This is a genomic window from Pseudomonas sp. NFACC04-2 (assembly GCF_900119265.1).
Taxonomy (GTDB): Bacteria; Pseudomonadota; Gammaproteobacteria; order Pseudomonadales; family Pseudomonadaceae; genus Aquipseudomonas; species Aquipseudomonas fluorescens_AA.
Window position 1 is genome coordinate 172,436 of sequence record NZ_FPJC01000009.1, and the last position, 40,976, is coordinate 213,411.

The window sequence follows — 40,976 nt, forward strand, 5'->3', positions numbered from 1 at the left end:
CGGCTCGACATCGAACTCGACGGCCAGCGCCACCCTTGCCCCCTGCCCGCTTTCGAACCGCTGCATACCACCGATCTGCCGGTCGCCCCGGCCCTGCCCAAACCCCAGGGCCGGGCCGACGCCAGCGTGCCACTGATCAAACTGGCGGTGGCGCGCTCCGGCGACAAGGGCAACCACAGCAACATTGGCGTGATCGCTCGGGCCCCCGAGTACCTGCCCTGGATCGCCGAGGCGCTGACCCCTGAGGTGATGGTCGACTGGATGAGCCACGTGCTCGACCCGCTGCTGGGCCGGGTTGAACGTTGGTACCTGCCGGGCACCCACAGTTTGAATTTCCTGTTGGAAAACGCCCTCGGTGGCGGCGGTGTCGCCAGCCTGCGCATCGACCCCCAAGGCAAGGCGTTCGCCCAGCAGTTGTTGGAAATTCAGATACCGGTGCCGCAACACGTTGCTGAGGAGGTCAATTCATCCCCACACCACCCTGACGCATGACCAACCCCGTAGGAGCTGACGAGTGCAACGAGGCTGCGATGTTGTCCCAGACAGTTAGATCTCAAGCGAAAGATCAAGATCAAAAGATCGCAGCCTTCGGCAGCTCCTACACAACCTTGCCCCAAAGTTTGCGCCAATCCGTTCCAACATGAGGAGTCTGCATGCCGGTCATCGAATCGCACCTGGATCCCCACAGCGCTGACTTCGCACGCAACCACGCGGCGATGCTGGCCGGTGTCGAACAACTGCGCCAACTCGAACGGGCCATGCTGGCGAAAGCCGCCCAGGCCCAGGGCAAGTTCGACCAGCGCGGCCAACTATTGCCACGCCAGCGCCTGAACCTGCTGCTGGACCCTGGCGCACCGTTCGTCGAGCTGGCGAGCCTGGCCGGCTACAAACTCCATGACGACAAGGACGGCAGCCAGGCCGGCGGCGGCCTGATCGCCGGGATCGGCTACGTGTCCGGGGTGCGAGCGCTGGTGGTGGCCAACAACAGCGCGATCAAGGGCGGCACCATTTCCCCCAGCGGTTTGCACAAGACCCTGCGCCTGCAACAGATCGCCATGGAAAACAAACTGCCGGTCATCACCCTCGCCGAAAGTGGCGGCGCCAATCTCAATTACGCTGCGCAGATTTTCGTCGAAGGCGCGCGCAGCTTCGCCAACCAGGCACGTATGTCGGCCATGGGCCTGCCGCAGATCACCGTCGTGCATGGCTCGGCCACGGCCGGCGGCGCTTATCAGCCGGGTTTGTCGGATTACGTGGTGGTGGTGCGCGACAAGGCGCGGCTGTTCCTGGCCGGGCCGCCGTTGCTCAAGGCCGCGACTGGCGAAGTGGCCAGCGAGGAGGAACTGGGCGGTGCGCTGATGCACGTGCAGGTGGCCGGCACCGCCGAATACCTGGCGGAGAACGACGCCGATGGCATACGCCTGGCCCGGGAAATTCTCGACTCGCTGCCCTGGAATGCACAATTGCCGCCCCAGCCCGAACGGACCTGGACGGAGCCGCTCTACCCCGCCGAGGAATTATTGGGACTGGTGCCCGACGACCCGAAGAAGCCCTATGACGTGGGGGAAATCATCGCCCGCATCGCCGACGGCTCGCATTTCCTGGCCTTCAAAAGCGAATTCGACACCCAGACGATTTGCGGCCATCTGCACATTCGCGGCCATGCCTGCGGCCTGATCGGCAACAACGGCCCCATCACGCCACAGGGCGCGGCCAAGGCCGCGCAATTCATCCAGTTGTGCGATCAGAGCCGCACGCCGTTGCTGTTCTTGCACAACACCACCGGGTTCATGGTCGGCACCGAGTCGGAGCGACAAGGGGTGATCAAGCATGGCGCCAAGATGATCCAGGCCGTGGCCAATACCCGGGTGCCCAAGCTGACCGTCGTGGTGGGCGGCTCCTATGGGGCCGGCAACTACGCCATGTGCGGCCGCGGGCTTGACCCGCGCTTCATCTTCGCCTGGCCCAACAGCCACACCGCCGTAATGGGCGGCACCCAAGCCGGCAAGGTCCTGCGGATGGTCACCGAGGCCACGCAACTCAAGAACGGCCTGAGCTCCGACCCGAAGATGCTGGACCTGCTCGAGCAAACCACAGCGCAGAAATTCGACAGCCAATCCACCGCCCTCTACGGCAGCGCCAACCTGTGGGACGACGGACTCATCGACCCGCGTGACACCCGCACATTGCTAGGCTACCTGCTGGACATCTGTCACGAGGCCGAGCAGCGCTCCTTGCAAGCCAACAGCTTCGGCGTGGCGCGTTTCTGAGCGCAGCTCCAGGGGAATAATGATCCAGGAGAACAATAAAAATGATCTTCACCCAGGAACACGAAGCACTGCGACACACCGTCCGCCAGTTTGTCGACCACGACATCAATCCCTACGTCGACGAATGGGAGCGGGCCGGGCGTTTCCCTATCCACGAGATTTTCCGCAAGGCCGGCGAGCTGGGCCTGCTGGGTATTTCCAAGCCGCAGGCCTTCGGCGGCATGGGCCTGGACTACAGCTATTCGATCGTCGCGGCCGAGGAATTCGGCACGATTCATTGCGGCGGCGTGCCGATGTCTATCGGCGTGCAGACCGACATGTGCACCCCGGCCCTGGCCCGTTTCGGCTCCGACGAGTTGCGTGAAGCGTTCCTGCGCCCGGCCATTCGCGGCGAACAGGTGGGCTGCATCGGCGTCTCGGAAGTCGGTGCCGGCTCCGACGTCGCCGGCCTCAAGACCACGGCGCGCAAGGACGGCGACGACTACGTCATCAACGGCAGCAAGATGTGGATCACCAATGCGCCGAGCGCTGATTTCATTTGCCTGTTGGCCAACACCTCGGACGACAAGCCCCACGTCAACAAATCGCTGATCATGGTGCCGATGCGCAGCCCCGGCATCAGCCTCGGCCAGCACCTGGACAAACTCGGCATGCGCAGTTCGGAAACCGCCCAGGTGTTCTTCGACGATGTGCGGGTGCCACAACGCAATCGCATCGGCCAGGAAGGTGCCGGGTTCATGATGCAGATGCTGCAATTCCAGGAAGAACGCCTGTTCGGCGCGGCCAACATGCTCAAGGGCCTGGAGCATTGCATCGACAGCACCATCGCGTACTGCAAGGAGCGCAAGACCTTCGGCACGCCCCTGATCGACAACCAGGTGATCCACTTCCGCCTGGCGGAACTGGCCAGCGAAATCGAATGTCTGCGGGCGCTGGTCTACCAGGCCACCGAGCAATACATCCTCGGTCAGGATGTCACGCGACTGGCCTCGATGGCCAAGCTCAAGGCCGGGCGCCTGGCCCGGGAAACCACCGACAGTTGCCTGCAATACTGGGGCGGCATGGGCTTCATGTGGGACAACCCGGTGGCCCGTGCCTACCGTGACGTACGGCTGGTGTCCATCGGCGCCGGCGCGGACGAAATCATGCTGGGCATCATCTGCAAGCTCATGGGCATTTTGCCGGGGAAGAACAAATGAGCGGTTTGCCTGACAGGCCCCTATCGCGAGCAAGCTCGCTCCCACATTTTCACTGTTCACTGTGTGAGCGAGCTCGCTCGCGATGAGGCCCGAACAAACACCACTCCCCAGGAATGACCCCATGCCCGCCTTCAGCAAAATCCTCATCGCCAACCGCGGCGAAATCGCCTGTCGCATCCAGCGCACCGCCCAGGCCCTGGGTTATCGCACGGTGGCTGTGTTCAGCGAGGCCGACGCCGATGCGCTGCACGTGCGCCTGGCCGATGAAGCCGTGCTGATCGGCCCGGCCCCGGTGCAGCAGTCCTACCTCGACCCCTTGGCCATTCTCGAGGCGGCCCGGCGCAGCGGCGCCGATGCGATCCACCCCGGCTACGGCTTCCTTTCGGAGAATGCGGGGTTCGCCCACGCCTGCGCGCAGGCCGGCCTGGTTTTCATCGGCCCCAGCCCCGAGGCCATCGAGTTGATGGGCAGCAAGCGCCGGGCAAAAATCGCCATGATCCAAGCCGGTGTTCCCTGCATCGCCGGTTACCAGGGCGCCGCCCAGGACGACGGCACGCTGCAGCGCGAAGCCGGGCGCATCGGCTACCCGCTGATGATCAAGGCCAGTGCCGGTGGCGGCGGCCGCGGCATGCGCCTGGTCCAGCGCGCCGAGGACCTGCTGGAGCAGTTGCGCAGCGCACGCTCGGAAGCCCTGCACGGCTTCGGCAGCGACGAGTTGATCCTCGAACAAGCCTTGATCGATCCGCAGCATGTGGAAGTGCAGATCTTCGGCGACCACCACGGCCAGTTGATCCACCTGGGTGAACGGGACTGCTCGATCCAGCGGCGCCACCAGAAAATCATCGAGGAAGCGCCCTGCCCGGTCATGACCGCCGACCTGCGCCGGGCCATGGGCGAGGCGGCACTCAAGGCGGGACGCGCAGTGAATTACGTCGGTGCCGGGACCGTGGAATTCCTGCTCGCGGCGGACGGTCGGTTTTACTTCTTGGAGATGAACACGCGCCTGCAGGTCGAACACCCGGTCACCGAGTTGATCACCGGCCTGGACCTGGTGGCCTGGCAATTGGACGTCGCCGCTGGCAGGCCGCTGCCCCTGCGCCAGGAGCAGGTGACGTTCAGCGGTCATGCCTTGCAAGTGCGGTTGTACGCCGAAGACCCAGCTGCGGATTTCCTGCCCCAGAGCGGGCGCTTGGTTGGCTGGGAGCCCCCCATCCGCGACGGTGTGCGAGTCGACCATGGCGTGCTGCAGGGCCAAGCCATCACGCCGTTCTACGATTCGATGCTGGGCAAACTCATCGTCCACGGCGCCACCCGCGACGAAGCACGCCGCAACCTATTGCGAGCGGTGGAGGATTGCGTGCTGCTTGGGGTCCAGAGCAACCAGCGCTTGCTCGCCGGCTTGCTGGCGCATCCGCAGTTCATCGACGGCGACTTCAGCACCGGCTTCATCGGCCAATATTTTGTCAATCATGCGGCGCTTCTGCCCGTTGAGCCCTCGGCCGAACAACTGGCTATCGCCACGGCGGCGTTCTATCAGGCATCGCAGGCACGGCATGCACCCGGCCTGGGCGGATGGCGCAACAGCATCGGCACGGCGCTGCAGTATCGGATCGGCGTCGGGGAGCGCGACTGGATGCTGAGCCTTGAAACCGAAACCGACGGGACACTGAACATCCACAGTGCCGGGCGCTTGATCGAACTGAGGCTGCTCGACGTTGATGCGCAGGGCGCCACGCTGGTCATCGACGGGATTCGCCAGCGCCATGCCTGGCGCCTCGATGGCCAGGATCTCTGGCTGTCCACCCGCCCCGGCGGTCTGCACCTGCAAGACCGGACCCTGGCCCCAGTCGCCAGCAAAGCCAGTGCCGGTGCCAGTGCGCTCCTGGCGCCCATGGACGGTGCCATTGTCGAGGTACTGGTCAGCGAAGGCAGTCCGGTCCGCCAAGGCCAACTGCTGATGGTGCTCGAAGCGATGAAAATGGAGCACCCTCTCAAGGCAGGCATCGATGGGGTGGTCAGGCAATTGCAGGTCACACCGGGTGATCAGGTGAGAAAACGCCAGCTTTTGTTGCGTGTTGAAACAGCCCACTAGTCGGATCCCTGGGGTTTGACTACGCTCAAACCCATCAGCACGCCGATACCGGGAACACTGCAATGCCTCACTGGCTGGTGATTGATCTGGAGGCCACCACCGATGAAGGTGGCTGGCCGGTAACCGAAATGGAAATTATCGAGATCGGCGCCACGCTGGTGAGTCGTGACGGCCGCGAAGTGGATCATTTCCAGCGCTTCGTGCGTCCCCTGAGACGACCGCTGCTCACGCCTTTCTGTCGCGAATTGACCCACATCACCCAGGCCAATATCGACGGCGCCGCGCCCTTGACCGAGGTCTGGCCGGCGTTCGAGCGCTGGCTGGCGCCGTATCATCCGAAGCTGGAAAGCTGGGTCAGCTGGGGAGACTACGACCGCAAGCAACTGCTTCAGGAATGGCAGCGCCAGCAGTTGCACAGCGTCCTCGCCCAGGTGCCGCACATGAACCTCAAGCAACGCTTCGCCAAGGCCCGTCGGCTGGAACGACCGCTGGGGCTCAATGGCGCGTTGCAACTGGCCGGCCTGCAATTTTGCGGGCAACAGCACCGCGCCTTGGAAGACGCCCGCAATACCGCGCGGTTGTTGCCCCTGGTGCTCCCGGGTTGAGCGGCGCTCGCCTCCCGGCGCGGCAGATGACGAATGTTGCAGCCTTGTGCATACTGGCCGGCCTTTTTCAGCCCCTTTTTCGAGGAATCGCCCATGTTTAAAGTCAACGAGTACTTCGACGGCACCGTCAAGTCGATCGCTTTTGGCACTGCCGAAGGCCCCGCGACCATCGGCGTCATGGCACCGGGTGAATATGAATTCGGCACGGCCCAACGGGAAATCATGCACGTCGTCTCCGGCGCCCTGACCGTGAAGCTGCCCGACAGCACCGACTGGGAAACCTTCGCGGCCGGCAGCCAGTTCAATGTACCGGCCAACAGCAAGTTCCAACTCAAAGTGGCTGTCGACACCGCTTACCTGTGTGAATACCGCGGCTGATTCTGTGGCATAGATACGCCGCTCATCTGTGGCGAGGGGATTTATCCCCTCGCCACAGATTTTTGTTTACGGTTCTGTTTACTCGAGCACTTCAACCGGCATGCCGACTTCAAGCCGACCGTCGCTGTCATTGACCAGGTTCTGGCCGAACATCGCGCCGTCCGGCGTCGAACGGTATTGCTGCAACGTGGCAAAGGGTTCGCGATTCGGATCGCGTTCGCCGGTGTGCGGATCGACCGTGGTCATGATGCAACGCGAGCAGGGCTTGACCAGCCGGAACTCCACCTCGCCGATACGAATACGTTTCCAACCGTCCTCGGCGAACGCCTCGCTGCCCTCCACCACCAGGTTGGGACGAAAGCGCAACATCTCCAGCGAGCGACCGACCCGACTCGACAGGTCCTGCAATGACGCCTGGCCAATCAGCAGCAGAGGGAAACCATCGGCAAAGGCGACCTTGTCGTCATCCTTGCCATAACCGGCAGCGGTGGTGCGCGCCAGTTCCACCGGCACATGCACCAGCCGCGTGGGGTTACCGATGAATTCGCTGACCCAGGCCGCAGCCTCATCACCGGCATCCGGCACACGCAAGGTGTCACGCCAGATGATCACGCCGCGCCGTCGCTCTTGCTGGGTGGGTGGCAGCGGCACGTCGATGGCGCCATGGCCCGGTGCGCTGAGCGTCAGGCCACCCGCCTCGTTCCACAAGGCAGAAAGCTGGCTCATCTTCGCCACGGCGCGCTGGGTCAGGAACCGTCCCGTGCCCTCATCCACCAGCATCCAACGCCGATCACCGTCCAGCCCTAGCTTGTCCAGGCCGATTTGCTGCAGGGGCTGACCCTTGCCGGACTTCAACGGATACCGATACAGCGCGCTCAGCCGCAACATGGTCAACTTCCCCGGTGGCAAAAAAATGCCACCTTATACGAGCCGGCCATTGAAGCAAACCACCATTGGTTTCAGTCGAGCATCAGCCGCTGGCGCACCACGTCGACCAGCTTGTCCGGCTGGAATTTGGAGAGGAAGTTGTCGCAACCGACCTTCTTGACCATCGAATCGTTGAAGCTACCGGACAGCGAGGTGTGCAACACGACATAGAGCCCACGCAAACGCGGGTCGTTGCGGATCTCGGTGGTCAAGCGGTAGCCATCCATTTCCGGCATTTCCGCATCGGTGAAGATCATCAGCAGTTTGTCGGTCATGACCTCGCCGGTATCGGCCCAGGCCTTGAGCATGTTCAGGGCCTTCAGGCCGTCGCTGGCGATGTGCATTTTCACACCCAGTTGACCCAGGGTGTCGCGCAACTGCGAGAGCGCAACGTTGGAGTCGTCCACCAGCAGCACTTCGCGGCCACGGGCGCGTTCCAGCACCGGGTCTTCGAGTTTGTCCCGGGAGACCTTGGCGTTGTACGGCACGATTTCGGCCAGGACTTTTTCCACGTCGATGATTTCCACCAACTGATCGTCCACCTTGCTGATGGCGGTCAGGTAGTGCTCGCGACCAGCGCTGGTCGGCGGTGGCAGGATGGCTTCCCAGTTCATGTTGACGATGCGGTCGACGCCGCCCACCAGGAACGCCTGAACCGAACGGTTGTATTCGGTCACGATAATGGTGCTGTTGGCGCCCGGCACCAGCGGACGCATACCAATGGCCTGGGACAAGTCGATCACCGGCAGCGTCTGGCCTCGCAGATTGACCACGCCGCACACGAACGGGTGGCGTTGCGGCATCAGGGTCAACTTCGGCAGTTGCAGGACTTCCTGGACCTTGAACACGTTAATGGCAAACAACTGCCGACCCGCCAGGCGAAACATGAGAATTTCCAGGCGATTCTCACCCACCAGTTGGGTTCGTTGATCTACTGTGTCGAGAATGCCGGCCATCGATGACTCCTGGGCTTGTTCGGATGAATCCAATAAAACCGATATCGGCCACACGAGCCGAATCTTGACCCCGGATAAAATACACACGGGGAATTGATATCACATTAACATCATGCTTTACTGGCTTCACGATTGCATCTGCCATTTACCCCGCCGCGCGACTTCGGTTTGCGCACTAAGTTCCCCTGCCTAAGGGATTCCCCTAGGCACAATCAGGTCCAACCTGATATTCCCGTTATCCAATAGCCATTAATGTGACGCCATTCTCATTGCTGAACGGAGTCAGGCTTTTGTACGCGACCACAGGACATCGGACCTGCAGCCTTTCGGCCGATTCCACCCGTGTAATCGTTTACGAATTCACCTTCGTTAAACAGCACGGGCGTGTCATCGCGCGTCCGTCCGCGGTCGACCTTGAGATCCAGCCGTTCGCCATACGCGGTTTCCTTTCGCCTGACATGATGTTGTGGAGATAAGCATGCCGAACGATCGTAGGAACTGGAATCAACGTCTTCCCGAATTTCTGATCGAGGCCGAGACACTGCTGGCCAAGTCGGAGGAATGCCTGAGCCATCTGCAATTGATCAACAATGACAAGGACGCCATCGATTGCATGCTCAGCACCTTGCTGAAACTGGCAAACAAGGCCAATGCCTTGGCGCTGGAAGCCGTTTCGGAGTTTTCCCTGCATATCCATGGCTTGCTCAGCCATGCGCAAAACCACATGGAATTGCATGACCAGGCCCTGGATGCCTTGAAGGATTGCTTCACCCTGATGGCCTGGCAATTGGAACTGGTCGATCACACCACCGGCCAGTTGAGCCTGGACAACAGCGAACAAACGTCCTTGATCGAGGCATTCGCTTTCCAGGTCGGCCAGAGTCCCGACCAGGCATTGGCCGCGTCACGTCCGCTGGCGTTGGTGTCTTATCCCCAGAAACAAGCCTGATACGATGGCAATGCGCCTGCTCCCCAGTGCTTTCACGGCACCATGCCGAGCGCGACCAACGATAGGCGAAGTGGTACTATCTCCCGCGTCAGTCACTTCCAGGCAGCGCCGTAGTAGCTGCCAACCGAAGCTGCCTTCGACCTGAAACGTTTACCCGACCCGGCCTGTCAGATGCGCTGACCGGCCTGCCCGCAGCGAACATTCATTGGCTCCATCCGCTATGCACGCCAGCCTCAAGTCATTCATCACCTGGCCTCCCTCCCGAGAAAACGCCCGTCGCTTCACATTATTATTGTGCATGTGCTCGGCCCTCGGCTGCCTGCTGACCTACCTGTACGCCCACACGGTGCCGCTGGGCCTGCTGGCCTTGAATGTCGCGGCCCTGAGCTGTGTCTGGATCCACCATCGATTGTCGCGCAAGTCCATCAAGTTCCAGCCCCAGGAGTTGGCCGACCGGTTGCTCGAGGTCCAGGAGAATGAGCGCCATCGGCTCAGCCGCGAATTGCACGACGACATTGGCCAATTGCTGACCGCGGCGAAACTGCAAGGCGAATGGCTCAAGCGGCGGATGCCGGAGGAATTGCAAGGTCAGTGCGCGCTCCTGTGCGAGACCCTGGACGAAACCCTCAACAAGGTCCGTGACGTATCGGCGATCCTCAACCCCAGGGAACTGGCCAGCCTCGGGCTTGAGGCCAGCTTGCGGGCGCACCTGCTCAAGACCCTGGCCAACGTCCCGGTGAAGTGGAGCCTCGATTGCCAGCAGCGCATGACGGGTATCCCGGAGGAGATGTCGGTCGCGGTGTTCCGGATCACCCAGGAAGCGGTCACCAACATCTTGCGTCATGCCCGGGCGACGAATCTGCTGGTACGCCTGCAACGCCTGCCCGACGGCCTGACCCTGCTGATCAGCGACGACGGCCAGGGATTTGTCCCGGCCAGCCACCCCGCTCGCGAAGGTCAACGGGGCATGGCCGGCATGTCCGAGCGGGTCGAACAATTGGGCGGCACCCTCAAGGTCGTGAGCGAGGCCGGCAAAGGCACGCACATCGAAGCACGCTTTCCCTGGGCACCGCGTGCCCTGGAACGAGCCAGTAAGAATAAGGTTTTCCTTTGATTTGTAATTTGCTCCTGGTCGATGACCACTCCCTGATCAGGGCCGGCGTACGAGCCTTGGTCATGGATATCCCAGACTATGCCGTGATCGGCGAAGCCAATGACGGCACACAATTGGTGGAGCTGGTAGAACGACTGAACCCCGACATCGTGTTGCTGGATATTTCCATGAAGGACACCAGCGGCCTGGATGCCTTGCAACAGCTCAAGCGGGTGCGCCCCCACAGCAAGGTGCTGATCCTGTCGATGCATACGGATCCTGCGCTGATCATGCAGGCGCTGGAATCAGGCGCCCATGGCTACCTGCTCAAGGACACCACCGCCACTGAGCTGAAACACGCCCTGCAAGCGCTGCGCAATGACGAACGCTACCTGAGCCCGGCCATCGCCCACACGGTGATCAACCAGGCGCTGACCCGCGTCCAGAAACATCAGCCAGACCCTGCCCAGGCCCATAACCTGACGGCACGCCAGCTGGAAATTCTGCGGCTGATCGTACGCGGCAAGTCCACTCGGGAAATTGCCAATGGGCTGAACCTGAGTGTCAAGACCGTGGAAACCCACCGGGCGCAAGTCATGAAGCGCTTGCAGATCCATGACGTGGCCGGTCTTGTGCTGTTCGCGGTGCGTGAGCAAATCATCAGCCTGGATGACTGAGCGCCGTCGCGCCGCCCAACAGCGGCGAATCCGACGGCAGGTGTAGCCGAAGCGCCTTAGGGCGGACAGTGAAGCGCAGGGTGTCGACCTGCAACGGCTCGCCATCGAGATTGATGTCCAGGCCTTGCGCGACCTTGATTTCCACCCATGGCAAGCGCGCACGGACAAACATGTTGTCAATGCCCAGGCCGCCTGCGAGCAAGTCCTTCAACGTACTGACCACTTCCTGGGGCGCCGGCAGGATGCTGATATCCAGCAAGCCATCATCCGCCAACGCTTGCGGGCACAGCACATGGCCTCCCCCCGCTTGCCGGCCATTACCGATGCCCAGCGCGAGCAAATCGCCCTGCCAGTAAAAATCGGGGCCCTGCAACTCACCATAGGCGGTACTCAGTTCACTGAATCGAGACAGGCCCGTGAACAGGTAGGCGGCGCCGCCCAAGACCTTCTTGAGATCCTCGGAGGTGTTCGCCGTCACCTGGCTGCCAAAACCGCCGGTGGCCATGTTCAGGAAAATCCGCCCACTGACCTCCCCCACATCAACGGTCTGCGGCGCAACGTCCAATAGATCCAGGGCCTGCGCAGGTTCCAACGGAACACCAGCCGCCCGGGCGAAATCATTGGCCGTGCCCAGCGGCAGCAGTACCAGGCTGGCATCGCTGGACTTGTGGACGATCGCTTCGGCGATATCACGCAAGGTTCCATCACCGCCGCCGGCGATCAGTCGCGTATAACCGGCATCCAGGGCTTCATCGACGCATCGCTGGGCATCACCGGCTTCCCAGGTCAACCGTACCGCCAGCTCCCAGCCCTGTTCGCGCTTGAGCATCACTGCCGAGCGAACCTCTTCGTTGAGCGCTTGCTTGCCATGCAAAATCAACAGCGCCTTGCCTTTGCTCATCGTGTTCTCCGTCATTGGAAGGTTCAGGCATGGGACCGCTCATTCGAGCGAAAAAGCCCCGTGGACATCAATTTATTAGAAGAGCAGGACTGCTCGCCTGATCGACACGGCCTGATTCGAAGAGTTTTCTTACAAGATCTGGCGAATCAGCTCAATTGACCCTCTAGCGGTATTAAGACACCTTGGCTTCATGTTTTGCTGGATCATTTAAACCCTCATCACACAAGGAAGCATTCTCCCATGGATGGATACGTCACGGCCCGCAGGGGCCGGAACAGTCGCTCGAACAGTTATGGCCAAGGGGATGGACCGTCCCATGCATAACCGTGAATACAAGCTGTCGCCCGGGCAGCTCGCGTCCTTCGGAAGCGGGCGGGCCGATACTCGAAACGAATGCAAAAGTTGCAGTAATCCCGTTGGAGGAATTGATTTGGAACCGCGCGTCGTTGAACTGGAAACCCACCTCAAATACATCCGCAAAGACATGGAAGAAATACGCACCGACGTCAAGGTGATCCGCCACAGGCTGGCCTATTCGGCTGGCGCCGCGGCGGTGGTGCTCGGTCTGCTGGGCTGGATTGCCAATAATCGATTCGATCAGTTAGTGATGCTGCTCACGCGATAAAGGTGAGGCGCGCAAAGGCCCGGGCGTCCAACTCGGGCCGGAGAACACCTGCCAGGTGCTAGCCCAGGACTTCGCTCAAGGGAATGAAGCCCACTTCGTCGCCCTCCACCAGCGTCTGTCCTTCGAGCACCTCGACCAACCCGTCGGCCCAGGCCGCGCTGCGCAGGACACCTGAGCTCTGATTTTGGTAGATAATCGCTCGACCATTCTCCATACGGCCTCGCAGGTATTCTCGGCGACTGCCCGCCTTTGGCCAGGCGAAACCGGCCGGCACCTTGAACTTGAGCGGCGCCACCGACTGAACGCCTTGGCGTCTCAATAGGTAAGGCCTTGCCAGCAGGGCGAACGTCACGAGGGTCGAAGCGGGGTTTCCAGGCAGGCCTATGACCGGCACGCCACGGTAGTGCCCGAACGTCAGCGGCTTACCCGGTTTGATGGCGAGTTTCCACAGCGCCAGCTCGCCGTCCTCGCGCAAGGCGATACCCAGGAAGTCCGCCTCTCCCACCGATACCCCCCCGGTGGACAGGATCAGATCGACATCCGACAACTGTGCCAGGCGCTCACGGGTGGCCGACAAATCGTCGGGCAGGATACCCGCGTCAACCACCTCACAGCCCATGCGCTTTAGCCAGCCACACAGCAGCACGCGGTTGCTGTTATAGATCTGGCCAGGACCCAACGCCTGACCGGGCTCGACCAGTTCATCTCCCGTGGACAGGACGGCGACTCGGGCCTTGCGCACCACATCCAGTGATGCACAGCCCAAAGATGCCGCCAAACCCAGCTCGATCGGCCCCAGGCGAGTCCCGGCGGAGAGGACTTGCTCGCCAACGGTGGTCTCCTGTCCCTGGGGACGAATGTTCTGCCCACTGACCATGGGCTCGGTAAACCGCACCCGCTGGTCGCTTTCAACCATGGCGTTTTCCTGCATCTCGACGCAATCGGCTCCGGCAGGGACTGGCGCTCCCGTGAAGATCCGCGCGCAGGTACCAACGGCCAGCGGCGCCGGAGCCTGGCCGGCAAAAATCCGCTGGCTGACCACCAACGGCTCGCCGTTCCAGTCCGCCAACCGCAAGGCATAGCCATCCATGGCGCTGTTGGGCCATGGCGGCAAATCAAGGGTCGATACCAGATCCTCGGCGAGCACTCGCCCTGACGCCGCGGCCAAAGGCAAATGTTCACGCTGAACGATCGGCGTCGCCGCCGCCATCTCGAGCAGCCGCTCCAACGCCACCTCAACGGCCATCAAGGCGCCGGCCTTGCCCGGTTTACCCACGGGATTCACAAGGGGCTGCCTGTTTCAAATGGGCCACGAAGTTGCACGGACGATGCCGCACATCCAATTGTTCGGCCAGGATCCCATCCCATCCGGTACGCACCGCGTTGGTCGACCCGGGCAGGCAACACACCAGCGTGCCATTGGCCAGGCCCGCCAGCGCCCGGGACTGCACAGTGGAAGTGCCGATGTCGGCCACTGATATTTGCCGGAACAACTCGCCAAACCCATCGACTTGCTTGTCCAGCAGACACGTGACGGCCTCCGGCGTGCTGTCACGCCCCGTGAAGCCGGTGCCGCCGGTGATCAGCACCACTTGCACCACGTCGTCGGCAATCCAGGTCGCGACTTGCGCCCGGATCTTGTACAAATCATCTTTGAGCAGAACCCGCGCCGCCAGATTGTGGCCGGCCGCCGTGAGCCGATCGACGAAGACCTGCCCGGACGTATCGGTTTCAAGGGTTCGGGTGTCACTGACTGTCAGCACCGCGATATTGAGCGGCACGAAAGGTACATCAGCCTTGGCTTTCATAGGCTCGTCCAGTTGTGGAGGAAACAGCCCGGTGTTATATCACAGCGCTTCATTTTTTCGCCCGTGCGGAGACACGCCATGACCTCGATTACGCCGCTGCCATCCTGTTCCATTCTGCTCTTGGCGGGTGGCCGCGGGCAACGCATGGGCGGCCAGGACAAAGGCCTGGTGCAGTGGCAAGGCGAACCGCTGATTGCCCATATCCATCGCCAGACCCGCGCCATGAGCGATGACCTGATCATTTCCTGCAACCGTAATGCGCAACGTTATGCACCGTATGCCGATCAGTTGGTGCATGACGAGGAAGGCGACTTTCCCGGGCCACTGGCGGGCATCCGGGCAGGTCTCAAGGCTGCGAGGCACCCGTATTTGCTGGTGCTGCCGTGCGACGTGCCGCAGGTCGATGCAAACCTGCTCGACAACATGCGCAGGACGGCCAGCCAGCACCCCGATCAGCCATTGATGGTGCGGCACGGCGAGCATTGGGAACCGCTGCTGTGTGTCATCCCGTTGGCCCTGGCAGCGAGCTTCGAAAAAGCCTGGAGCGAAGGTGAACGCAGCCCCGGTCGGGTTATGCGCGCGCTGCACGCCGTTGCCTTGCAATGCCCTGCCGACGATCCGCGGCTGGCCAATCTGAACACCCCGGAGTTGCTGGCCCGACATAAAGGCGTGTCAGATTGACACTAGCCAGGAACTTGCGCGCAATGTATACGTCTGAAGGTCAGTAACTTGAAGAATCCATTCGGAGAAACACCATGACACAACGGACCCTCGCCACGTTCATGCTCGCTCTGGGCCTCGCCACCCTCGCCGGGTGCGCTTCGCCAACAGTGATCACCTTGAATGACGGTCGCGAAATCCAGGCCGTCGATACCCCCCATTACGATGAAGAAAGCGGCTTCTACGAATTCGAACAACTGGATGGCAAGCAGACTCGCGTGAACAAGGATCAGGTTCGTACCGTTAAAGACCTGTAATCTTCAACGCTACCGCCAGATACGAAAAAGCCCGCAACATTTGCGGGCTTTTTTATGCCTGGTCGAAAACCATGGGCACTACCACTGCAATGTAATCTCGCTCTGGAATACACGCTCCTGGCCGGTGACCGGGTCGCTGAAACGCAGCCCTTGCGCCAGTAGCTTGAGCGGGTTGGCGTAGTCATCCTCGGCGTCCCGGAGCACGTCAGGGTAAAACGGATCGTTGCAGATGCCCGCTCCCAGGGCATTCATATGCACTCGCAACTGGTGTTTCTTGCCCGTGACCGGAGACAACCTATAGCGCCACAGGTCACCGTGTCTTTCCAGCACTTCGATGGCCGTTTCGGTATTGGGCTCGCCCGGCCCTTCCTGCATCCGAAAGAACGGCTCACCATCGATCATCCGGCTTCTATGCACCCGGGGAAAGGTCAACCCAGGCAACGCGCGGGCAATGGCTTGGTAGCGTTTCTCGATCTGCCGCGTCGGGAATAACGACTGATACGCCGAACGGGTGTGCGGGTTGGCGGAAAACAACACCAGCCCGGCCGTGTGCCGGTCGATGCGGTGCAGGGGCACCAGATGCGGGTTGTCCAACCGCCGGATCAGCCGTCGCAACAAGGTCTGCTCGACGTATTCGCCCGCCGGAGTGACAGGCAAAAAATGCGGTTTGTCTGCCACCACCAGATGATCGTCGGCGTACAGGATCGACTCCACCACCGGGATCGGCTTCTCGTCGGGTACTTCACGAAAGTAGTGGATGCGCAGGCCTTCGCGGTACGGCAAGTCGACATCGATAGCCCTGCCTTCCCCGTCCAATACCCGGCCTCGGGCGATCCGGTCCAGCCACTGCTCGCGACTGATGGCATTGAAATGCTCGCACAGGCACTCCAGCACCGTCGGCCAGGAGCCGGGCGGCAGATACAGCGTACTGGCCTGATGATGAGCGGCGGAAAACGATGAACCGGACATTGAAAACTCTTGGGTGTTTTTGCAGGCGGCATTATCCGACAGTCGCACCGGTCAGCCCAGCGATGATTGCTTTACGCCGTGACTGACGTCGATTTAGCCGCCGCTTCGGTGAACTCCTTCAGCCAGCGCAATACGTCCACCGCTTCCCAGCGACCGGGATCGTAAAGCGCGTACAGCAACCCCTGGTAACCCACCACGTCCAACTGTTTGTGATAACCGGCACGCTGGAACAATGCTTCGATCTCGGCGAAACAGGTGTTGAAATGCAGTTTATTGAAAGGCGTCTTGCCTTCGGTCACCAGGCCATCCAGGCGCAGCTCCAGGACCGCCTCACGCACAACGTCCGCGGACATCCTGTTTACGCTGCTTTTCAGTTGTTCGACATTGACCAAGGGATGCACTCCAGATAGCTGTATGAACATACAGTAACCGAAGAACGCGATTTTCGCCAATGGCCTCGTATGAAGGGAAGCCGGAAAATGGATCACCGCAGAAATGCGGCGACCCGATCGGAGTCATCGAAAGGCCAGTCCAGCTCCGCACCAGTATCGATCCTGCGCAGGACCGGGATACGTAGCTCATAGGCTTCGAAAAAGGACTCGTTCTCGGCGATATCCACCAGCTCCACCAACAATCCATGTTCGACGAAAGGCATCAGCACCCCTTCGGCAACTTCACAAAGATGACACCCCAGGGTGCCGAACAACTGGCATTCAGGAAGCATGGCGGGTAGACCCAAAAAAGATAGACGGTCATTCTAGGCCCGCCTCGGAAAACCGTCGAGTCGCTGGCTCGCTTCCGGGTGTTTCGGTAAAACGCTGATGCAAATCACTGAACATAAATGCTTTTCCAGCGACGCTGATAGCGTTTTCCCCTCTACGCTGTGCGTTGCAGTCTTGAAACGGAGTTCCCCTTGTTTGCCAACCTGCTGATCATCCTTGCCTCGTCCCTGGTGGTCATCGCCCTCTTCAGGCGGCTGCGCCTGCCCCCCGTACTGGGTTATCTCTGTGTCGGGCTGGCGGTCGGGCCTACCGCGCTGGACTGGGTCAACGACAGCGAAGAACTGCCAGACCTGGCCGAGCTCGGGGTGGTGTTCCTGTTGTTCTCGCTGGGGCTGGAGTTTTCCCTGTCGAAAATGCTCGAGCTGCGCCGGGTCGTGTTCGGCCTCGGCAGCCTGCAGGTGTTGTGCTCGGGAGCGCTCCTGGCGGGATTGCTGGCCGTGTGCGGCGCGCCGGTGATCGCCGCGCTGCTGCTCGGTGCGGGGCTGGCCTTGTCCTCCACCGCCATTGTCAGCAAGGAGTTGACCAGCCTGGGCGAGATCTTCAGCAGCCACGGCCAGAACGCCATTGGCGTGTTGTTGTTCCAGGACGTCGTCGCGGTACTGCTGTTGACCCTGGTGCCGGTCTTCGCCGGCAGCAGCGAGCACCCGTGGTACTGGGCGCTACCGCTGACCCTGGGCAAGACCCTGGTGTTGTTCGGTGGCCTGCTGCTGGCCAGCCGGCTGCTGTTGCCCCGGCTGTTCCATGAAGTGGCGGCGTCCCGGTCCGCAGAACTGTTCGTGCTGCTGGCCCTGGTGATCGTGCTGCTGACGGCATGGCTGACCCACTTGCTCGGCTTGTCCCCGGCCCTGGGGGCTTTCCTGGCGGGCATGTTGCTGGGGGAAAGCCACTACCGGCATCAGATCGAAGCCGACATACGCCCGTTCCGCGACATCCTGCTGGGGCTGTTTTTCGTCAGCATCGGCATGCTGATCGATCTGCAACTGTTCCGCGATGACGGCCTTTTGATCCTCGGATTGACCCTCGGCTTGATGCTCCTCAAGGGCTGCGTGGTCGCCGCCTTGGTGAAATGGCGCGGCAGTGATGGGGAAACCGCCTGGCGCAGTGGTCTGGCCCTGGCCCAGGGCGGCGAATTCTGTTTTGCCTTGATGGCGCTGATGCAACAGAACCGCCTCATGCCCGCCGACATCAGCGGCCTGCTGCTGGCCGCGACGTTCTGCTCGATGCTGCTGACCCCGCTGTTGCTGCGTGCGGCGCCACGCATCGCCGCGCGCCTGCATCGCAAACCCAACGAAGAGGCGCAACTGGACCAGATCAGCGCACTCAATGCCGGCTTGTCGGATCACGTGGTGATTTGCGGCTACGGGCGCGTCGGCCAGTCCATCGGGCGCTTCCTGCGCCGTGAAGGCCAGGCGTTCGTCGCCCTGGATGACGACCCGGTGATCATCCAGGAAGCCACCGTCGGGGAAAACTGCGTGCATTACGGCGATTCGCGACGGGGTGATCTGCTCGCCGCCGTTGGCTTGAGCCGCGCCAGGCTATTGGTGATCGCGGTGGACAAGACCGACATCGCCATCACCGTGCTCAAGGCGGCCCGGCGGGTCAACCAACAGGTGCCGATCCTGGTGCGCACCCGAGACGACAGCCAATTGGCCGAGTTGCAGGCAGCCGGGGCCAGCGAAGTGGTCCCGGAGCTGTTGGAATCGAGCCTGATGCTCGCGTCCCACGCCCTGATCATGCTCGGCCTGCCCGAACAACAAGTCCGGCATCATGTGGATCAGGTCCGTCATGATCGTTATCGCCTGCTCCACGGTTTTTACCCAGGCAACCAGGACAAGGAACCTTAGTGCAACGATCAGTCCTGGCTGACCGCACCGATCTTGTGAATCGACAGGTCGGCGCCGTAATACTCTTCTTCCTGGGTCAGGCGCAGCCCCACCACGGCCTTGATCGCGCCATAGACCGCGAACCCACCGGCCAAGGCGACGACAACGCCCAGCGCCGTGCCAATCAACTGGCTGATCAGGCTGACCCCACCCAGGCCGCCCAGGGCACCCTGGCCAAAGACGCCACAGGCAATGCCACCCCAGACCCCGCACAGCCCGTGCAGCGGCCAGACGCCGAGTACGTCGTCGATCTTCCACTTGCCTTGGGCCGCCGTGAAGCACCAGACAAACAAGGCACCGGCAATGGCACCGGTGGCCAGCGCACCCACCGGGTGCATCAGGTCGGAACCGGCACAGACCGCCACCAACCCGGCCAGCGGGCCGTTGTGCAGGAAGCCTGGGTCATTGCGCCCGACAATCAATGCCGCCACGGTACCGCCCACCATAGCCATCAACGAATTGACCGCCACCAGCCCGCTCACCCCAGGCAGGGTCTGCGCACTCATCACGTTGAAACCGAACCAGCCGACAATCAGGATCCACGAACCCAAGGCCAGGAATGGAATGCTCGAAGGTGCGAACGCCACCAGGCGACCGTCCCGGTAGCGGCCATTACGCGGCCCGAGCAAAAGCACCGCGGCCAACGCCAGCCAGCCGCCCATGGCATGCACCACCACGGAACCGGCGAAGTCATGGAAACTGGCGCCGAACCGAGCTTGCAACCAAGCCTGCAAGCCAAAATTGCCGTTCCAGACCAAGCCTTCGAAAAACGGGTAGACAAACGCCACGATCAACACCGTGGCGCACAACTGCGGCGCGAACCGCGCACGCTCGGCAATACCGCCGGAAATGATGGCCGGGATCGCGGCGGCAAAGGTCAACAGGAAGAAAAACTTCACCAGGCTGTAGCCATGATCGGTGCTGAGTACCGTCGCCGGCTGCAGGAAGGTCACGCCGTAGGAAATCCAATAACCGACAAAGAAATAGGCCAGGGTCGAGACCGCGAAATCGCTGAGGATTTTCGACAGCGCATTGACCTGGTTCTTCTGCCGGACCGTCCCCACTTCAAGGAACGCGAAGCCGGCATGCATGGCCAGGACCATGACCGCGCCGAGCAGGATGAACAGCGTGTTGGAGCTGTGGACCAGACTGTCCACGGCACTTTGCATATTTTCCATGGTGTTGGCAGACCTGAAAAGTTGAAAAAAGCACCAAACCGGTTCGCTCGCCCCACGGACGCACCAAGTTGAAACGACTCATTGGCCGCAAGCAGGTCAATGAACTTTTTTGGTGCGTCAGAGCGGACAAAACGAAGTCCCGCTTCGTGGTGCTTCGCGGGTTTTGATTATTTGGTTAAGGTTTTACGGGCTTTCGCCCAGCTTCAGCGCACCGGCACAGGCTGACGCACCAGTACATGGCAGAAGCCTGAGCAAAAGTTGTACCAGTCACTTGCACTGAACCTTCCGGCAAGGCTCATACTCGAACGCTTCAGACGTCACTTACGGAGATTCACCCATGGCCAGAACCCAGGCAAAGACTGCTCAAGAAATCCTGATGGAAGATTTTCAGACGCTGGTCAGCGACACGGAGCGCTTGCTCGATCACACCGCGACGCTGGCAGGCGATCAAGCCGATGCGCTGCGCGGCCAGATCCACGAAACCCTCCTGCGCGCCCGCGAAACGCTCAAGCTGACCGAAGACTCCATGCGCGAACGCGGCCAGGCTGCGGTAGTCGCCACCGAGGAGTACGTACAGGCCAACCCTTGGCAATCGGTAGGCATTGCCGCGGGCGTTGGTTTTCTGATTGGTCTGTTGGCGACACGGCGCTGATCATGGGTATCGACGAATCCGGCTCGTCCGAAGCGGGCACACAACCCACAGCGCGCCGCCTGGGCGCGGCGTTTCTTGGTTTGCTGCACAGCCACGTCGAATTGTTCGGCATGGAGTTGCAGGAACAGAAGGCACGCACCGTCAGCCTCCTGCTGTTCGCCGGCCTTGCGCTGGTGTTCGGTTTGCTGCTGTTGGTCGGGCTTTCGGCGCTGGTGCTGATCCTGGTATGGGACACCTATCGTCTGTCAGGCATTATCGGCCTGTGCCTGTTCTACCTGCTGGCGGCCCTGTTCTGCGGTCTTCGGCTCAAGGCGGCGATCTACGACGAGTCCTCTCCTTTCAACGCCACCCTTGAAGAACTGGCCAATGACCGGGAGCGCCTACTGCCATGAGCCTGCCTGATATTCCTCAAGCCCGGACACGACAGGAAATGCGCAAGGCTCTGGTGCGCCTGCGCATGGAAATGCATCGCCAGGAAATCCGTCAGGAAACACGCCAATTGCTGCAACCCCTGCATCGGGTGCGCGGCTTGACGCAAAGCTGGCACGAAGGTTTCGGCATCAAGCATGCGCCGTTGTGGGGCGTGGCGGCAGTGTCCCTGCTCGGCTTCTTCACCGGCAAACGGACCCGCCATGGCGGTGGCGGTGGCTTGACAGGCCTGATCCGTCTGGCAACGACATTGCTGCCGTTGGTCAAGCTGGCCAAGGACCTGCGCAAACCCTGACGACCGACACCCTGTGGCGAGTGCCACAGGGTGATGTATCCGGTCTGTGCAGGCCCATAGGCCTTGCAGGGCGACCCACGAACCGGGAAGCTAGGGCATCGACATTATCGAACGGAGCAACCGGCCTTGGATTGGCATACCCTGCTGACTCGCGAACGTCTCGGAAAACCGCTGCACAGCCCGCAAGAGCTCGGCCGTAGTCCCTTCCACAAGGACCACGACCGCATCATCTTTTCCGGTGCCTTCCGCCGTCTGGGGCGCAAGACGCAAGTGCATCCAGTTTCCAGCAACGACCACATCCACACGCGCCTGACCCATTCCCTGGAAGTCAGTTGCGTCGGACGCTCCCTGGGCATGCGCGTGGGAGAAACCATCCGCAATGCCCTGCCCGACTGGTGCGAGCCGAGCGACCTGGGCATGGTGGTGCAATCGGCCTGCCTGGCCCACGACATTGGCAACCCGCCGTTCGGTCATTCCGGCGAGGACGCCATTCGCTACTGGTTCCAGCAGGCCGCCGGGCGGGGCTGGCTTGATGCGATGAGCGAAGCCGAACGCAACGACTTCCTCAATTTCGAGGGCAACGCCCAAGGCTTCCGCGTCCTCACCCAGCTTGAATACCATCAGTTCGACGGCGGAACCCGGCTGACCTACGCCACCCTCGGTACGTATCTGAAATACCCCTGGACCGCCCGCCACGCCGATTCCCTGGGCTACAAGAAGCACAAGTTCGGTTGCTACCAAAGCGAACTGCCACTGCTGGAGCAGATTGCCCACAAGCTCGGCTTGCCACAGATCGAGGATCAACGTTGGGCACGACATCCACTGGTGTACCTGATGGAGGCCGCCGATGACATCTGCTACGCGCTGATCGACCTGGAAGATGGCGTGGAGATGGATCTTCTGGAGTACCCACAGGTGGAATCGCTGCTCCTGGACCTGGTGGGCGACGATCTTCCGGACACCTACCGGCAACTGGGGCCGCTGGACTCGCGGCGGCGCAAACTGGCGATCCTGCGAGGCAAGGCCATCGAACACCTGACCAACGCCGCCGCCCGGGCGTTTGTCGAGCAGCAGGAAGCGTTGCTTGCCGGCACGCTGCCAGGGGACTTGGTGGAACATATGCACGGCCCGGCCAAACGCTGCGTGTTGAATGCCAAGGACATGGCGCGCCGGAAAATCTTCCAGGACAAGCGCAAGACCCTGCACGAAATCGGCGCCTATACAACGTTGGAAATTCTGCTCAACGGCTTTTGCGGCGCAGCCCTCGAACAGCACGGCGGCCGCACGCCTTCATTCAAGAATCGCCGCATTCTCGACCTGCTGGGGAACAATGCACCGGATCCCAATGGCCCTTTGCATGGCGCATTCCTGCGAATGATCGACTTCATCGCCGGCATGACCGACAGCTACGCCAGCGAAATGGCCCAGGAGATGACAGGCCGCACGCGCCAATAAAAGGCAGCGTTGGCAGCACTTCGAAAAATGTGGGAGCGAGCTTGCTCGCTCCCACAGGGGGGCGGTGCATGTGGATTTTGTAGTGTCACCCCACAAGAAGTTTGAAGTAGATAAATAATGTATGGCTTACACAAACCTCGATTAAAACGCCTCCTTTGTTTACGCAAACAACTCCAATCAAAGAAATATCCCTTCTCACACCGTCAAAATTCCCCGTCTTATTGTCATCCACCTACTAAAAAACCGATTACATCGTAATATCTTGCCTCTTTTTTTGTAGGAAACTTCCGAAATTGAAGTTGCATGCCCGTCTCTTCGTACGACCCTGGCTGTAAGTGGGCTAAGGTGCGCGCTTTATTCAAGTTCGCAGGGTAATTTATTCATGAACTCCGTTTTCATTGTCGACGATCATCCGGTCATCCGCCTCGCCGTTCGCATGCTCCTGGAACATGAAGGCTATAAGGTCGTGGGAGAAACTGACAACGGCGTCGACGCGATGCAAATGGTGCGCGAATGCATGCCAGACCTGGTTATCCTGGACATCAGCATCCCCAAACTTGACGGGCTGGAAATTCTGTCCCGCTTCAACGCCATGACCACGCCGCTCAAGACACTGGTGCTCACGGCACAGTCGCCGACGCTCTTCGGTATCCGATGCATGCAATCCGGTGCCTCGGGTTACGTTTGCAAACAGGAAGACCTCAGCGAACTTGTCAGCGCGATCAAAGCGGTATTGTCCGGCTATAACTACTTCCCCAGCCAGGCGCTGAACCCGGTACGCCCGGATGATCCACGCAGTATAGAGCTGGACCTTTTCAAAAGCGTCAATGACCGCGAACTGATGGTACTGCAACTTTTTGCCCAGGGCCGAACCAACAAGGAAATAGCCAAGGGGATGTTTCTCAGCAATAAAACCGTCAGTACTTATAAAAAACGCCTGATGCAGAAACTCAAGGTCAAGTCCTTGGTCGAGCTGATCGAAATGGCGAAGCGCAACGCGCTGGTGTGAGAAAACAGGATGCTCAGACGCATAACCGAATGTCTCCTGCTGATCAGCGCAGCGTTATATACAGGAGTGCTCGCGGCGACACCGGATGCGCCCGGGCAATACACGCTGCTGGGGCGCTCGTCCATGGCCCAGGCCGAGATCAAGCTCGATGATGTTCACCGCGCCTGGCTAAAAAGCCGGCGGGAACTGGTCCTGGGCACTTCCGCACCGGATTACCCGCCCTTCGATCTCTCCGCCAGCGGACGCGACTACGAAGGCTTGACCGCCGACTATGCCGACATCCTCGCCAAGTCCACCGGCTTGCCCATGAGAGTCCTGCGTTTCGCCTCCCGTGAGGAAGCCATGGCGGCGCTCAAGGACGGGCAAATCGACATGCTTGGCACCGCCAACGGCTTCGAGGCCCGCGACCCCGACATTACGCTCTCGACGCCGTACGCAGTGGACCAACCCGTTCTCGTCACCCGAACGAATGAAAGCCGCCCCCTGAATGAAGACCTCAAGGGTTTGCGCTTGAGCATGGTCTATCACTACCTGCCGCTGCAGGAAATCGAAAAACTCTACCCCAAGGCAATCATCACCACCTACCCGTCCTACCAGAACGCTATCAATGCCGTCGCCTTTGGCCAGGCCGATGTATTTCTCGGCGATACCCTGTCCACCCACTACATGATCAACAAGGGTTACTTGAGCAACATTCGCATGGCCAGCTTCGGCAAACATGAATCCTATGGATTCGGTTTCGCCGTACGCCGTGGCGATACCCGTTTGTTGGAGATCATCAACGCGACGCTGAACCAGGTCCCCATCGCCGAACAGACAGCCATTGCCAAGCGCTGGAGCGCAGGCAGCGACCTGTACCTCACGGACCACCGGGTACAACTGACCGACCGCGAGCAACGCTGGCTGGCCAGGCATCCGGTGGTCAGGGTGGTGGTGAACGAAACCTCTGCCCCCTTCACCTTCTTCGATACGGACGGCGATTTTCGCGGCATCAGCGCCGACCTGCTGGAGCTGATCCGGCTGCGCACCGGCCTGCGCCTGGACATCCAGCGCCGCCAGAACGACAGTGAAATGATTGCCGCGGTCCTCAACGATCAAGCCGACATGATCGCGGCGCTGTTGCCCAGCAATGAGCGGCAACGCCAGTTGAAATTCAGCCGCCCCTACGTCGACAGCTCGTTCGTCCTGCTGACCCGCAAGGCGTCCGACACGCCCACCACGCTCGATCAGTTCGGCCACGCCAGCCTGGCGATCGCCACGGGCAATCCGCTCGTTGAATGGCTTCGCAGTCAGTACCCGAGCATCCGGATCATCGAAACGGACGGTCCCTTGCGCGCCGTGGAAATGCTTGCCCATGGCCAGGTCGACGGCAGCGTGAACTCGCAGGTGATGGCCAACTACTTCATCTCCTCCCATGCGTGGCGGGACAGGTTGCAGATCAGCAGCACGGTGGGCACCCAACAGGCACTGTTCGCGCTGGCCACGGCCAAACACGCCAGCGAGTTGAACGCCATCCTCGACAAGGCCCTGACCAGCATCGACCCCGACGAACTGGGCATCATCAACAGCCGCTGGCGCGGCTACGTCTCGCCCTCGGAACACACATGGCGCACTTACAACCGCCTGTTCTTCCAGGTCGTCGCGGGCGTCGGCCTGTTACTGCTGCTTTCCCTGGCGTGGAACGCCTACATGCAGCGCCAGATCAGGCAACGCCAACGGGCGGAACTGGCCCTCAACGATCAACTCGAATTCATGCATTCACTGCTCAATGGCACCCCTCACCCCATCTACGTGAGGGATCGCAACGGCATCCTGCAGAGCTGCAACGACAGTTACCTGGAAGCGTTCAACGCCAGGCGCGAAGACGTCATCGGCAAGGACTTGATGCCAGGTTCCATGAGCAACGCCTTCGAAGCGCAGGAGTACCAGGCGGACTACCAGCGCGTCATGGCCGAAGGCACCGCCCTGATCGTGGACCGTCCCCTGCACATCGGCGACCGGAAACTGACGATCTATCACTGGATCCTTCCCTACCGAAACTCCGCCGCGCAAGTGCAAGGCATCATCGGCGGCTGGATCGACATCAGTGAACGACGGCAGCTGTTCGAGGAACTGCGCGCATCCAAGCAACGGGCCGATGACGCGAACCGCGCCAAAAGCACGTTCCTGGCCACCATGAGCCATGAAATCCGCACCCCGATGAACGCGGTGATCGGCATGCTCGAGCTGGCCCTGAAACACGCCGACAAGGGCCACGTGGACCGTTCGACCATCGAAGTCGCCTACGAATCGGCCTCCGGCATGCTCGAATTGATCGGCGATATCCTGGACATCGCCCGTATCGAATCCGGCCATCTGAGCCTGGCTCCCGAACGCGTCAATCTCAGGCCCCTGCTGCACTCGGTCATACGGGTCTTCGAGGGCGTGGCCCGGCAGAAGAACCTGGCGTTGTCGCTGCAGTTCGATGCCGCCGAGGGCGACCCTGACGTGTTGATGGACCCCTTGCGATTCAAGCAGGTGCTGTCGAACCTGATCAGCAATGCCCTCAAATTTACCGAGCAGGGCCAGGTCGTGGTCAAGGTCCGGCTATCGCCAACCGGGCGGGACGACGTCCTGCACATGCATCTGGAGGTCAACGACAGCGGCATCGGCATCGGCCCGGCAGACTTGCAACGCCTGTTCGAGCCTTTTGCCCAGGTCGATAACACCAGCAGAATGGCCCGCAAAGGCGCGGGACTGGGGCTGGTGATTAGTCGCAACCTGTGCCGGATGATGGGCGGCAACCTGCATATGAGCAGCCAAGCCGGGGTCGGCACCCAGGTCCAGGTCCACCTGCAACTGACCGTCCTGTCGACGGCGCCGGTTGGCGTTCCACTCGAACCGGTCATCGAAACGGCCCAGGCCGCCTTGAACGTCCTGATCGTGGACGATCACTCCGCCAACCGCCTGCTGATGTCCCAGCAATTGGAATACCTCGGCCATCACTACCGGGTCGCCCACGATGGTGCCCACGGGCTCGAGGTCTGGCGCAAAGGCCATTTCGATCTGGTCATTGCCGATTGCAACATGCCCATCATGAGCGGTTACGAACTGGCCCGATCGATTCGTCGCGATGAGTCCGAACAGCGACGGCCGCCCTGCACCCTCCTGGGGTTCACCGCCAATGCTCAACCGGAGGAAAAACAACGCTGCCTGGACGCTGGAATGGATGACTGCCTGTTCAAACCGATCAGCCTGAGCGCCTTGAGCCAGTGGATCAAGACGGTCAAACCCGTCGCTCACCCAGCGGCTTTCAGCGTGCACAGTCTCCAGGCGTTGACCGGCGGCGACCCTTCGTCCAACCGGCGCCTGCTGGCCGAGTTACTCAGTAGCAGCCGCACGGATCGCCAGGAGCTGCTCGACGTCGCCCAGGGCGCAAATCGCCAAGCGCTGACCGAAACGGCGCACAAAATAAAAGGCGTCGCCCGCATCGTCCAGGCGACCACGCTGATCCAGCGGTGCGAGGCGCTGGAGCAGGCGTGTCGTCTGGCACAGGCACCTGAACGAATCAGCGCCTGCATCGACGCCCTCGACCGCGCCATGACCGAACTGGAGCAGGCCCTGGAAACGGAGATCGCCAAGGCAAAATAATCCAGCGTTTACTATGCTATTCGCTCAGCAGTGCGTACCTGGGGGGGTCTCGATCGGTTTCCCTTGCACGCGGAAACACCCATCGAGCCCCCTGACACTTGGAGTGACTGCAATGCCCAGCGCACCGCGTCCGGACAAACGCCGGTTCCCCCTGCATGTCCACATCAGCGTGATGTTTACCCTGCTTTTGTTGTTGACCGGGGTGGTGCTGGGTATTTTCAACTACCGGCAAACCACGCAAATCATCCTGTCCAGCAGTGAAAAACTGTTCAACCGCATTGAACAGGAGGTGCGCCTGGACTTGTATGACACCTACGAACCCATCCGCCACCTGCTGAGCCTGCTGGCCGACTACCCAGCGACACGCGCGCCACAGATGGCGCAACGCCTGGCCCTGCTCGTGCCCTTCAGCCGTGCATTGCGGGACAACCCGAACCTGGCGTCGTTGTACCTGGGCGATCAGCGCGGCAATTTCCTGATGGTCCGGCCATTGCGCACCACGGCGCTGAAAACCGCCCTGCAGGCACCCACCGAGGCGGCCTACCAGGTCTGGACCGTTGAGCGAGCCACCGAGCAGGGCCCGGTCCATTCCCAATCGCTGTTCTACGATGAAACCCTGACGCTCATCGACCGCCGGGACATGGCCGACGAAACCTACGATCCGCGCAGCCGCGGCTGGTTTCGCAGTGCCGTCGGCAGTGCCGAGCAGATCACCACCGAGCCCTACGTTTTCTTCTCCACGCATAACGTCGGCACCACCCTCGCCCGGCGCAGCGGCGAACAGGCGGTCATCGGCGCCGACCTGACCCTGGCAGCCCTGTCCCAGACCCTGGCCAAGCACAAGGTGACCACCGGCACCGAGATCGTGTTGCTCGATCCCAAGGGCAACGCGGTGGGTTATCCCGACAGCGACCGGCTGCTCGCCGACGCCCAGTCGGCTCGCCTGGTCAAGGCCCGCGACCTCAACCCGGCCATTGCCGCGGTCCTCGACGACAACACTGACACGGCCCGCCTGGAAGCGGCCGGACGCCAGTGGATCGTTTCGCGCAGCCACATGCAGGAAGGCGGGCCCCAAGGCCTGGAACTGGCGTTGCTGGTGCCTGAGGATGAGCTGCTGGACAACGCTTATCGCATGCGATGGCAAGGCGCGCTCATCACCTTGGCCACCCTGCTGCTGTGCCTGCCCCTGGGCTGGCTGACGTCCAGGATTCTGGTCAAGCCCTTGCGCGAACTGGTGCGGGAGGCCGACGCCATTCGCAGCTTTGACTTCAACTACCCGGTGTCCCGCCGCTCCCCGGTGCTGGAGGTCGATCAGTTGAGTGTCTCGATGGCACGCATGAAAGAGACCCTGGCAAGTTTCTTTGAAATCACCGCCAGCCTGCGCGCCGAAACCCGCTTCGCACCGTTGCTGGAGCGAGTGTTGTTCGAAACCGTGAAAATCGGCCAGGCCCAGGCCGGCCTGATCTACCTGCGCGAGAACGACGAAAACCGGCTCAAGCCCTATGGGCTGGTGATCGATGGAACCCCCAGGGACCTCGACGCCTTCAAGCTGCGCAGTCATGAGCTACAGGCAGGCGATAGCCCGCCATGGCTCCAACAACTGGCCGTCTCGGACAATCTGGTGACCTCCCTGGGCTTCGAGCAGGCTGCCGACCTGCAAGGCATCCTGCAGGCACTGGACTCGCCTCGGGTCCACCTGATCGGCATCCGCCTGTGCAATCGCCACCAGGAAACCGTCGGCGTATTGGTGTTGCTGATTACCGACAGCGGCACCGAAGCCGACCTGGAAAAACTCCAGCCCGACCGCATCGCCTTCCTGCAAGCCGTGTCCGGCGCCGCCACCGTGAGCATCGAGGGCCAGCGCCTGCAAGCCAAGCAAAAGCAACTGCTGGACGCTTTCATCCAACTGCTGGCCGGCGCGATCGATGCCAAGAGCCCCTACACCGGCGGCCATTGCCAGCGGGTGCCGGTCCTGACCCTGATGCTCGCCCAGGCCGCCGCCGCCAGCCAGGCCCCGGCGTTCAGCGCCTATCGGCCCACGGAGGATGAATGGGAAGCCCTGCACATCGCCGCCTGGCTGCACGATTGCGGCAAGGTCACCACCCCCGAATACGTCGTCGACAAAGCCACCAAACTGGAAACCCTGAACGACCGGATCCATGAGATACGCACCCGTTTCGAAGTACTCAAGCGCGACGCCTGGGTCGATTACTGGCAGGCCGTGGCAAACGGGGGCGAGTCGTCGTTCCTGGCACGACAGCGTGACGCGACATTGACGGCCCTGGATGACGACTTTGCTTTCGTCGCCCGCTGCAACCTGGGCTCCGAAACCATGGCCGAGGCTGATCTGCAACGCCTGCGACACATCGCGCAACGCCCGTGGACCCGGACCCTCGATGATCGCCTGGGGGTTTCCTGGGAAGAAAACCGGCGCCAGGCCCGCACGCCCAAGCCGACATTGCCGGTCACCGAGCCGCTGTTGGCGGACAAGCCCGAACACCTGTTCGAGCGCCACGCGGCCGAGCTGATCCCGGCGGACAACCCATGGGGCTTCCAGCTCGATGTGCCGGCCTGGAAATACAACCGGGGCGAACTCTACAACCTGAGCATCACGCGAGGCACGCTGACTCGCGAGGAACGCTACGTCATCAATCATCACATGGTGCAGACGATCCTGATGCTCAGTCAGTTGCCCTTCCCCAGCCACCTGAACAACGTGGCGGAGATCGCCGGCGGTCACCACGAGAAAATGGACGGCAGCGGTTACCCCAAGCGCCTCAAGCGCGAGGAGATGAGCCTGCCGGCACGGATGATGGCCATCGCCGACATTTTCGAAGCACTGACGGCGGCCGACCGGCCCTACAAGAAAGCCAAGACGCTGAGCGAGGCCCTGGGCATCATGGCCACCATGTGCCGTGACGCCCATATTGATCCCGAACTGTTCTGGCTGTTCATCGAAGAAAAGATCTACCTGAGCTACGCCGAGCAGTTCCTCGACCCGCACCAGATCGACGAGGTCGACCCCGACAGTCTGCTGGTCAAGGCCGGGCTGAAGGCATGATCAGCAATCCGTCAGGCGCAGGAATATCGCAGCCAATGCTTCAATGCCAGCTTGATCATGCTCGGTAAAACGCGCCAGTTTCGGACTGTCCAGGTCAAGCACGCCGATCAGGCGCCCGTCCTTGACCAGCGGCACCACCAGTTCACTGTTCGACGCGCTATCGCAGGCGATGTGCCCGGCGAAGGCATGGACATCTTCGACGCGCTGGGTCTGCCGGGTCGCTGCCGCCGTGCCACACACGCCACGGCCAAAGGGAATCCGCACACAGGCGATCTGGCCCTGGAACGGCCCCAGGACCAGCTCTTCGTTGCGATTGAGATAGAAGCCGGCCCAGTTCAGGTCGTCCAACTGACTGGACAGGAAGGCCGAGAACTGCGCGGCGTTGGCGATGAAGTCACGCTCATCGGCCAGCAAGGATTCCAACTGTGCCGATAACAAGTCGTAGCCATCGAGGCCTGCACCGGTGCCCTTCAAATCGATCATGCCTTGTGCTCCAACAATTTCAGGCCTACCCAATAACGGGCGAACTGATAAGCGCAACGTCCGTTGCGGTTGCCGCGACCGGTTGCCCAGCGCACCGCCAGCACATCCAGCGCTTCGTCGCGCTGCCAGGCCAGCCCGGCCTTGGCCGCCAGTTCGCCGATCCAGTGCTCCACGACGTTGAGGAAATGCTCCTGGGTAAACGGATAAAACGACAGCCACAAGCCGAAGCGGTCGGACAAGGCGATCTTGTCCTCCACCGCTTCGCTGGGGTGAAGTTCGCCGTCGACCCGTTTCCAATTCTCGTTGTCGCTCTCCTTTTCCGGCACCAGGTGGCGACGGTTGGAAGTGGCATACAGCAGCACATTGTCCGGCGCCTGCTCCAAGGAGCCATCCAACACACTCTTGAGCACGCGGTAATCGCCTTCGCCGGACTCGAACGACAAGTCATCGCAGAACAACACGAAGCGCTGCGGCAGTTTCGCAACCTGCTCGACCACCCGGGGCAGATCGGCCAGGTGATCGCGTTCGATCTCGATCAACCGCAGGCCATGCGAAGCATGTTCGGCCAACAGGGCGCGCACCAGCGACGACTTGCCGGTGCCACGCGAGCCCCAGAGCAAGGCATGGTTGGCGGGCATGCCATCGATGAACTGCCGGGTGTTGCGGCCCAGTTGTTCGACCTGGCGATCCACGCCGATCAGGTCCGACAGGTGCATGTCGAGGCTGACGTGCAGCGGCAACAGGTAGCCACTGCGCCCGTCACGCTGCCAGCGGGCGGCCAGGGTCTGGGTCCAATCGATGGCGGGCCGGGGCGCCGGCAGCAAAGGCTCGATCCGGGCCAGCACGGCATCGGCACGCTCAAGAAAAGCATTCAATCGCGAGTCCACGTCTTTTCCTCGGAAAGGTTCACAGTAATGATGGCGCTCCAACAACGAAACGCCTTATCCAATGGCGGGTCTACTTCACACAATACACACCGGCCGCACCGGAATTCAGAGATGATCAGCTATGCTTGACCGGCGAAGGGAAACGTAAGTGGTTCATCACTCAATGGACATCAGATTCACCCAACGGCTTTCCTATAAGCAGGCCCGCCTGACTGTCCTCGTGGGCTTCGTGTTGGGCACTTTGCTCAGCCTGATGCAGATCGGCATCGATTATGCCAGCGAAGACGCGTCGATCAACCGTGAAATCCTGTCGCTGCTGGAAATCAGCCACAACCCGGCCTCGCGCATCGCCTACAACATCGACGCCGAACTCGCCCAGGAACTGGCCATGGGCCTGTTGCGCTCACCGGCCATCATCGGCGCCGAGCTGATCGACAACAACAATACCGTGCTGGCCAGCGTCAAGCGGCCCGAGCTGCAAAGCAGCTACCGGTTCATCAGCGACTTCCTGTTCGGTGCCCAGCGCCAGTTCGAGGACCGGCTCTACCTGGACCACTTGCCCGGCGAATCCCTGGGCCTGCTGCGACTGGACGTCGACACCTATGCGTTCGGCAGTCGTTTCCTGCGCCGCGCCGAGGTCACCTTGCTCAACGGCTTCGCCCGCAGCCTGATCCTGACCGGCCTGCTGCTGGCGCTGTTCTACGTGATGCTGACCAAGCCTCTGGTGCGGGTCATCCGCGAACTGAGCAGCCGCGACCCCAGCAGCAGCGAACAGAACCGCCTGGAATGCCCTTCCGGCCACCAGTCCGATGAAATCGGCGTGCTGGTGTCCGTCGCCAACCAGCAGTTCGAAAATATCTCCACGGAAATCCAACAGCGGCGCACCGCCGAAAATCGCCTCACCGAATACCTGGCGCAATTGGAAAACATCGTCTCGGCACGCACTGCCGAACTCAAGGCCATCAACGCCCGCCTCAGCCAGTCCAACGAAGAGCTGGAGGTGGCCAGGCGCACGGCGCTGGATATGGCCGAAGCCCGCTCCGTATTCCTCGCCAACATGAGCCACGAGATCCGCACGCCGCTCAACGGCCTGCTGGGAATGATCGCGCTGTCCCTGGACGGTCCCCTGACGGCCGAACAACAGCAACAGCTCTCGATCGCCCATGACTCGGGCAAAGTCTTGGTCGAGTTGCTCAACGACATCCTCGACCTGTCGAAATTCGACGCCGGGCAACTGGAGCTCGAACGCATCCCGTTCGACCTCGGCGCCCTGGTGGAGGATACCGCCAACCTGCTTTCCCAGAACGCGGCCCCCAGTGTCGAGCTGGCCTGCCTGATCGATCCCCGGTTCCCGGCGCAGGTGCTCGGCGACCCGACCCGGGTACGCCAGATCGTCAGCAACCTGCTGTCCAACGCACTGAAGTTCACACGTTTCGGCCGGGTCGACGTGAAGTTGAGCCATTACGAGGGCGGCGTGCGAATCGAAGTCTGCGACACCGGTATCGGCATTCCCCAGGAAGCCCAGGCGAGAATCCTGCAGCCGTTCACCCAGGCCGGCGCCGGGATTACCCGCCAGTTTGGCGGCACCGGCTTGGGCCTGGCACTGACCTACAACCTCTGCGAAGCCATGCAGGGCCGATTGACGATCAGTTCCGAAGCGGGCTTTGGCAGTCAGTTCTGCGCAGACCTGCCCCTGCCCTGCCATCTCCCTGCCACACCGGTCGAACCGTTGCGCGGCAACGTCGTCGCGATCACCGCCAGCAGCAGCGGCCTGGCCGAGTTGCTGGGCATGTTGTTGCCGGGATGGGGTCTGGATTATGTGCAGCGCTCCATCGATGACGGGCTGCTGGGACTCAAGCCTGACGTGCTGATCACCGACTGCCCGGAATGCCTGTTCAATCTGCGGCCGACCTTTGACGCACCGATCCTGCTGGTGACCGCCTATGGCAGCTTCATGCCCGGCGAAGAGGCCGCCGCCCTCGCCCCGTTGATACAACAGGCCCGACCGCTGGCGCGCCATGCGCTGTACCAGATTGTGCGGCGCGCCATCCAAAGCGAGGCGACCACCATCAACGACGCACAGATCGAAACCCTGACGCCGTCCAAGCGTGGACGGGTGCTGCTGGTGGAGGACAATCCGGTCAACCAACTGGTGGCCAAGGGCATGCTGGTGAAACTGGGCTGCGAAGTCACCGTCGCGGCCCACGGCGTCGAAGCGCTGGATCAACTGGAACAGCGGGTGTTCGACCTGGTGTTGATGGACTGCAACATGCCAGTGATGGACGGTTACGAAGCCAGTCGGCAGATTCGCCGCAGCGGGCGTTGGTCGGACCTGCCGATCGTTGCGCTGACGGCTAACGCGATGCCCGAAGAACGCGAGCGCTGCCGGGCCTCTGGCATGAATGATTACCTGTCCAAGCCGTTCCGCCGCGAAGAGCTGGCAGCCGTACTGGACCAGTGGGTGCGCACTACGTCAGCGCTTTGATCTGGCCCAGCAGATGATCGAGACCGTCTCGCAACGCGCCCAGGCGGTCCAGATCGACCCCGCTGTCGCATAACAGGCGGGCCTTGAGCGGGCCGACCTGTTCGCGCAAAGCCCGTCCCGCCGCCGACAGGCTCAAGTGCACCTCCCGCTCGTCCCGTGCCGAACGCTGGCGTTGGACCAGGTCCAACTGTTCCAGGCGCTTGAGCAGCGGCGTCAGCGTGCCGGAATCCAACAGCAAACGTTCACCCAGGGCCTTGACCGTCGGCTGTGGCGGGGCCGTGTCCTGCCATTCCCACAACACCAGCATGGCCAGGTACTGCGGGTAGGTCAGGCCAAGCTGATCGAGCATCGGCTTATAGCCACGAATCACCGCACGTGAAGCGGCGTACAGCTTGAAGCACAACTGGCTGTCGAGCTTCAGCGAATCGGCTGACAGGTCATTCATTTGAGCAGCGCTTCGATCTCGCCGGTCAGGTCCTGGGGCTTGGTGGTCGGGGCAAACCGCTTGACCACCTGACCGTCCTTGCCGATCAGGAACTTGGTGAAATTCCACTTGATGCCTTTGGACCCCAGTACGCCGGGGGCACGCTGTTTAAGCTGGACGAACAGCGGATGGGCGTTGGCGCCGTTGACTTCGACTTTCTTGAACAGCGGAAAGCTCACGCCGAAGTTCAGCTCGCAGAACTCGGTGATCGCCCCTTCATTGCCCGGCTCCTGCTTGCCGAACTGATTGCAGGGAAAGCCCAGCACCACCAGGCCCTGGTCCTTGTAGGTCTGCCACAACGCCTCAAGCCCCTTGTATTGCGGGGTGAACCCGCACTGGCTGGCCGTGTTGACCACCAGCACAGCCTTGCCGGCGAAATCGGCGAGGGTCTTTTGCTCACCCTTGATGGTGGTGCACGGGATGCTCAGCAGGTTGTCGCTCATGGCAAGGCTCCGGTTAAAGGTTGGATGATGAAGATAGCGATCAATTAAATCGTGTGCAATTTAATTATAGAGATCGGTATGGACATCGATGATGCTGCAGCCGAACAGACCTGTGGCGAGGGGATTTATCCCCGCTGGGCTGCGCAGCAGCCCCAAGAACGGTAACTTCGGTGTCTCAGGTTGATCGCATTCAGCCTTTTGGGGTCGCTGCGCAACCCAGCGGGGATAAATCCCCTCGCCACAAGGCGGCGGCCAATTTAATCGCGGGGCACGAGATCCAGGCACACCGAGTTGATGCAGTAGCGCAACCCCGTGGGCGGCGGGCCGTCGGGGAAGACGTGGCCCAGGTGGGCATCGCATTTGGCGCAGACCACCTCGGTGCGAATCATGCCGTGGCTGACGTCCCGCACTTCCACCACCGCGCTGCCTTCGATCGGCGCGTAGAAACTCGGCCAGCCACAGCCCGAATCGAATTTGGTCTGCGAATCGAACAACGGCTCGTTGCAGCAGATGCAGTGATACACACCGTCGGTCTTGGTGGCGTTGTATTTACCGGAGAATGGCCGCTCGGTGCCCTTCAACCGACAGACGTTGTACTGCTCCGGGTCAAGCATGGCGCGCCATTCTTCAAGGGTTTTTTCCAACTTTTCCATCGTCCTACCTCGGCAATTGAAAAAGCCCGATCCGGCGCTTTTCCGCAGATCGGGCGGCACGTATGATTGCGCCTCGTCAGACGCCAGTCTGGCAGTCACGTCACGCGCATTCAAACGGATTGTGGCGCCTATACCGCGTCAGGCCTGGGCACAGACGCAGGATTCCCAGTACGGTAGTTCATACGCCGCCTGGATCGTTCATTTTCGGGAACACATCGCCATGCAGGTCAGCAAATCGAACAAGCTCGCCAACGTCTGCTACGACATTCGCGGCCCGGTGCTCAAGCACGCCAAGCGCCTGGAAGAGGAAGGTCATCGCATCCTCAAGCTGAACATCGGCAACCCGGCCCCCTTTGGTTTCGAAGCGCCCGATGAAATTCTCCAGGACGTCATCCGCAACCTGCCGACCGCCCAGGGCTACAGCGACTCCAAGGGCCTGTTCAGTGCGCGCAAGGCCGTGATGCAGTATTACCAGCAGAAGCAGGTCGAAGGGATCGGCATCGAGGACATCTACCTGGGCAACGGCGTGTCCGAGTTGATCGTGATGTCCATGCAGGCCCTGCTCAACAACGGCGACGAAGTGCTGGTGCCGGCACCGGACTATCCGCTGTGGACCGCCGCGGTGAGCCTGTCCGGCGGCAACCCGGTGCATTACCTGTGCGACGAACAGGCCAACTGGTTTCCCGACCTGGCGGACATCAAGGCCAAGATCACGCCCAATACCAAGGCACTGGTGATCATCAACCCGAACAACCCGACCGGTGCCGTGTACTCCCGGGAAGTGCTGCTGGGCATGCTGGAACTGGCCCGCCAGCACAACCTGGTGGTGTTCTCCGACGAGATCTACGACAAGATCCTTTACGACGACGCCGTGCACGTGTGCACCGCCTCCCTGGCGCCGGACCTGTTGTGCCTGACCTTCAACGGCCTGTCCAAGTCCTATCGGGTCGCCGGTTTCCGCTCCGGCTGGATCGCCATCTCCGGGCCCAAGCACCATGCCCAGAGCTACATCGAAGGCATCGACATGCTGGCCAACATGCGCTTGTGTGCCAACGTGCCGAGCCAGCATGCGATCCAGACGGCGCTGGGGGGCTACCAGAGCATCAATGACCTGGTCCTGCCCCAGGGCCGGCTCCTGGAACAACGCAATCGCACCTGGGAATTGCTCAACGACATTCCCGGCGTCAGTTGTGTCAAACCGATGGGCGCGCTGTATGCCTTTCCACGGATCGACCCGAAGGTCTGCCCGATCCACAACGATGAAAAGTTTGTCCTCGACCTGCTGCTGTCCGAGAAGCTGCTGGTGGTCCAGGGTACGGCGTTCAACTGGCCATGGCCGGACCACTTCCGCGTCGTGACCCTGCCGCGGGTCGATGACCTCGACCAAGCCATTGGCCGGATCGGCAACTTCCTCAAGTCCTACCGTCAATGAGCCGGGCAGCGTGCGAGGCGTCCTCACCTCGCACGCTGTTTGATTCAGCAACATATCCGTTCTGCCGACTCCGTCGGGCCTTCTACACTGGGGATTGGACGGTCAACGTGCATCCAGGCTCAACGTTCACGGGGGGCAAGCAGCGCATTTCTTTTCCCTGGTCACTTTCAGAAAAGTCTTTCAAACATTTAGGACGCCTGTAGGACACAGTTTGAAATAGTCGGCGAGTTGAATAGCCTGCGGCAGCACCTTATATACCCCGCATAACGCTACATCTTTAGCATGAGGAGATTTTCACAACCATGATGCGCATCCTGCTGTTCTTGGCCACTAACCTGGCGGTCGTGCTGATTGCCAGCATCACCCTGAGCCTCTTTGGCTTCAACGGGTTCATGGCGGCCAATGGGGTTGACCTCAACCTCAATCAGCTGCTGATCTTCTGTGCGGTGTTCGGTTTCGCCGGTTCCCTGTTCTCGCTGTTCATCTCCAAGTGGATGGCGAAGATGAGCACCGGCACCCAGATCATCAGCCAGCCGCGCACGCGTCACGAACAATGGCTGCTGCAGACCGTCGAGCAGTTGTCCCGCGAAGCCGGTATCAAGATGCCGGAAGTCGGTATCTTCCCAGCCTACGAGGCCAACGCCTTCGCCACCGGCTGGAACAAGAACGACGCCCTGGTCGCCGTCAGCCAGGGCTTGCTCGAGCGGTTCTCGCCCGATGAAGTCAAGGCCGTGCTGGCCCACGAGATCGGCCACGTTGCCAACGGCGACATGGTGACCCTGGCGTTGATCCAGGGCGTGGTGAACACCTTCGTGATGTTCTTCGCCCGGATCATCGGTAATTTCGTCGACAAGGTGATCTTCAAGAACGAAGAAGGCCAGGGTATCGCCTACTACGTGGCGACGATCTTCGCCGAACTGGTACTGGGCATCCTCGCCAGCGCCATCGTCATGTGGTTCTCGCGCAAACGCGAGTTCCGCGCCGACGACGCCGGTGCACGCCTGGCCGGCACCAGCGCCATGATCGGCGCCCTGCAACGCCTGCGCGCCGAGCAAGGCCTGCCGGTCCACATGCCCGATACCCTGAATGCCTTTGGCATCAACGGCGGCATCAAGCAGGGCCTGGCACGCATGTTCATGAGCCACCCGCCGCTGGAAGAGCGTATCGACGCACTGCGTCGTCGCGGCTGACAGGTTCGAGCGTCAAGAAAAGCCCGCAGAGATGCGGGCTTTTTTTATCTGCAGGTTTATGCGCTGCCAGGTCTGGCGTCATCGCGAGCCAGCTCGCTCCCACAGGAATCTTCGGTGGACGCAGACTCTTTATTCACTGCCGATCAACTGTGGGAGCGAGCTTGCTCGCGATGGCGCCGGCATAGACGCACAGCATCAACGACTGGAAATCCGATACACCCGCTCATCCAGCCGCGTCACCCCAGCCTGCAAGAACTTCCAGCTTTCACCCAACACGTCCTGCTCCTGCAAGACCTCCAGCCGCCAGACATCCCCCAGTAGCCGCTGCACCTCATCATTTCCCACGGAGAAAGGCGGACCAGGCATTTCATCCTGGTTGTAATCCAGGGTAATCAACAACCCGACGCCGTTGGGCAAGATCCTCTGCAGATGAGCCGCGTACCGTTCCCGCATCGGCGCCGGCAAAGCGATCAGCGCCGCGCGGTCGTACAACGCCGTGCAATCGGCCACATCCTCCCGATCCAGGGCAAAGAAATCACCGCAGCGAATCTCGATATCAGCCGCACGAAAGACCTTGAATACGCCCTCCTCGCTCACACTCGGCTCAAGCTGATGCTCAAGGAAAAAATCGATTGTGGCTTTTTCCGACAATTCCACGCCCAGCACCGAATACCCCTGATGGGCAAGCCACAGCAGATCCAGGCTTTTGCCGCACAACGGCACCAGTACCCGACTGCCCCGCTCCAACCCCAGTTGCGGCCAGAAATGCTGCAGGTAGGGGTTCACCTCCGGCAAATGAAAACCGATCTGGTTCGATGACCAGCGCTTGTGCCAAAACTCGGGCTCCATGATTCGCTCCAAAAATTCGATCAAAACGGGCTAAAACTTATATTAGATTTAGATCATAGACCTGACGGAAGATGAGCCATCTTAACGCTCAGGAGTCCGTTCATGCTGCCCAGCCTGTTTATCTCCCATGGCTCACCGATGCTCGCCCTGGAACCCGGTGCCAGCGGCCCGGCACTGGCTCGCCTGGCCGATCAGTTGCCCAAGCCCAAGGCCATCGTCATCGTGTCCGCCCACTGGGAAAGCAACGAACTGCTGGTCAGCGCCAATCCACAGCCGCACACGTGGCACGACTTCGGCGGCTTTCCACCGGCGCTGTATGAGGTGCAGTACCCTGCGCCTGGCGATCCTCGACTGGCGACGCAAGTAGCGAACATGCTCAACGCTGCGCATCTGCCAGCCCGCCTCGACCCTCAACGGCCGTCCGACCATGGCGTCTGGGTGCCATTGTCGTTGATGTACCCCGAGGCCGACATTCCGGTGGTGCAGGTTTCCCTGCCCAGCCGCCAGGGACCGGTGTTGCAGACACAGGTCGGCCAAGCCCTGGCGAGCCTGCGCCAAGAGGGCATCTTGCTGATCGGCTCCGGCAGCATCACCCATAACCTGCGCGACCTGGACTGGAACGCCGGCCCTGACAGCATCGAACCCTGGGCCAAGGCCTTTCGTGATTGGATGGTCGAGCAACTGGCGGCCGACGACGAGCCCGCGCTGCACGATTACCGTCGCCAGGCACCCAACGCCGTGCGCAGCCACCCCAGCGATGAGCACCTGTTGCCGCTGTATTTTGCCCGGGGTGCCGGTGGGACATTCAGTGTTGCCCATGCGGGATTCACGATGGGGACGCTGGGGATGGACATTTATCGGTTCGATTGACCGATGGACCGCGTCGCTCCCACAGGGTTTTGTGAGCACCGCAAGTCAAATGTGGGAGATTCTATGTTGCAGGGGAACCCTGCACCGTTAAATTTGGCCGGTATTCGCTCTGTTTTTTCATCAGAGCGAATGCCACTCGGCACAACTTGCGGGCAAGGATTACAAGAGCCTGGGTTCTGGCAAGGCCTCGCGCCAAATAGGACTCATAGTAAGGTTTCCAGGTGGGGGACCGGCAAGCCGCCATAGCTGCGGTGTGTGCCAAACGTCGTAGCTCGCCGTCTCCTTTCTTGCTCAGATACCTGGGGCTATGTTTTTTCCCGGAATCCTTTGGTCTCAAATCCAATCCTAAAAAGGCAATGAACGCATCGCCGTTGACGAAGTGCCCCCGCATGAACGCAGT

The 40,976-nt window shown here is 61.2% G+C and carries 40 protein-coding genes (1 of these 40 cut by a window edge); 24 read left to right on the forward strand and 16 right to left on the reverse strand.

The annotated features are described in order from the left end of the window. From BT125_RS14610 to BT125_RS14635, 6 genes are all read left to right on the forward strand, one after another. A protein-coding gene (locus tag BT125_RS14610) for an acyclic terpene utilization AtuA family protein (protein ID WP_072407970.1) crosses the window boundary here: on the forward strand, nt 1-492 show its end. It extends 1,323 nt beyond the left edge of the window; only the last 492 of its 1,815 coding nucleotides appear in the window; its start codon lies off the left edge, out of view; the stop codon is at nt 490-492. Nucleotides 493-653: 161 nt separating this feature from the next. Further along, nucleotides 654-2,270: a geranyl-CoA carboxylase subunit beta gene (gene atuC, locus BT125_RS14615; protein WP_072407972.1), complete on the forward strand. Its 1,617-nt coding sequence runs from the start codon at nt 654-656 to the stop codon at nt 2,268-2,270. Between the two features lie 41 nt (nt 2,271-2,311). Then, the gene (gene atuD, locus BT125_RS14620) at nt 2,312-3,469 is read left to right on the forward strand and encodes a citronellyl-CoA dehydrogenase (protein ID WP_072407973.1); all 1,158 of its coding nucleotides are present in this window, start codon (nt 2,312-2,314) and stop codon (nt 3,467-3,469) included. Between the two features lie 121 nt (nt 3,470-3,590). After that, the gene (locus BT125_RS14625; protein WP_072407975.1) at nt 3,591-5,561 is read left to right on the forward strand and encodes an acetyl/propionyl/methylcrotonyl-CoA carboxylase subunit alpha; all 1,971 of its coding nucleotides are present in this window, start codon (nt 3,591-3,593) and stop codon (nt 5,559-5,561) included. A 62-nt stretch (nt 5,562-5,623) separates the two neighbouring features. Next, the gene (locus BT125_RS14630) at nt 5,624-6,166 is read left to right on the forward strand and encodes a 3'-5' exonuclease (RefSeq protein ID WP_072407977.1); all 543 of its coding nucleotides are present in this window, start codon (nt 5,624-5,626) and stop codon (nt 6,164-6,166) included. Between the two features lie 93 nt (nt 6,167-6,259). Then, nucleotides 6,260-6,544 carry a pyrimidine/purine nucleoside phosphorylase gene (locus BT125_RS14635; protein WP_003183665.1) on the forward strand — a complete coding sequence of 95 codons (285 nt, stop codon included), beginning with the start codon at nt 6,260-6,262 and terminating at the stop codon, nt 6,542-6,544. Between the two features lie 78 nt (nt 6,545-6,622). On the opposite strand, the gene BT125_RS14640 is transcribed toward BT125_RS14635, so the two are convergent. Both BT125_RS14640 and BT125_RS14645 read right to left on the reverse strand, forming a co-directional pair. Beyond that, on the reverse strand, nt 6,623-7,432 hold the full coding sequence (locus BT125_RS14640; RefSeq protein WP_072407979.1) for an MOSC domain-containing protein: 810 nt from the start codon (nt 7,430-7,432) through the stop codon (nt 6,623-6,625). Between the two features lie 71 nt (nt 7,433-7,503). After that, entirely contained in the window at nt 7,504-8,427 is a 924-nt protein-coding gene (locus tag BT125_RS14645) for a chemotaxis protein CheV (protein WP_053120553.1), read from the reverse strand. Nucleotides 8,428-8,905: 478 nt separating this feature from the next. On the opposite strand from BT125_RS14645, the gene BT125_RS14655 reads away from it, so the two are divergent. The 3 genes from BT125_RS14655 to BT125_RS14665 all read left to right on the forward strand — a co-directional run bounded on the left by BT125_RS14655 (nt 8,906) and on the right by BT125_RS14665 (nt 11,146). Next, nucleotides 8,906-9,376 (forward strand): hypothetical protein, encoded by a 471-nt coding sequence (locus BT125_RS14655; protein WP_072407983.1) that lies wholly within the window; start codon nt 8,906-8,908, stop codon nt 9,374-9,376. Nucleotides 9,377-9,596: 220 nt separating this feature from the next. Continuing rightward, nucleotides 9,597-10,490 carry a sensor histidine kinase gene (locus BT125_RS14660; protein WP_072407985.1) on the forward strand — a complete coding sequence of 298 codons (894 nt, stop codon included), beginning with the start codon at nt 9,597-9,599 and terminating at the stop codon, nt 10,488-10,490. After that, entirely contained in the window at nt 10,487-11,146 is a 660-nt protein-coding gene (locus tag BT125_RS14665; RefSeq protein WP_072407987.1) for a response regulator, read from the forward strand. Before BT125_RS14660 ends, BT125_RS14665 begins: the two co-directional genes overlap by 4 nt. On the opposite strand, the gene yegS is transcribed toward BT125_RS14665, so the two are convergent. Next, nucleotides 11,130-12,047, reverse strand: a complete 918-nt coding sequence (yegS, locus tag BT125_RS14670) for a lipid kinase YegS (RefSeq protein ID WP_072407989.1) — start codon at nt 12,045-12,047, stop codon at nt 11,130-11,132. The genes BT125_RS14665 and yegS overlap by 17 nt on opposite strands. 316 nt (nt 12,048-12,363) lie before the next feature. On the opposite strand from yegS, the gene BT125_RS29670 reads away from it, so the two are divergent. Next, nucleotides 12,364-12,672, forward strand: coding sequence for a hypothetical protein (locus BT125_RS29670; RefSeq protein ID WP_256573775.1), 309 nt, complete (start codon nt 12,364-12,366; stop codon nt 12,670-12,672). A gap of 58 nt (nt 12,673-12,730) precedes the next feature. Here BT125_RS29670 and glp read toward each other — a convergent pair whose 3' ends face one another. Beyond that, complete coding sequence (gene glp / locus BT125_RS14680; RefSeq protein WP_170866838.1) at nt 12,731-13,918, reverse strand: molybdopterin molybdotransferase MoeA; 1,188 nt, start codon at nt 13,916-13,918, stop codon at nt 12,731-12,733. 22 nt (nt 13,919-13,940) lie between these two features. Then, complete coding sequence (gene moaB, locus BT125_RS14685) at nt 13,941-14,480, reverse strand: molybdenum cofactor biosynthesis protein B (protein ID WP_072407995.1); 540 nt, start codon at nt 14,478-14,480, stop codon at nt 13,941-13,943. A gap of 78 nt (nt 14,481-14,558) precedes the next feature. On the opposite strand from moaB, the gene mobA reads away from it, so the two are divergent. Beyond that, nucleotides 14,559-15,161 (forward strand): molybdenum cofactor guanylyltransferase MobA, encoded by a 603-nt coding sequence (gene mobA / locus BT125_RS14690; RefSeq protein WP_072407997.1) that lies wholly within the window; start codon nt 14,559-14,561, stop codon nt 15,159-15,161. A gap of 74 nt (nt 15,162-15,235) precedes the next feature. Continuing rightward, nucleotides 15,236-15,457, forward strand: coding sequence for a YgdI/YgdR family lipoprotein (locus BT125_RS14695; protein WP_003199454.1), 222 nt, complete (start codon nt 15,236-15,238; stop codon nt 15,455-15,457). Between the two features lie 78 nt (nt 15,458-15,535). Here the strand turns inward: BT125_RS14695 and BT125_RS14700 are convergent, their stop codons facing one another. The 3 genes from BT125_RS14700 to BT125_RS14710 all read right to left on the reverse strand — a co-directional run bounded on the left by BT125_RS14700 (nt 15,536) and on the right by BT125_RS14710 (nt 17,150). Beyond that, a complete protein-coding gene (locus BT125_RS14700; RefSeq protein WP_072407999.1) occupies nt 15,536-16,426 on the reverse strand; it encodes a pseudouridine synthase in 891 nt (296 codons plus the stop codon). 71 nt (nt 16,427-16,497) lie between these two features. Next, nucleotides 16,498-16,818 carry a hypothetical protein gene (locus tag BT125_RS14705; protein ID WP_060738522.1) on the reverse strand — a complete coding sequence of 107 codons (321 nt, stop codon included), beginning with the start codon at nt 16,816-16,818 and terminating at the stop codon, nt 16,498-16,500. Nucleotides 16,819-16,910: 92 nt separating this feature from the next. Beyond that, nucleotides 16,911-17,150: a glutaredoxin family protein gene (locus BT125_RS14710; protein ID WP_072408001.1), complete on the reverse strand. Its 240-nt coding sequence runs from the start codon at nt 17,148-17,150 to the stop codon at nt 16,911-16,913. Between the two features lie 189 nt (nt 17,151-17,339). Between BT125_RS14710 and BT125_RS14715 the strand changes: the two genes are divergently transcribed. Continuing rightward, on the forward strand, nt 17,340-19,052 hold the full coding sequence (locus BT125_RS14715) for a cation:proton antiporter (RefSeq protein ID WP_072408003.1): 1,713 nt from the start codon (nt 17,340-17,342) through the stop codon (nt 19,050-19,052). A gap of 8 nt (nt 19,053-19,060) precedes the next feature. Here BT125_RS14715 and BT125_RS14720 read toward each other — a convergent pair whose 3' ends face one another. Beyond that, on the reverse strand, nt 19,061-20,269 hold the full coding sequence (locus BT125_RS14720; protein ID WP_072408005.1) for an ammonium transporter: 1,209 nt from the start codon (nt 20,267-20,269) through the stop codon (nt 19,061-19,063). A 337-nt stretch (nt 20,270-20,606) separates the two neighbouring features. Between BT125_RS14720 and BT125_RS14725 the strand changes: the two genes are divergently transcribed. From BT125_RS14725 to BT125_RS14755, 7 genes are all read left to right on the forward strand, one after another. Continuing rightward, entirely contained in the window at nt 20,607-20,921 is a 315-nt protein-coding gene (locus tag BT125_RS14725; protein ID WP_060738526.1) for an ElaB/YgaM/YqjD family protein, read from the forward strand. A gap of 2 nt (nt 20,922-20,923) precedes the next feature. Continuing rightward, nucleotides 20,924-21,313: a phage holin family protein gene (locus tag BT125_RS14730; RefSeq protein WP_060738527.1), complete on the forward strand. Its 390-nt coding sequence runs from the start codon at nt 20,924-20,926 to the stop codon at nt 21,311-21,313. Next, nucleotides 21,310-21,645, forward strand: a complete 336-nt coding sequence (locus BT125_RS14735) for a hypothetical protein (RefSeq protein ID WP_072408007.1) — start codon at nt 21,310-21,312, stop codon at nt 21,643-21,645. Before BT125_RS14730 ends, BT125_RS14735 begins: the two co-directional genes overlap by 4 nt. A 126-nt stretch (nt 21,646-21,771) precedes the next feature. Next, complete coding sequence (locus BT125_RS14740; RefSeq protein WP_053183171.1) at nt 21,772-23,100, forward strand: deoxyguanosinetriphosphate triphosphohydrolase; 1,329 nt, start codon at nt 21,772-21,774, stop codon at nt 23,098-23,100. A gap of 382 nt (nt 23,101-23,482) precedes the next feature. Then, nucleotides 23,483-24,109: a response regulator transcription factor gene (locus BT125_RS14745; RefSeq protein WP_014337291.1), complete on the forward strand. Its 627-nt coding sequence runs from the start codon at nt 23,483-23,485 to the stop codon at nt 24,107-24,109. Nucleotides 24,110-24,118: 9 nt separating this feature from the next. Next, a complete protein-coding gene (locus BT125_RS14750) occupies nt 24,119-27,739 on the forward strand; it encodes a transporter substrate-binding domain-containing protein (protein WP_072408009.1) in 3,621 nt (1,206 codons plus the stop codon). 112 nt (nt 27,740-27,851) lie between these two features. Then, nucleotides 27,852-30,800 (forward strand): HD domain-containing phosphohydrolase, encoded by a 2,949-nt coding sequence (locus BT125_RS14755; protein WP_072408011.1) that lies wholly within the window; start codon nt 27,852-27,854, stop codon nt 30,798-30,800. Here the strand turns inward: BT125_RS14755 and BT125_RS14760 are convergent, their stop codons facing one another. Continuing rightward, a complete protein-coding gene (locus tag BT125_RS14760) occupies nt 30,801-31,283 on the reverse strand; it encodes a GAF domain-containing protein (protein ID WP_072408013.1) in 483 nt (160 codons plus the stop codon). Beyond that, nucleotides 31,280-32,170 carry an ATP-binding protein gene (locus tag BT125_RS14765; protein WP_072408015.1) on the reverse strand — a complete coding sequence of 297 codons (891 nt, stop codon included), beginning with the start codon at nt 32,168-32,170 and terminating at the stop codon, nt 31,280-31,282. Before BT125_RS14765 ends, BT125_RS14760 begins: the two co-directional genes overlap by 4 nt. Before the next feature lie 163 nt (nt 32,171-32,333). Here BT125_RS14765 and BT125_RS14770 point away from each other — a divergent pair, with 163 nt between their 5' ends. Further along, the gene (locus tag BT125_RS14770) at nt 32,334-34,655 is read left to right on the forward strand and encodes a hybrid sensor histidine kinase/response regulator (RefSeq protein ID WP_072408017.1); all 2,322 of its coding nucleotides are present in this window, start codon (nt 32,334-32,336) and stop codon (nt 34,653-34,655) included. Here the strand turns inward: BT125_RS14770 and BT125_RS14775 are convergent. The 3 genes from BT125_RS14775 to msrB form a co-directional block, all read right to left on the reverse strand. Then, nucleotides 34,639-35,100, reverse strand: a complete 462-nt coding sequence (locus BT125_RS14775) for a MarR family winged helix-turn-helix transcriptional regulator (protein WP_072408019.1) — start codon at nt 35,098-35,100, stop codon at nt 34,639-34,641. The genes BT125_RS14770 and BT125_RS14775 overlap by 17 nt on opposite strands. Next, complete coding sequence (locus BT125_RS14780) at nt 35,097-35,582, reverse strand: glutathione peroxidase (protein ID WP_072408021.1); 486 nt, start codon at nt 35,580-35,582, stop codon at nt 35,097-35,099. The genes BT125_RS14775 and BT125_RS14780 overlap by 4 nt, the downstream gene beginning before the upstream one ends. A gap of 257 nt (nt 35,583-35,839) precedes the next feature. Beyond that, on the reverse strand, nt 35,840-36,235 hold the full coding sequence (msrB, locus tag BT125_RS14785) for a peptide-methionine (R)-S-oxide reductase MsrB (RefSeq protein ID WP_060738535.1): 396 nt from the start codon (nt 36,233-36,235) through the stop codon (nt 35,840-35,842). A gap of 220 nt (nt 36,236-36,455) precedes the next feature. On the opposite strand from msrB, the gene BT125_RS14790 reads away from it, so the two are divergent. Both BT125_RS14790 and htpX read left to right on the forward strand, forming a co-directional pair. Beyond that, the gene (locus BT125_RS14790) at nt 36,456-37,667 is read left to right on the forward strand and encodes a pyridoxal phosphate-dependent aminotransferase (RefSeq protein ID WP_018603142.1); all 1,212 of its coding nucleotides are present in this window, start codon (nt 36,456-36,458) and stop codon (nt 37,665-37,667) included. 302 nt (nt 37,668-37,969) lie between these two features. Then, nucleotides 37,970-38,857 (forward strand): protease HtpX, encoded by an 888-nt coding sequence (gene htpX, locus BT125_RS14795; RefSeq protein WP_003183732.1) that lies wholly within the window; start codon nt 37,970-37,972, stop codon nt 38,855-38,857. A 195-nt stretch (nt 38,858-39,052) separates the two neighbouring features. Here the strand turns inward: htpX and BT125_RS14800 are convergent, their stop codons facing one another. Next, entirely contained in the window at nt 39,053-39,706 is a 654-nt protein-coding gene (locus BT125_RS14800) for a thiopurine S-methyltransferase (RefSeq protein ID WP_072408023.1), read from the reverse strand. A gap of 102 nt (nt 39,707-39,808) precedes the next feature. On the opposite strand from BT125_RS14800, the gene BT125_RS14805 reads away from it, so the two are divergent. Then, the gene (locus tag BT125_RS14805; protein ID WP_072408025.1) at nt 39,809-40,576 is read left to right on the forward strand and encodes a DODA-type extradiol aromatic ring-opening family dioxygenase; all 768 of its coding nucleotides are present in this window, start codon (nt 39,809-39,811) and stop codon (nt 40,574-40,576) included. Between the two features lie 61 nt (nt 40,577-40,637). Here BT125_RS14805 and BT125_RS14810 read toward each other — a convergent pair. After that, nucleotides 40,638-40,976 (reverse strand): transposase (locus tag BT125_RS14810; protein WP_139271738.1); only part of this gene is annotated, 339 nt, incomplete at its 5' end.

What these genes read in the sequence shown, in the direction of transcription:
- atuC (WP_072407972.1), top strand. Translation starts at nt 654, where the DNA reads ATGCCGGTCATCGAATCGCACCTGGATCCCCACAGCGCTGACTTCGCA.
- atuD (WP_072407973.1), top strand. Translation starts at nt 2,312, where the DNA reads ATGATCTTCACCCAGGAACACGAAGCACTGCGACACACCGTCCGCCAG.
- BT125_RS14625 (WP_072407975.1), top strand. Translation starts at nt 3,591, where the DNA reads ATGCCCGCCTTCAGCAAAATCCTCATCGCCAACCGCGGCGAAATCGCC.
- BT125_RS14630 (WP_072407977.1), top strand. Translation starts at nt 5,624, where the DNA reads ATGCCTCACTGGCTGGTGATTGATCTGGAGGCCACCACCGATGAAGGT.
- BT125_RS14635 (WP_003183665.1), top strand. Translation starts at nt 6,260, where the DNA reads ATGTTTAAAGTCAACGAGTACTTCGACGGCACCGTCAAGTCGATCGCT.
- BT125_RS14640 (WP_072407979.1), bottom strand. Translation starts at nt 7,432, where the DNA reads ATGTTGCGGCTGAGCGCGCTGTATCGGTATCCGTTGAAGTCCGGCAAG.
- BT125_RS14645 (WP_053120553.1), bottom strand. Translation starts at nt 8,427, where the DNA reads ATGGCCGGCATTCTCGACACAGTAGATCAACGAACCCAACTGGTGGGT.
- BT125_RS14655 (WP_072407983.1), top strand. Translation starts at nt 8,906, where the DNA reads ATGCCGAACGATCGTAGGAACTGGAATCAACGTCTTCCCGAATTTCTG.
- BT125_RS14660 (WP_072407985.1), top strand. Translation starts at nt 9,597, where the DNA reads ATGCACGCCAGCCTCAAGTCATTCATCACCTGGCCTCCCTCCCGAGAA.
- yegS (WP_072407989.1), bottom strand. Translation starts at nt 12,047, where the DNA reads ATGAGCAAAGGCAAGGCGCTGTTGATTTTGCATGGCAAGCAAGCGCTC.
- BT125_RS29670 (WP_256573775.1), top strand. Translation starts at nt 12,364, where the DNA reads ATGCATAACCGTGAATACAAGCTGTCGCCCGGGCAGCTCGCGTCCTTC.
- glp (WP_170866838.1), bottom strand. Translation starts at nt 13,918, where the DNA reads ATGGCCGTTGAGGTGGCGTTGGAGCGGCTGCTCGAGATGGCGGCGGCG.
- moaB (WP_072407995.1), bottom strand. Translation starts at nt 14,480, where the DNA reads ATGAAAGCCAAGGCTGATGTACCTTTCGTGCCGCTCAATATCGCGGTG.
- mobA (WP_072407997.1), top strand. Translation starts at nt 14,559, where the DNA reads ATGACCTCGATTACGCCGCTGCCATCCTGTTCCATTCTGCTCTTGGCG.
- BT125_RS14695 (WP_003199454.1), top strand. Translation starts at nt 15,236, where the DNA reads ATGACACAACGGACCCTCGCCACGTTCATGCTCGCTCTGGGCCTCGCC.
- BT125_RS14700 (WP_072407999.1), bottom strand. Translation starts at nt 16,426, where the DNA reads ATGTCCGGTTCATCGTTTTCCGCCGCTCATCATCAGGCCAGTACGCTG.
- BT125_RS14710 (WP_072408001.1), bottom strand. Translation starts at nt 17,150, where the DNA reads ATGCTTCCTGAATGCCAGTTGTTCGGCACCCTGGGGTGTCATCTTTGT.
- BT125_RS14720 (WP_072408005.1), bottom strand. Translation starts at nt 20,269, where the DNA reads ATGGAAAATATGCAAAGTGCCGTGGACAGTCTGGTCCACAGCTCCAAC.
- BT125_RS14725 (WP_060738526.1), top strand. Translation starts at nt 20,607, where the DNA reads ATGGCCAGAACCCAGGCAAAGACTGCTCAAGAAATCCTGATGGAAGAT.
- BT125_RS14730 (WP_060738527.1), top strand. Translation starts at nt 20,924, where the DNA reads ATGGGTATCGACGAATCCGGCTCGTCCGAAGCGGGCACACAACCCACA.
- BT125_RS14735 (WP_072408007.1), top strand. Translation starts at nt 21,310, where the DNA reads ATGAGCCTGCCTGATATTCCTCAAGCCCGGACACGACAGGAAATGCGC.
- BT125_RS14745 (WP_014337291.1), top strand. Translation starts at nt 23,483, where the DNA reads ATGAACTCCGTTTTCATTGTCGACGATCATCCGGTCATCCGCCTCGCC.
- BT125_RS14750 (WP_072408009.1), top strand. Translation starts at nt 24,119, where the DNA reads ATGCTCAGACGCATAACCGAATGTCTCCTGCTGATCAGCGCAGCGTTA.
- BT125_RS14755 (WP_072408011.1), top strand. Translation starts at nt 27,852, where the DNA reads ATGCCCAGCGCACCGCGTCCGGACAAACGCCGGTTCCCCCTGCATGTC.
- BT125_RS14760 (WP_072408013.1), bottom strand. Translation starts at nt 31,283, where the DNA reads ATGATCGATTTGAAGGGCACCGGTGCAGGCCTCGATGGCTACGACTTG.
- BT125_RS14770 (WP_072408017.1), top strand. Translation starts at nt 32,334, where the DNA reads ATGGACATCAGATTCACCCAACGGCTTTCCTATAAGCAGGCCCGCCTG.
- BT125_RS14775 (WP_072408019.1), bottom strand. Translation starts at nt 35,100, where the DNA reads ATGAATGACCTGTCAGCCGATTCGCTGAAGCTCGACAGCCAGTTGTGC.
- BT125_RS14780 (WP_072408021.1), bottom strand. Translation starts at nt 35,582, where the DNA reads ATGAGCGACAACCTGCTGAGCATCCCGTGCACCACCATCAAGGGTGAG.
- msrB (WP_060738535.1), bottom strand. Translation starts at nt 36,235, where the DNA reads ATGGAAAAGTTGGAAAAAACCCTTGAAGAATGGCGCGCCATGCTTGAC.
- BT125_RS14790 (WP_018603142.1), top strand. Translation starts at nt 36,456, where the DNA reads ATGCAGGTCAGCAAATCGAACAAGCTCGCCAACGTCTGCTACGACATT.
- htpX (WP_003183732.1), top strand. Translation starts at nt 37,970, where the DNA reads ATGATGCGCATCCTGCTGTTCTTGGCCACTAACCTGGCGGTCGTGCTG.
- BT125_RS14800 (WP_072408023.1), bottom strand. Translation starts at nt 39,706, where the DNA reads ATGGAGCCCGAGTTTTGGCACAAGCGCTGGTCATCGAACCAGATCGGT.
- BT125_RS14805 (WP_072408025.1), top strand. Translation starts at nt 39,809, where the DNA reads ATGCTGCCCAGCCTGTTTATCTCCCATGGCTCACCGATGCTCGCCCTG.